Here is a 57,128-nt window from a genome sequence, read left to right as displayed (position 1 = left end):
CGAGCCACCCGTCGACGTCCCGTCCGACCATCCCCTGCGCGGAGCGGCCGTCGTGCGCGCGCTCGCCCCCTCCCCGCACGCCAGGGACACCGCAGCAGTCGCACGGGAAGAACTGGCCCTCCTGCGCGCGACCGAACTGGGACGCACCGTCGTCGGACTGCTCGCCACCGCGGGGACGGGCCTATCCGCCTCGGACCTGGCGGAGCTGACGGGCGTCGAGCGCTCCGAGGTCGAGCAACTGCTGACCGGGGACGCGGGCCGCTGTCTCGTCCCGGACGACCTGGACGTGGGGAGTCGTGCCCTCGGGGGCGCCGAGTGGGTGCGCGTGGCGCGCGAGGAGAGCGGTCAGGCGTTGCTCGCGCGGTGCGCCGGGCTGCTGCACCGCTGGGCGGACTCCTGGCGGGCACGGGCCTGGCCACCGTCCGCGCCCCGCTACCTGCTGTCGCACCATCCGCGGCTGCTGCGCGGCGACCCGGAACGCGTCGAACGGTACGTATTCGATCCGCACCGACACCTGCGGATGGTGGCGGAGGGACTGGCCGACGAGGCGCTCGCACAGCTGGACCTCGCGACGGACGGGAGTGACGACCTCGGGGTGTCCGCACGGGTCTCGTTCGCCCGGGCCGTGCTCACCCAGCGGGCCCGCCCCGTACCGAGGGAGTTCCCCCGGCTGTTCGCGCTCGCCGGGGACGTCGACCGCGCCCGCGCCCTGGCCCGGTCATCGGTACCGGAGGCGGCCAGGGCGGTGCGACTGGCCCACGTGGCCGCGGTACTGCCCGCCCGTGGGAAGGCGGCGGACGTGGCGCGCGAGGCGGCGGAGCTGGCGGAACGGGCCGTGGCGGACGTACCGCACATCGCGGAGTCGGACGCCGACCTGGAGGCGTTGGCAGAAGCGGGCCTCGTGCTCCGCGCCTGCGGTCAACGCCAGTTCGGCGACGCCGTGCTGCGGGCCGTGCTGTCCTGCGAAGCCGTGGGGTGGGGGCACCGGGTGCGGGCCGCGAAGGCCCTGGGCGACCCGCGGGACGTCAGTTGGCTGGTCGGAGTGGCGAAGTACGCGGAGTCGCTGAGCGTGATGGGGCCCCATGAACGCGCCGAGGCCATGGAGATCTGGGGGGAACTGGCCGCGGAGGTCCCGGACAGTGACAAGGTGATCCGGGCACTCGTCGCGGACTTCTGTGACCTGAAACCCGTACGGGACCAAGTGGGCCTGGGCGCTGCCGCGATCCGGCAGCGGATCGAGGTCTACTGTGCCGGCCTCACTCCCGCGTCGGACGTGACGCACGTCGACCTGCTCGCGCTCGGCGCGGCTGCGCTGGCGTCGACCCGGCGGGCGAGGGCCGAGGAGCTGGCTCTGTCTGCGGAGCGCGCGCTGCGCGCAGCCCTCGCCGACCCCGGCGCCCTCTCCCCCGCCGACCGCGCCCACCTGGACCTCGAACTGTCCACCACGCTGGCCCGCGTCGTACACGCCCTGTACAAGGTGAGGCAGACGACGAAGGCCGCCGGGCTTTTGGACGCGGTCCCGGAGGAGCTGCGCTTGGACGTGCTCGGTGAGGACGTCCGGGAGCAGGCCCGCACCGTGACGCGCGAACGGACCGACGCCGCGGCCACCGAAGGGGCCGGCACCCCGGAGGTGAACGAGTTCCAGGCCGTCGAGGACGCGTTGGCGGTCCATCCGCTGCGCGGCCGTCGGTTGCTGACGGCGGCCTTCGACCGCTGGGAGGGGCGAGCGGCCTCGGTCGACAGCCGGGAGTGGGGGCTTCCGCTGGCCCAGGCGCTCGCCGCGACCGGTCATGCCGAGGCGGCGGCACGGCTGGTGGGCCGCTCGGGGGAAGCTGCCGAGCGGGCGGGCTCCCTGGCCCTCGTGTCGATGGGCTGCGCGGCGGGGCAGTACCGCGCCGAGGCCGTGCAGTACGCGCAGGAAGCCGCCCGGGCAGCCGCCGACCTGTCCGATCCTGCCGTACGCGGCCTCGTCGCCCAGGCGTGCGCGCATGCCGGCCTCGTCGGGCCCGCGGTGCAGTGGGCCGGCGGGGACGGCACGACGGGTCGGGAGCGTCAGCAGGGCGAGCGGGCGCGGGCCGCCGTGGCCGTGGGCCTCGCCGTGCACGACCCCGAGGTCGCCGCGGGGATCGTTGAGGAACAGCTCGCGGGGATGGGCAGGGCGGCCCGCCTACCGGGTCGGGAACGGCATCTGCCCCGGGTGCTGGGGCTGCTGCTCGCCCTGCCCGATCCGCGGCGGCCCGGTGCCCGTCTGCTCGCGGCGCTCCGGGTCCTGTGTGCCCGCGCCGACGAGGACGTCCTCGGCTGGGACCTGCACGCCGTCCTGCTGCACGCACTGCTCGACGGCGGCCGGGTCGACCCCGGGCTGCCCGTGCTGGGGTCCCGGCTCGTCCGCTGGGAGGAGTACGCGACCCGCACTCCGCTGCCCGAAGGCGTACTGCCCTTCGCCGAATGGGCCGTTCTGCACGCCGTCCGGGGCGATGTCCCGAAGGCGCGGGCCACGGCCGGGCGGGCAGGGTCCGCGCGGGCCCGCGCGGCGGCCCTCGCCGCGGTGGCGAGCTACCTCGCGGGAGTCGCGGTGACCGTCCCCGCCGCGGACGGCCGGACTCCGCAGCACGCCTCCGTACTGCGCTTCCTCGCGCTCGCCGACGCACTCGGCACGGATCGCTCCCGCGACGTGGACGAGGCCCGCCGGCTGGTGCGCCAGGTGCTGGCGGGCGAGCACTGGCGGTACGCGCTGCCGCTGCTGCCGCGGCTCGCTCCGGAGTGCGTCCCCCTGCTCGGGGAGGCGGCCCTCGTCTACGCCGCCGGCGGCCGGTGAGGGCCCCTGGGCGTCCGCGGGGGCGGATCGGTGCGGAACGCCCGGCGGTAGGCGCCCGGGGTGGTGCCGAGGACGTTGAGGAAACGTCGGCGGAGGTTGGCGGGCGAGGAGAGGCCGGTGCGGCGGGCGACCGCGTCCAACGGCAGGTCGGAGCCCTCCAGCAGCTCACGGGCCGCGGTGATCCGTTGGGCCAGCAGCCAGCGCCCCGGGCTGGTGCCGAGTTGGTCGGCGAACCGCCGGGCGAGGGTGCGTGCCGAGACGCCCGCGTGCGCGGCCATGCCGTCGAGGGTCACCGGTTCGCCGAGCCTCTCGGTGACCCACTCCAGTAGCGGGGCGAGCGTGCCGTCGATCTGGGTGGGGTGCGGCGGGCCCGCGTACTGGAGTTGCCCGCCCTCGCGATGGGGCGGCATGACCATGTTCCGTGCGACCTGTGCGGCGTAGCGGGCACCCTGGTCGCCGCGGACGAGGTGCAGGCACAGGTCGATGCCGGCGCCGGCGCCCGCGCTGGTGGCCACGTCGCCGTGGTCCACGTACAACACGTCGGGGTCGAAGCGGACGGTCGGGAAGCGCACGGCGAACTCCGCGGCCAGCGCCCAGTGGGTGGTCGCCCGGCGCCGGTCCAGCAGCCCGGCGTAGGCCAGCGCGAGGGCGCCGGAGCAGATGCTGACCATCCGCACTCCGCGGGCGTGCGCCCGGCGCAGGGCGGCGACGACCGCCGGCGAGGGCGGTTCCCGAGCGGGCGGCCAACCGGGGACGACCACGGTGTCCGCCCGTTCCAGCGCGTCCAGCCCCTCCGTCACGAGCATGTCGTACCCGGCGCGGGTGGGGATCGCGCCGGGGTGTTCCGTGCACACGCCGAAGTCGTACCGCACGGGCAGTTCGCGTCTCTGGATGCCGAACACTTCGGCCGCGCAGGCGAGTTCGAAGGTCGACTGTGGTGGGTGGACGAGCGCCGCCACTCGATGCATGGCAGGAAAGTACCCCGGGGTGTCGATCCTGACACTCGTGGGGAAGGTGGTCGGCCGCCAGGCTGAGTCCCATGACGACAGAACCGAACCAGCCCGGTTACGTGTGGGCCGACGTCCAGGGCGCCCCGGTGCGGGAGCTCTTCCCCGGGATTCGTCAGCGCCCGTTGTGGCGCGGGGACGACGGAGCGAGCGCCCAGGTGTTGGAGATGGACCCGCACAGTTGTTGGGAGGGGATCGACGTCCACGACCCCGGGCCCGAGGAGGTCTTCGTGGTCTCCGGGGTCTTCAACGACGGTGCCCGTGACTACCCCGCCGGCTCCTTCATCCACGCCCCCGCGGGCTCGTGGCACGTTCCGCAGACGGAGACGGGCTGCACGCTGTTCGTCTTCTATCCGGCGGGCTGACCGCCCGCGCGCCGGCCGCTCAGGGGGCCGGTCCGAGGTGGACCTCCGTCACCGACTGGACGAGTTGCACCCGGATCAGCGGGTCGACGGACTGCGCCTCGCCCCGGCGCTCCCCACCGTCGTAGTGGTAGGTCGTGGAGAGGTACGGAGGGCCCGTCAACTCCTGCTCCTGCTGCGTATCGGTGGGGAGGAACAGACGGGTACGGATCTTCGGGCTGTCGCCCATGGACCTCCGGATCCAACTCGTCGGCGGGAGCGCCGTTTCCCAGCACCGGTGCGGTGGCTTCACCGTGCCTTTCGCGCACTCCACGGCCTTCGCGCGCCCCCTCGGGGTGGACAGGGAGAGGTCTGCGGTGAGGCGGGCCAGGTCCGCGCCGCCGCTCGGGGCGTCGAGGACGAACGAGCGGGTGCGGGTCTCCCCCGGTGCCAGGGACTCGCCGGCGGCGAGGAGTTCGTCGAGGCCGAGGAGGGCGACGAACCTCCCGACGTGCTCGTGGTCCGGCTCCTCCGGGGCGTCCAGGCGGTCACCGGCCTTCTCCGGGGTCAGGCCCTCCGCCGACTCCATGCGGTGCCTGCTCACCGTGTACACCGCGCCGAAGACCTCCGCGGGGGCCGTCCCGTTGTTCTTGAGGGTGACCGTGCCCCGCAGTCGGGTCATGCCCTTCGCACCGTCCACCTTGACGAGTTCGGTGGTGACGTCCACCTTCGGACGTTCGTGGGTGGGCTTGTAGAAGGTCAGATAGGCGAACTGGGCGAACCCCAGCAGGGGCAGCAGGGCACCCACCGCCACCCAACCGAGTTTGACGTGCCCGCGGACCAGGGCGGCGACGAGGACCAGGGCGGCGCCCAGGAGCAGCAAGGCCGAGACGGAGAACCAGAACCAGTCTTCCGCGTGGTGGTGGGGGCTCTGGAGTTCGATCCACACCGGGATGAAGAACATCGGGACCGCCGCGGCCTGGCTGAGGAGGACCAGCGGATCGCCCCAGGGGGAGCTCCCCCGGCTGGCCACGGAGTGCGACGGCCGGACCTTGAGGTGGCGCCTCTTGCGGACCGGTGCCGTCCCCGGTGGCCCCGCTCCGTCGCCTCCGGACCGGACCCACTGGAACACGACGAGGTGCGCCAGCGCCCCGATGTTCAGGGCCACGATCAGCAGGCGGAGCAGGGCAGAGGGCAACTGCTGCTTGGCGAACGCCGCGATGTCGTAGAAGGCGCTGAAGCCGAGGAGGCAGATCTGGGCCACGAGCAGGGCGACCAACAGCCAGAACAGGATCAAGTGACGGTGCGAGACCTTCGTCCTGGACGGCATGGCGGGATCCTAGGAAGCGCCGGAAGGCCGCCCGGCGCGCCACACGGTGGGCGGGCAGCCGACGACCCCGGTGGCGGAACCCGCGGTTCGCGCCCGTCGCAGCGGCGGGATCGGCCCGGTGCCCGAACCGGTTCCATGGGGCGTGCGTCCTTCTCATCGATCACCTCACTCACACGTGCAACACAGGGGGACGACGACATGGCGAGGACGGCGAGACGTGGCGTCCGGGGTGCGGCTCCGCTCATCCTGCTGAGCGTGCTGCTCGCGGGCTGCACCAGCACCACCGTGACGGGGAAGGCGTCGGAGCCCGGTGGGCGGAGCGCTTCCCAGGACGGGGGCGGGGACCGGAGCGGGGGCGGCACGGTCGGGGGCGAGGGGTCGGGCTGTGCGCTGCCGGTCTCGTTCGACGTGGCACGGGGATGGGAGCCGGGGGCCACCGGCGCGTCGCAGGACCCGAAGGTCTCGTTCTCCCTGGTCTGCGAGGTCAAGGGGACGACGGCCCCCGGACTCCTGCGCGTGTGGGCGGGCGGACGGTCCGGTGACGATCCGGAGCGGGCCCTGCGGGCGTTCGTGGACGACTTCGTCATCAGGCTCGCGCGGGCCGAGTACGCCGGGGTCGAGGCCGGTGAGTTCACGGGTACGGAGGTCGTGTACACCGAGAAGGACCGGGCGGGGACGGCGCTGCCGCAGAAGTCGCGGGCGTTCGCGGTGCGTTCGGGCGAGGGGGTCGTCATCGTCCACCTCTGGGGGACCGCCGGCGCCGAGGCGGGGATGCGCACCGCGTACGAGTTGGCGAAGAGGACCGTACGCCCGTCGACGTGAGCGCTGCTCAGGCGGTCGCCGCCGACCGCGCCTTCTGCCGCAGGTACAGGCTGCCCAGGGTGGGGACACTCAGCGCGGCGGCTGCGGTGACCATGAGGGTCATGACGTCGAGCCGGCCGAACGCGGAGAGGCCGGCCATGCCGAACAGGATGACCGGAGTGGCGAGGACGGCGGCCGTACCGATCGCCTTCTCGGAGTTCTGCCACTCGGGCGCGCGCCACAGCAGGACGAGTCCGACGAGGACGGCGACCCCGCCGAGGGCCAGGTTTCCCGCGGTGAGCACGCCGGTGAGGGCGAGCAGGATCAGGAGGCGCTTGGTCCGGGTCCTGGAGGCCGTGGCCGCCGCGCCGTCCGGTCGGGTCGCCGGGGCGGGCTCCTCCGCGAGGGCCGCCGTCGCGACGGTGCGGGGGTCGCCGAGGGCGTCGAGCACCTGCTTCACCTCGGCGTCGGTGGCCGGGTGGCCGACGGAGACGGTGATGTGCTCGCTGAGGTCCGCGATCAGTTCGGTGCGCCGCGCGGCGGACAGGGATGCGCACTCCCGGTCGAGGGCGTCGAGGTAGGCGCGGACGAGCGGGTGGTCGAGGGTCGTCGGTACGGCGTTCATGAGTGGGTCCCCCCGGAGGTGATGAAGTGGTCGACGGCTTCGCGGAAGGGCGGCCAGCTCGCGGTGAACTCCGCGAGGGCCGCGCGTCCGGTCGCGGTCAGGGTGTAGTAGCGGCGCGCGGGCCCGCTGGGTGACTCGCGCAGGAAGGTGTCCACCGACCGGTCGCGGCGGAGGCGGGTGAGCAGCGGGTAGATGGTGCCCTGGCTGGTCGTCATGACCTTGACCGAGGAGAGACCGTCGAGCAGCTCGACGCCGTAGCGGGGCCCCTCGCGCAGTTGGGCGAGGACGCAGTACTCCAGTACGCCCTTGCGCAGTTGACTCACCACCTTTCCGTCGACCGACTCCGTGCTTGCCTCGCCTTGTTCCATGCAATGCAAGGTACCTGGTGGAGGAAGTGTCAGGCAAGATCCCCGCGTTGGTCGGGTCCGCTTGTGACACGGCTGTGAAGTTCCGGTCACCCGGTCGGGCCGGGCCGGGTCGCGGGTCGCCGCCCCGCGCGTGAGCCTGACGGACACAGGCGTGTCCCCGAACAGCCAGGGGCCGGCCCGCACGGCGAGGAGGGCCCATGGCCAGTGGAGAGGGGTCCGGGGACGACACCCCGGGGCACGGTGACACCCCCGGGCACGGTGACACTCCCGGGGCCGGCGACGCCTCCGGGCACGGGGCCGCCTCCGGGGCCGGCGGCATCCCGGGGGCCGGTGACTCCCCCGGGCACGGCGGCGACGCCCCGCGCGGTGACGGGGGCACGCACACCGGCCGGGGCGGGCGCAGCGACGCGCACACCCGCCCGGCCGGCGGGGGCGCCCCCCGCGGCGACGGTGACCGCGCGCAACTCGACGCGCTGCGGGCGCGGGTGGCCGCACTGGAGGCGGACCGGGGCGAGGACCGGCACCACCGGGTGCGGAGCTTCTTCGCCGCGCTGCTGATCACCGTCGGCTGCGTACTCGCACCGCTGTCCGTCCTCTCCTCCTGGGCCGCCGACGAGGTCGGGAACACCGACCGTTACGTGGCCACCGTCGCCCCGCTCGCCTCCGACCCGGACGTCCAGGAGGCGGTGGCCGACCGGGTCACCACCGCACTGATGGACCACCTCGACCTGACCGCCCTGCTGTCGGAGGCCGCCCCCGCCGACCGGCCCCGGCTGGAGAAGGCCCTCGGTCGGCTCGGCGGCGCGCTGGAGGGAGCCGTGCAGAGCTTCGTCCACGACAAGGCGCTCGCCGTGGCCCGGTCGGACGGGTTCGCCCAGGTGTGGACCGAGGCGAACCGGCGCGCCCACGACTCCGTGGACAAGGCGCTCACCGGCAGCGGGGGCGGAGCCGTCCACCTCACCGACGACGCCGTGACGGTGGACCTCGGACCGGTCGTGGACCGCGTCAAGCAGCGGCTCGTCGCCGACGGGCTCACCGTTGCCGGGAAGATCCCCGAGGTGCACACCGAGCTGACGGTGGCCCGCTCCGAGGACATCGGGAAGGTCCGCGTCTGGTTCCGGGTGCTCCAGGTGCTGGGCGACTGGCTGCCCGTGATCGCGGCGGTGCTGGTCGCGGGCGGGGTGTTGCTGGCCCGGCGGCGCCGGCGGGCCCTGGTCGCCGGGGCGCTGGGCGTGGCGTTCGCGGTGGCGGTGCTGGGCGTCGGACTCACCGTCTTCCGCGCGGTCTACCTCGACGCGCTGCCCGCCCGGGTGTCGCAGGGCGCCGCCGGGTCGGTGTACGACGCGCTGGTGCGGTTCCTGCGGTCGTCGGTGCGGGTGGTGGCGGCGCTGGGCGTGGTCGTCGCCTTCGCCGCGTGGGTCACCGGGGGCGGACGGCGGGCCCGGTTCGTCCGGGAGGTGTGGGCGGACGGGATCGGCGCGGCCCGGGGGCTCGCCGACCGGGCCGGGTTCCGGTCGGGGCCGGTGGGCCCCTGGGTGCGGCGGTACCGCGTGGCGCTGGGCTGGGGGCTGGTGGGGGCGGCGGCGCTCGCCCTGGTCCTCTGGTCCTGGCCGACGACGGGCGTACTGGTCGGGCTGGGCCTCGGGCTGCTGTTCGCCCTCGCGGTGGTCGGGTTCCTCGCGGGGCCCTAAGCGGGTGCGGGGCCGTCCCGACCGGTGTCGGTGCCGGCCGCAGGGTCACCCGATCGGCGTCGCCCGTGTGGCGGTGCGCAGCGGCCCGGACCACGTTGGAACCCGAGGTTCCGCACGAGGAAAGGGTCTCCCATGAGCCACGACACGCCTCCGCCCGCGGGAGACGCGGGCCGACCGCAGGGCGCCGGGGGCACTCCCTGGGACCACGGGCGGGCCCCCGTGCCCGATCCGCACAGCGGATGGGTCGCCGGCGGAGTGCTGTTCGCCGGGGTGCTGCTGCTGTGCAACGGGGTGCTGGCGATCCTCCAGGGGATCTCCGCGATCGCCGAGGACGACGTGTACGAGCGGGTGGGCTCGTACGTGTACGACATCAACCTCACCGGCTGGGGCTGGGTGTTGCTCGTGCTCGGCGTCATCGCGGCGGTGACCGGTTGGGGTCTGCTCAGCAATGCGAATTGGGCTCGGTTGGTCGGGATCGTGCTGGCCTCGCTGAGTCTGGTCGCCCAGTTCCTGTTCCTGCCCTACTACCCGATCTGGGCGGTCGTCGTCATCGCCATCGACGTCTTCATCATCTGGGCGCTGCTGTCCGATCGGCCGGGCGTCACTCCCGTGGGTTAGCCCGCTCCGGCCCGTGCGGGTGCGTGGGGGTTGCCCGCGCAGTTCCCCGCGCCCCTATCGGGGCCCGACCCACCCCCGCTGGACAACGCACCCCGGCAGGAACGTACCTCAGGGGCGCGAGGAACTGCGCGGATGACCACGACGCACCGCGCAGGACCACACCGACCCAGTGGGACGTACCCAAAGGGGCGCGAGGAACTGCGCGGGCAACCACGACGCACCGCGCAGGACCGCACCGACCCAGTGGGACGTACCCAAGGGGGCGCGAGGAACTGCGCGAGCAACCACGACGCACCGCACAGCACCGCACCGGCCCACCGGGACGTACCCAAAGGGGCGCGAGGAACTGCGCGGATGACCACGGCGCACCGCGCAGGAGCGCACCGGCCCAGCGGGGCGTACCCAAGGGGGCGCGGGGAACTGCGCGGGTGACCACGACGCACCCGCACAAGGACAACGCACGCCCCCGGGACACGCACCGCTGCGCAAAGCATCAGCCGATCGGTCGACACCCGGGTCCACCGAGCAGTGGGCCTTCGGGGGCCGGGCCGCCGATCCGGGGGCCCGACCCGGAAGGCAGGGTGGGAAGTGGCACCCACGAGCCACGACCCACGACAGGAGCGAACGATGCGCGCCAGGTACACGACGGTGGCAGCGCTGGCGGTCGCCGCGCTGCTCGGCGGCTGCGCCCAGGCGGCGGACGGCGGGGCTGCCCCCTCCCACCCCACGGCCTCCGAGGCACCGGTCGCCGCGAACGGCCCCGCGCCGAGCGATTCCGCGCCCGGGGTCGTCACCCCGGGCGGAACCCTGCTCGTCGCGGACTTCGGAGCGGACACCGTCACCTTCCTGCACCCCGAGGACGGACCCTTCGCCTCCGTCCGGGTGGGCACCGCCCCGTACGGGATCGCGCTCGGGGCGGACGGCCGGGCCTGGGTCGCCACCGCCGAGGGCGTCGCGGTCGTCGACACCCGGACCCGCAAGAACCTCGGCCGCATCCCGTACCGCACCCCGACCGGACCGGTGACGGACGGCGAGTACCGCGGGGGCGGCATGGGCATCGCCCTGGCCCCGGACGGGCGGCGGCTGTACGTCGGGGTCAACGTGCCCGACGGACCGGGGGTCCTGGAGGTGATCGACACTGCGGAGCGCGAGGTCACCGACGTGGTGCCGGTGGGTCGTCGGCCCTTCGACGTGGACGTGGCCCGGGACGGCTCCGCGGTGTACGCGACCAACCACGACTCGTTCGACGTGACCGCCGTGCGCACCGACACCCTGACGACCCGCCGCTTCGAGGTCGCGCCCTACGGCACCGAGGGCGGCCTCGGCTCCTGGCTGAAGCCGCACTACGCGGCGGTCCGGGACGACGGGCGGCTGCTGCTGCCCTTCGAGGGCGAACGGCTCGCGGTGCTCGACCCCCGGACCGGGCGGGTCACCGTCGAGCGGATGACCGCCGACACCCACCAGCACGGCGCCGCCCTCACCGCCGACGGGACGCTGCTCGTGGTGGGCACCGGTCCGGTGGGCGAGGCGACGGGCGGGCCTTCGCTGACGATCCGCGCGCCGGACGGCACCGAACGGCTCGTCCCGCTCGACGGGCCCCACGAGGACGTGACGGTGTCACGGGACGGGCGCACCGCCTACGTCACCGCGGGGTTCACCCGCGCCGGGTACCGGGACGGGGTCACCGTCGTGGACCTGGCGCGGGGCGAGACCCGCTGGCTGCCCGGCGGACAGCGCCCGTTGGGTGCGGTGGTGCTGCCCTGACCCGGGGGGCGTGACCGGGGTCAGCCGCCCAGCGCGGTGTAGATGCCGACCGCCGTGCCGAACGGGGCGAGCGTTTCGCCCGCGTCGGCGAGGATGTCGCGGACGTTGCGGGCGAAGCGGCGCAGCCGGCTCTGCTGGGGCTCCTCCTGGCCTGCCTCCTCCGCCAACTCGGCCACCGCCGCGTCGAGTTCCGTTGCGTCCCGCTCGGGCAGCTGGGCCCGGACCTCGGCGATCTCGGTGCGCAGCTGCTCGATCAGGGCGAGCAGGGTCGGGGAGTCCGCGGCGGCGGGGGCGGTGCCGTCGTTGACGGTGCCCGTGCCGTCGCCGACGTTGCCGATGTTCACCTTCGCGCCGTCGCCGGACACGCTGCCGACGGGGCCCTGGAAGGTGTTCCGTACGTCTGCCATGGGTGGTGCCTCCTGGAGGGTGGGTGCTGCACGGGTGGGTCAGGGATCGGATGGGGTCTCGGGGTCGGCGGGCGGGCCGGGGTCGCCGACGGAGCCGACGTCGATCCGGGCGCCGTCGCCCGTCACGGCGCCCACCGGCCCGGTGTACCGGGCACGGCGCTGCTCGGCGCGGCTGGTGGCGCTGTTCTGGTTGATGACGGTGACCGTGCCCGCGGGCGCCGCCGGGTCCGGAGGTGCGGGCAGGGCGCCGCGCAGCTTCTCCGCGAGGGCCCCCGGAGTGGTGATCCAGGGGGTGCGGGGCTCCTGGAGCACCGCGAAGAGCACCATGCCGACCTCGCCGCGGACCAGCACCTTCGTCGCGAAGTCGGGGGCCGCGGGGTCGGTCGTCCAGGGCAGCCGCCGTTCCGGCTCCAGGAGTTGGTGGAGCAGCGCGGCCAGCGCCACGGTGTCGTGCTGGGGGGTGCGGGGGGCGCCCGGTTCGCACTGGGGACCGTAGTAGACGGAGTCCCAGGTGTGGGGGACCTCGCCCGGGCGGGCCGGGTCGGGGGCGCCGCTGTGGCCCCAGCCGGTGATCCGCACCTCGCCGTCGACGAGGGCCAGGTGGTCGGGGTGGACGTCGCCGTGCGGGATGCCCCAGCCGCGGTGCACCGCGTCCAGTGCCTCGCAGGCGTCGACGATCCAGCGGACTGCCTGCTCGGGGGCCACGGGCTCGTCGGGGTTGAGGAAGCGGTCGAAGGTCCGGCCGCCGACGTCCTCCTGGAGCAGCCACCGTCCGCAGGCCCGCCAGTGCCGGGGCAGCGCGGTGACCGTCCGCGCGGCATCGGCGAACCGGTCGACGGTGGCCCCCGGGTCGCCCTCGCGCAGGAACGTTCCCCGGTACTTCTGTCCGTGCGCGTCCCGGACCCGGGCGACGGGGTGGCCGCCGCGCTGGTCCGTGCCGAGGACCTGGAGGGCCTCCCGTTCCAGCATCGCCCGCTGTGGGTCCTGCTCCACGGACTCCTGGTGGCGGCCCCCGTCGAACCAGCGCTCCACGATGGGGTTGACCCAGGCGAGGCTGGCGTCCTTGCGGCGCAGCAGCCCCAGGTCGATGTAGTCGGTGAGCTCGTCGACCTTGGCGTTGCTCCAGCCCGCCTTGACGTCGCCCTCGTGGCGGCTGTCCTGGAGCCGGTCGGCGACCTCGAACAGCAGCGGCGGCACCTTCTCCTGCGCGTCGTACTGGTCGAGCAGCCCGGTCACGGCTCCCTCGCCGGTGACGACCCCGCGCACCGCCTCCTCGACCAGCCCCGGGTCGACCACCCGTCGTCCCCGGTCCCCCAGGAGTTCCGCCAGGGCCTCGCCGAGGAGGTGCAGGTGGTAGGGGTGGCCGAGGGTGGCCTCGTACGCGGTGATCGCCGACCGGTCCAGCACCTCGACGCCGAAGCCGTCCCGGTCGTCGTGGAAGCCCTGGTGGATGACCTGCATGGCCGCCATCGAGTCCAACAGCCCGATGGGCAGCGGGCGGGGCATGTCGGTGCCGATGGGGGTGCCCTTCAGCAGCTCCTGCATCTGCGCGTAGGTGCACGAGCCGCTGAACAGCAGGGCGATCTCCCCGCGCTGGCTGAGGTCCCGCAGCGCCCCGGTGGCCTGGCGCTTCGCCTCGTTGTCGTCCTTGTAGCCGCGCAACAGTTCCTGGCACTCGTCGATGATGACCAGGGGTTTGACCCGTTCTTCGGGCCACACCTCCCGGCGCACCTGTTCCCACCAGGCGGCGAACACCGTGACGAGGCCCGCTTGGGCGCCCGTCCACTGGGAGAGTTCCAGTGCCCGGGCGAGGCCCCGGTGCGGGTAGAGGCGGCTGAGCTGGTACTCGGCGTCCGCGGCGATCAACGGCAGGACGTTGCGCACCGGGTGGGCCGCGGACTGTCCGCTGACCAGCACCGGGAACAGTCGGGGCACCGGCCAGTCGGCGGGCTCAAGGAGCGCACCGGTGGTGGGGTTGTGCAGCCGGCGCAGGTCCTCGATGAGGGAGGTCTTGCCGGCCCGCCGGGAGCCGGTGATCAGCAGCGGGCCGACCGGGGCGTGCGCGGCGTTCGCGAACCTGCCGCGGATCTCCTCCTTCTCCCGCTGGCGGCCCACGAACATCTCCTTGCCGGTGCAGATCTTCGGGGTGAACCGCTGCCGGAGCGTGTCCCGCCGCTCCAGGAACTCCACCTCGACCTCGTAGCGGACCGGTTCCGACCAGCCCTGGTCGGGGAACTGCCAGCGCAGCACCAGGGCCACCCGTTCCACGGCGCCCGCGGCGGTCGGCGGCGGCGCCTCGACGACCAGGGACCCCTTCTTGGCGTCCTGGGCGATCAGTCCGTGGCTCTCCCAGTCCTGGGTCGCGCCGGCGCAGCTGACGGCGGCGGTCTGCGGCTGCTGCTGTCCGGTGCGCAGTTCGAACACGACCTCCACGGGCCCGTCCCCGATGCGGGTGGCCCGGGGCTTCGCCAGCACGGGGGCGCCCTGCTGCAACTGCTGTTTCGCGGTGCGCTGCCAGTGCGCGCGCAATCCCGTCTGGACGGTGACCACGCAGTCCAGGTAGGGGCTTTCGCGCAGCAGCAGGTCCTCGGCGAGGTGGTGGCTCTCGGCGAGGGCGGCGGCGGTGCGGGCGATCAGTCCGGTGACGGAGGCGGGGTCGGCGCCGGAGCCCGCGGCCGTCGGGGCGTCGTCGGGGGCGGGGGCCAGCCGGGCGGTCGCCAGGACGAGTCGGGTCAGTCGGTCCCAGCAGCCGGCGAGCCGCTGCACCACCACCCCGGTCAGCGGGTCGACCCCGGCGGCCAGCACCCGGGTGAAACGGGCGACGCGGTCGGGCAGTTCGACGTCGAGGGGGGTGTCCTTGACCTCGTGGGCGAGGTCCGCGGCGGCCCGGGGCGCGGGGCGCCGCTCGGTGGGGGCGTCCCGCTGGACGAGCAGGTGACGGGCCCGACCGGACGGGTCGGGTTCCCCGTGCCGGGCGCACAGCTGCTGGAGCGGCGCCGTGACCTGCGCCTTGCTCGCCCCGTGGTCCGCGGCCTCCCGCAGCCGGACGACGCCGGCGCCGATGCGGCCGGCCGCCACGTACACGTCGAACAGGTGGAGGCGGCGGGCGACCAGTTCGCGGCGTTGCTCCGGGCCCTTCTGCCGGCTGTGGTGGCTGGTGCGGCGCATGAAGGACAGCAGCCGGAACGGGTCGCCCTTCAGGTGGGCGGCGATCCGGTCGATCTGCGCGGCCGGCAGCACCGGGGCGCCCACCGAGTTGAGGACTTCCGGGAGGTCCGCGGCGAGCGCTTCGGTGACGAGTCGTTCCGGTGCGGTCTCCCCTTCGACGGCCCGCCGGTAGACGGCGAGCGCGGCATCGGTCAGCTCCGGGGCGCCGCCCCGGTCGGCGAGGACCACGGCGACCGCCGCGGCCCGTTTCCCCGGCGGGCCGGGGCACAGCCTGCCGTACTCCAGGAGCAGTTCCGCCGCCTCGACGGGCCGTCCGCACATCTCGGTGCCGGCCCGTAGTCCGGCCTGGGCCCAGATGTCGTCCTCGTTGTGCCACCAGCGGGGCGCCCCGGTCAGCAGGGCGTCGGCCTCGCCGTACCGGGCCCGGGCGTAGGCGAGTTGCACCAGGATCTCCAGCCGGACCTGGAGGGTGCCCGCCATCTCGGACAGTCCGCGGATCTCCCCGTCGACCTGCTCCTTCTCGGTGGCGGACAGCTCCGGCAGGTCGCGCAGCCGGATCAGGCACATCGCGGCGGCGTTGGCGATGCCCGCGTGCCAGGGCCGCTCGGCGACCAGTTCCCGGGCGTGGGCGGCGGCGCTCTCCCAGTCCTCGGCCTCCGCGGCGGCGATCATGTCGGCGGCGTCCGCGAGCAGTTCGTCCGGCGCGGCCCGCCGCCCCAGCCGGGCCCGCTTGTGCTCGCGCAGGGCGGTCAGCAGCGCGGTGCGGCCGGGGGTGGGCCGGTAGCGGGTGAGGGCGTACCGGTCGAGGAAGCCCACCGTGCTGCGGTAGGCGTCGGTGAGCAGGGCGACGGCCTCCGCGCGCGGGGTCGACGCGTCCAGCGTCACGGTTCCCGGGGCGGCCTGCACCGCCCGTTTCGCCCGCTTGCTCTGCGGGCCGAGGAGGTAGGCGGCCTCGGCGCAGCTCGGGTTGCGGGCCAGGGCCTGTTGCGCGTACCGGGCCCGCCCGGCGGTGTCCTTCAGCTCGTGGGCGGCCTTCGCCAGGGTCAGGTAGTGCTCGAAGCCGACCTCGGGGCGCAGGTGCCGCAGCAGGGTGTCCCGGACCTGGCGGACCATGCCGACCTTGCGGGCGATGCGCACCGCCGGGCCCAGCAGTTCGGGGTGGGCCGCGGTGTCGTCGATCCAGCGGGCGAGCAGGGCCCACGCCTCGGCGGTGAGTCCCGCGGTCTCCAGGACCATCACCAGGGCGGCGGCGGTGGCCGGCTCGGGCGGTTGCAGGGTGAACAGTTCGCGGAGGGTCGCCGCGTGCCGGTCCTGGTGCGCGCGGTCGAGGCGGATCGCCTTGCGGACCGCGTCGGCGGCGAGCCGGAAGTGGTGGGTGGTCGGCTCGTTGCGGCACTGGGCGACCAGCCGGGCGGCCGTCGACTCGGCCTCGGTGACGTGCAGGGCGGCCCGCGGCGGGCGGGGTACCGCGATCCCGGGGGCGGCCCGCCGCACCACGGGCGCGGACCGCAGCGCGGGCCGCGGCACGGACCGGCCGAGCGCGTCGAACAGGGCCCTGAGTTCCTGCTGTTGCCGGGCGGTGAACGGCCGGTTGGTGACCCGGGTCTGGTAGAGGTACGTGTCGGCGGCGGCGGTGAGCCGACCCGTCGCCGCGTAGGCGCAGCCCAGGTTCCAGGCGGCGCCCGCGGTGAGCCACAGGTCGTCGGCGTAGGTGCTGTGCAGCCGCAGCGCGTCCTCGGGGCGCCCGGCGATGATCAGTTGGCCGAGGGCGTTGCCGAGGCAGACCGGGTGGGCGTGCACGGCGTCGATCCACAGGTCGGCCTTGTCGTTGGGGGTGGCCGTGGTGGGCGGGTTCTGGGCCCGCCAGACGGCGACGAGCGAGGCTTCCGGTTCCACGATCAGCGACATGTGCGGCTGGATGTCGTGGCGGTCGGCGCGCACCGGGCTGCCCGCGTCCTCCCGCACCGGCGGGCAGGGCGGGTTGAGTTCCTCCAGGATGCCGCCGGCCCGCGCGGCCCGGTCCCGCAGGTGCAGTACGCGCGGCAGCCGCTCCGGGGAGATCCACAGCACACAGCTCTGGAGGACCTCCACGGCCTCGTCCCAGTACCGGTTGTCCATCAGCCAGGTCGCCAGGTCGCGGGCCGCGAAGTCGTCGCGGACCTCCATGACGGCCTTGATGACGAGGTTCAGGGTGCCCGGCGGCGGCACGCTCAGCTGCATGGTCCGCAGGTGCGCGAAGACCGTGCCGAGGTCGCGGCCGGGGCGCGGGGTGCCGGAGCGGGCCTCTTCGAGGAGTTCCGGGAGCCGTCCCTCCAGGAGTGCCTGCGCGACTCCCGGTTCCGTGGAGCGCGGCCCGTAGCGCGCCGGGCCGCCCGCGGTCGGGGTCGGTGCGGCGAACTCGGCGGGCCCCCGCTCGGAGGCCCGGGCGAGGCGCTCCTCCAACGGCTGGGTCCACAGCGGTCCGGCGCCGCCCGCCCGGGCCTGGGCGAGTTGTTCGCCGGCCACCTCCAGGTCGGTGCAGCGGCGGTCGAGGGCGACCCTGGCCAGCTCCACGTGGTGGCGCCAGCTCAGCTCGCCGCGGGCCTCGGCGATCCGGCGCACCACCGCACGGGCGGACGCCAGGTCACCGCGCTCCCGGTGGATGCGCATCAGCAGGTACGCGGCCGGGGCGGACGGATTCGCGGTGAGCAGTTCGTCGAGGAGCCGCACGGCCTCCTCGGTGCGACCGCCTTCGTGGAGTTCCTTGGCGCGGGCGGCGAGCGCGGGTTCGTCCCCCGGGTCGCCCTGCGGTCCGCCGGCGGCGGGCGGCGGGCCCGGCGCGGGCTCGGGGGCGGCCAGCGGCGAGGGGTGGCCGAGCCGGGCGCAGTAGTCCGCCAGGGCGGCCCGTTGTTCGGGGTCAGCCGCGCCGGGCAGGACCCGGGCGAACACGGTCAGGGACGCCAGCGCGGCGTCGTCGTCGCCGACGGCCGCGTAGGCGCAGGCGATGTTCCACACGGCGGCGGCCCGGAAGTACTGGGCGTGGGCGTACCGCCGGTACAGCTCCAGGCCGGCGCCGGGGTCCCCGGCCCGTACGTACCAGCCGACGGCCCAGCCCAGGGCGACCGGCGAGCCCTCGGCGACGGCCCGGGCGAAGTGGGCGGCGGTGTCGCCGGGCGAGGCGCCGACCGGGCCGTTGCCCGCCGGGTCGTCCAGCAGCGGGACGAGCGGCAGCGCCTCGTACGGCAGGGCCGGCGGGCGGTGCCCGGGCGGCGGGAGCGGGGGCCGCCCCAGGGCGAACACCGCATCGGCGCCCGGGGCGTCGCCGGCCGCCCGCAGGTCCAGGGCGAGTTCCTGCCAGAGGCGGGAGCGGTGGGTGTGGTCGAGCGTCTCGCGCAGGGCGGCGCCCTTCCCCGGCGAGCTGCGGTCGAGCAGGGCGGCGGCGCGCAGCACCGGGTCCTGGGGCTCGGGCGCGGGTTCCGGGGCGGGCGGCGGAGGAGGCGGGGACGCGGGGGCGGGCCCGGCGGCGGGCTGGGGGTCGGGCGCGGGCGGGGACGCCAGGCCGCGTTCGACGACGTCGAGGTACTGCTCGGCGGTGTCGAGTTCACCGGCCGAGGCGTACATCCCGGCGGTGCGCAGATGCAGCCGCAGCAGGTCACCGGGCTCGTCGTGCTCCGGCGGACCGCCGTCCGGCGCGGAGCCGAGGACCCGGCCGGCCTCCCGCAGCCGACGGGTCACCTCCGTCCGCCGGTGCTCCTCCGCGAGGCGCTCGACGGCTTCCTCGGCGCGGTCGACGTCCCCGCGGTCCAGGGCGTCCGCCACGGCGTCCCGCAGCGGGCCGAGCACCGCGGCGGCGGCCGGCTCCGCACCGTCGACCAACTCCGCGGCCCAGGTCCGCAGCTCCTCCAAGGAAGCCAGGTGCGGCGCGAGTTCGTCCTCGTCGAGGCCCCAGTCACGGACCGCGCCGGCGACCCGGTGCGCGTGCCGGGCCGCGGTGGCGTCCAGCGCGGCCCGGGCCAGCGCGACGAGGACGGGCACCCCGTCCTCGGTGTGCGGCGCGTCCGGGTCCGGCCCCGGCTGGAGGGCCGCCGCGGCGACCCGGGCGAGGACGCCTTCGAAGTCGTCCGTCCCGGTGAGCGGCTGCCCCGGCCCGTCGCCGTCCCACAACCGGAGCGCGCCCAGCAGGAGTTCGGCGAGGTCAGGCGCGTCCGCCCGGTGCGCCTCGTCCACCAGGCGCAGCAGCAGCCCGCCGTCGCCGGGCGGAAGGGCTGCGCCCTGCGCCCCGGCGCGCCGCAACACCCGCCGGCGCAGGGCGAGGACGGCGGGGACCGCGATCCGGCCCAGTTCGTCCGGCGCGAACCGCACCTCCTCCACGCCGTCGTGCAGGAGGAACGCGGCCAGGGCACGGCCCGTGTCCCGGATGTCTTCGCCAGACCAGCTGAGCAACCGAACCCCCGCACAGCGATCGCCGTTTGCGTACCGATCCTATCCAGCACGGCCGGATATCGACCCCGAGTCACGACAATCCCGATGACCGTGATGTGGGTGCCCGGGCGTCACGCAGGGGGACGCCCACCGGGGCGGCACGGTTGCACCGGGGCACCCCGCTCGTCGCCCTGCGCCGGGGTGCCGCCCGGCACTACGCTCGGTACGGGGTCGGTTCCCCCGGGTGGTCGGCGCGCGCCGACGCCCGGGACGGTCCCGTGCCCAGCACGCCCGATCGGGGGAGAGCACGTGAGCGGCAGTCGGCCCCTGCGGCCCGAGGACCGCGCGGCCATCGCACGCCTCTTTGACGACGCCGTCCGGATGCTGCACAGGTCCGGTGTCGTGCCGGACCACGTGGACGACGCGGATCTGCACGCCCTGGTGGTGGAGGCGGTGGACTCCGTCAACCCGGCGGCGGCCCGGGCGTACGACGCGTACGCATACCTCCGGGAGCACGCGGAACGGGGGCGGCTGCGCCGGGCGATGGCCGAGGCGGCACCCCGGTTGGACGAGGTGTACGGCGAGGGCTGGACCCGCTCGACGTTACGGGAGCACACCGGCCCGCACCCGCCCTCCGAACAGCGGCTCGCCGAACAGGTGGTCCCCGCGGCCCGCGCCCGCTGGGAACAGGACCTGCTGATCCTAGGGTTGCTGCCGCTCCTGATCCCGGTGTTCCGGCTTCCCGAGGCGCTCGCGGACATGGACTTCGCCAGCGACCGGGCCGCGCCCCCCGGCAGCCCCGGAGCCGCCCCGGGCGGACCACCACGCCCCCAACCGGCCTGGGACGCCGCGCCGTACCCCGAGCCGGACGCCAGACCCGACGTGACCTGGCACGGGGGAACGAGCAACACGGGCATCGTCCGCCCCACGGAGCCCACGGACCCCCCGACCCCGGTGACCCCGTACGGCAGTCCCCCCGCACAGGCCGTCTCCCCGCGCACCGTGCCGCAGCCGCAACCGCAGCCACCGCCCCCCGACCCGCGGCGCATGGTCGTGGAACTGGTCGACCAGGCCCCGCCCGGCACCCACGTCCCGCTGCACGTGCAGTTCGTCCGGGACGGGCCGGACCGCACGGACGGCGTGCCGCTGCGGGCCTTCGCCGTGCCGCCCGAGGGGGCCCGGCTCTTGGTCACCGTGTACGCCCCCGGGCTCACCGTGCTGGGCGACCTCCAGCAGGAGGTCACCGTCCGACCGGGCGCCGACTCCGACGTCCTGAGGTTCGGGCTGCGCACCACCGCACCCGGGCTGCGCACCGTGACCGTGCGGGCCTTCCACCGCGGCACGTTCCTCGGCGAGGTGCGCGCCCAGGTGTCGGTGGGCACCGGAGCGCCCGTACGGGACGGGCCGCCCCGCACCGCCGCCCTGGGCACCGTCGCCTTCGACCCGGGCGAGGTCACGCTCCAGGTGCTGCGCGGCGCGGACGGCTCGTACAGCTTCCAGCTCATCGGCGAGACCTGCTACGCGCCGGAGTCGTTCCGCACCCTCGGCGGGGACCCCCGGCTGATCTCCGAGCGCGTGTACCGGGAGCTGCGCCAGGCCGCGGCCGACGCCGGGCCGGGCGGCGCGGACGGGGCCGCGGGCACCCGACGGCTGCGCAACCTCGGCGTCGAACTGTGGGCGTCCGCGGTGCCGGAGGCGGTGCGCCGACAGTTCTGGGCGGAGGCGGACCGCGTCACCTCGGTGACCGTCCTCGGCGAGCACGACCTCGTCCCCTGGGAGCTGCTGTACCCGTTGGACGGACCGTCCGAGGGCCCGGGGTTCCTGGCCGAGTGGCTGCCGGTGGTCCGTCGCACCTTCGGCCAGCAGCGGGTGCGTCGACTCGCGCTGCCCCAGGTGACGTTCGTCGTTCCGCCGGGCTCGCCGCCGGAGGCCGCCCGGGAGGTCGAGACGGTACGACACCTGTTCGACGCGGCGGCGACCGGCGCGCGCGTCCTGGACGACCGCGCCTCGGTCGCGGCCCTGGTGGAGGACGGGTACCGCGGTCTGCTGCACTTCGCGTGCCACAACGCGTTCACCACGGAACGGGGTTCGGTGGTGACGATGGCCGACGGCCCGTTCGACCCGGTGGACCTGGCGTACGCGACCCACGCCGGCACCCTGCGGGAGTCCGGCCCGATGGTGTTCTTCAACGCCTGCCGCAGCGCCGGCCAGATCGACTGGTTCGCCAGCACCCTCGGCTGGGCCCCGCAGTTCCTGCGGGCCGGAGCGGGAGCGTTCGTCGGCACCCTGTGGCCCGTGCGCTCCGATGCCGCGCAGGACTTCGCCCGCGCCTTCTACACCCACTTCCTGGGCCACGGGCGCCCGTTGGGCGAGGCGTCCCTGCACGCCCGGCGCGCCCTGCGCCGCGGGGACGGCGACCCCACCTGGCTGGCGTACGCCGTGTACGGCAGTCCCGCGGCCCGCGCCGATCCCCCCGGGGACCGGGAGCGGGGGCCCGTCAGCCCCGAGGGGGTGCGGTGAGCCGCCGCCCGTCGCGGGGACAGGAGCCGATCGGGCCGCTCGCGACGCGGGTCCGCGCCGCGGTCCACCGCTGCGCAACAGGGGCGGTCGCTCACGGCCCGGCTGCTGCTCGTGCCACGGCGCGCCCCGCCGGGAGTCGCCGAGCGCCGGACGCTACCCCGCGCCGGCCGCCCGGACCGCCTCCTCGGGGGTGAGCCGGCCGCCCCCGCCGAACACCTGCGTGAAGCCGGCCTCGCCCAGTCCGTCGCGGGCCAGCGCGCTCGCCCGGTCCACGTCCCCGTGTTCGGCGCGGGACAGCGGCGCCCCGGTCGACTCCCGGGCCGCCGCCGCACAGCCCAACAGCAGGGCCGCACCGGCCGGGTTGCCGGGGGCGACGGCGCCGGCCAGGCCCTCCAGGGCCAGGGCGACCGCCCGCGGATCACCCGTGGTGAGCGCCACCCGGTACCCCTCGCAGTGCAGCCGCAGCGCCGCCGGGACGTCGCCCCGCAACTCCGCGACGAACCCCAACTCGGCGAGTACCAGGGCATTGGCCCCCTCCAGACCGACCTCGCAGTGCCAGTCGAGGACCTGCCGCAACTGCCACTCGGCCTCGTCGAGGCCGCCCTCGCGACGGGCGCCGAGCCCCAGCCCCAACCGGGCGTTGACCTCCCCGGCGCGGAAGTCCAGCGCGACGGCCTCCCGCAGCGCCTGCCCGTGCCGGTCCCGTGCGGTGTCGAAGTCCCCGTGGAGCAGGGCGATCCGGCCCAGGCCGGCGAGCAGGTCGACGGCGAGGGGGGACAGCCCGAACCGGCGGGCCGTCGCGAGCGCCTCCTCCTGCACCGCACGGGCCTCCTCGTAGTCGCCGTGGATCTCGGCGACCGAGGCCCGCGCGTACACCGACCACACCTGTCCGCAGGCGTCCCCCAGTGCGGCGAACAGCCCGGCGCCGCGCACCGCGTCGTCCGCAGCGCCCGCCAGGTCGCCCCGGAGCAGCCGTTGGGCCGACCGGTCGGACAGTGCCGCGGCCTCGCCCCACCGGTCCCCCAGGGCCCGGAATCCTTCCAGCGCGGGCCCGGTCAACGCCTCGGCCGCGGTCAGGTCGCCCGTGCCGGCGAGGCTGTGGCCGAGGAACCAGCGCGCCCGCACGGCGGTCGCCCCGGTCGGCCCGCCGTCCAGGGCGTCGGTCTCGGCCAGCGCCGCCGCGATCCGCACCGCGCGGTCGGCCCCGTCCCCCGACATGATCCGCACACCGGTCAGCCACACCGCGGCGCGGGCCCGGGCCGCGGGGTCGCCGCCGGGCAGTTCCCGGGCGGCGGTCAGCGCCCGGCGGGCCTCGCCGAGCCGGCCGCGCAGCACCCAGTACCAGGCGAGCGCGTCGCACAGTCGCAGGGCGTGCGCCGCGTCACCGCGGGCCAGGGCCGTGTCCAGGGCCCAGCGCAGATTGGCCCGCTCGGTGTCGAGCAGTTCCAGCGCCCCGGCCTGGCGCCCGTCGCGCAGTCCGGGGACCGTGGCCTCGGCGAGGGCCGCGTCCCGGGCGAGGTGCCGGTCGAGCACCGCGTCGAGTTCGCCGGCCTCCACCAGCCGCTCGCGACCGTAGGCGGCGACGGACTCCAGCAGCCGGTACCGGGAGCCGTCCGCGCTGACCTGGACGAGCGACCGGTCCACCAGCCGGGCCAGCAGTCCGCGCACGTCCGCGGGCTCGACGCCGTCGCCCGCGCAGACCGCCTCGGCGCCCTCCCACGCGTAACCGTCGGGGTGCGGGGCGAGCCGGCGCAGCACGGCCCGTTCGTCCTCGGCCAGCGGCTCCCAACTCCAGTCGATCACGGCGCGCAGGGTCCGCTGCCGGGCGGGCGCCCCCCGCTGCCCGCCGTCGAGCAGCCGGAACCGGTCGTCGAGACCGGTGAGCAGCCGCTCGACACCGAGCGCCCTGACCCGGGTCGCGGCGAGTTCCAGGGCGAGCGGGATGCCGTCGAGGCGACGCACGACGGCCTCGGCGGCGGCCCGGTTGGATTCGTCGAGCACGAACCCGGGCGCCGCCGAGGTCGCGCGCTCCGCGAACAGCTCCACGCCGCCCGCCGGGTCGAGCGGCGGCACCTGCCACAGCGTCTCGGGGGCCAGTGCCAGGGACTCCCGGCTGGTGGCCAGGACCACGACCTGTGGGGCCCGCCGCAACAGCGTCTCCACCAGGCCGGCGACCTCGTCCACCACGTGTTCGCAGTTGTCGAGCACCAGGAGCGTCCTGGTCCCGCGGAGCGCGGCGGCGAGCTTCTCCGCCGGGCTGCTGGGTTCCTGGACGCCCCACACGCCGTCGTCCCGCAGGCCGAGCGCCGCGGCGACCGCCTCGACCGGTTCGCCGTCGCGGGCCAGCTCCACCAGCCAGGTGCCGTCCGGGAAGCCGTCGCGGGCGCGGTCGGCGACGGCCAGCGCCAGGCGGGTCTTGCCCACCCCGCCGGGGCCGGTGAGGGTGACCAGCCGCCGCCCGGCCAGCAGCTGCGCCACCTCCGCGACGGCCTCCTCCCGCCCGATGAGTTCCCCAGGCGGTACGAACAGGTTGGTGCGCGGGGCGACCACGGCCCGGGCGGCGGCGGGGGGCGCGCTGAGTTCGGGGTCCTGACGCAGTACGGCGGCGTGCAGGGCGGCCAGTTCGGGGCTCGGGTCGACGCCGAGGCCGTCGGCGAGCCGGCGGCGCAGCCGCTCGTAGGCGGTGAGGGCGTCGCCCTGCCGCCCGGCCCGGTAGAGGGCCCGGACGTGGACGGCGGTGAGCCGTTCGCGCAGCGGGTGTTCCACGACGAGGGGGGCGAGTTCGGTGGCCAGCGCGAGGTGGTCCCCGGCGTCGAGCCGGGCCGCGGACCGCTCCTCGACCAGGGTGAGCCGGTCCTCCTCCAGCCGCGCGACGGCCGTCCTGGCGAAGGTCTCCTCGGCGAAGTCGGCGAAGGCGGGGCCCCGCCACAGGTCCAGCGCACCGGCGAGCAGCGCCGCGCGGGCGTCGGCGTCCGGCACCTGTCGGGCCCGCTGGGCCAGCTCACGGAACCGGTCGGCGTCCAACGCGCCCTCCGGTACCAGGAGTTGGTAGCCGGGGGCCCGGGAGGCCAGGTGGGCCCGTCCGCCCGGCCGCACCTCGTCGAACACGCGGCGCAGTTGGGACACCTTCGCCTGGAGGGCGCGCAGCGGGTTGCCCGGCTGCTCCTCGCCCCACAGGTCGTCGATGAGTCGGTGGGCGGCGACCGGACGGCCCGGGTCGACCAGATGGGCGGCGAGCAGCGAGGCGAGCAGGGCCCGTACCTTCAACTCCGGTACGCGGACGGGGTTCCCGTCGCCGTCCAGCACGGCGATCTCGCCGAGCACCGCGAACCGGATGCCGCCGCCCGTCGCCGTCACGTGCGGGGCCGGCGCCCCGTCCGTCACCGTGTTCCGGCCGTGCACCCCGTTCACGCCGTTCCCTCCCCGTTGCTTCGCGACCCCGTTGCCTCATGGCCGCATGGCCTCGTCATCCGCCCCTTGGGGGGCGCCAGACGGCACTTCCTTGCACCCTGCCACAACCCCGGCGCACGCCGGGCGGTGCTGCCGGGCCGCGGCGCCGGGTTGGCGTCATCCTGCCGATCTCCGCGCCGCCCCTTGCCGGGCCCGAACCGGACCCGAGCCGGACCCGAACCGGCGGGCTCCACTCTGTGACCACAGCGGACGGGACACCTCACGTCCCGCCCCCCGCAGTACCGGAGGAATCAACCATGGAGCACGTCAACGACACGGCGCACACCCCCACCGCGGCGGCCGGACAGGTCACCGGGCGGCGGCTCGTCGGCAAGACCGCGCTGGTCACCGGCGGCAGCCGGGGCATCGGCCGGGCCATCGCCCTACGGCTGGCCGCCGAGGGCGCCCGGGTCGCGGTCCACTACGGCGCGAACCGGGCCGCGGCGCAGGAGGCGGTGCGGGCCGTCGAGGCGGCGGGCGGCTCGGCGTTCGCGATCGGCGTCGCACTGGGGGTGCCCGGCGACGCGGACGCCCTGTGGGCCGCGTTCGACGAGCACGCCGACGGGGTGGACGTACTCGTCAACAACGCGGGGATCGCCGGCCCCGGCACGATCCACGACGTGACCGAGGAGAGCTACGACCAGGTCTTCGCGGTCAACGCCAAGGCCCCCTTCTTCATCGTCCAGAAGGGCCTGTCCCGACTGCGCGACGGCGGCCGGATCGTCAACATCTCCTCCGGCGTCACCAAGGTGGCGTTCCCCGGCATGACGGCGTACGCCGCCGCCAAGGGCGCCGTCGACGTGCTGACGCTGACCCTGGCGAAGACCCTCGGCGAGCGGGGCATCACGGTGAACGCGGTGTCGCCGGGCACCGTCGAGACCGACATCCACCCGTGGCTGGCGGACCCCGCGGCCAAGGCGGCAGCCGCCGCGTACTCGGTGTTCGACCGGGTGGGCCGGCCGGACGACGTGGCGGACGTCGTCGCCTTCCTCGCCTCGCCCGACGCCCGTTGGGTGACCGGGCAGAACATCGACGCGAGCGGCGGGTCCGGTCTTGGCTTCTGACCGCGCCCCCGGGGCGCCCCGCCACACCCTGCTGGTCCTCGCCCACCCCCGGCCGGACTCCCTGACCGCGCAGGCCGCGGTCCGACTGCGGGACACGCTCGCGTCCCGCGGCGGACACGTCGACGTGCTCGACCTGTACGCCGAGCGCTTCGACCCCCGGCTGACCCCGGTCGACGAACCCGACTGGGAGCACCGCGACAAGCGGTACGCCGACGAGGTCCACGCCCACATGGACCGGATCGCCGCCGCGGACGACCTCGTCGTCGTCTTCCCCGTCTGGTGGTTCTCCGTCCCCGCCGTGCTGAAGGGCTGGATCGACCGCGTATGGAACTACGGTTTCGCCTACGGACGCGGTACGCCCCGGTTGGCCGGCAAGCGGATGGTGTGGCTCGGCCTGGCGGGCAGCTCCCGGGAGCACTACGAGTCCTCCGGGCTCGGCGCGGCCATGGACCTGCAACTGCGGGTGGGCGTCTCGGAGTTCTGCGGCATCGAGGACGCGCGGGTCCAGGTGCTCCACGGGGCCGAACTGTCCGGGGTGGCGGAACACCGCCGCCCGGACCGCGTCCGGCACCTGCTCGACGGCGCGCAGGACGCGATCGCCCACCTCTGACGCACCGCTGTCCCCACCCGTTACCCCACGCAACGCCGTACGGCACTCGTCGCCGTACGGCGTTGCGTGCGTTCACGGGGCCGCGTCCGGCCGCACGGCTCCCGGAACGCACCCGGAACGCACCCGGCAGGGACCCGAACACGGCCCGAACACGATCCGATCCGTTCCCGAGACGGTGGGGCCGAAGCTCCAGCCATGACCTCCGAAGAGACATCCCGAGCCCAAGCGGCGCCCACCGGGACCGCCCGCCCCGTCCGCCACCCCTGGCTGGGCCTCGCGGTCCTGCTGCTGCCGGTCACCCTGATGACCGCCGACCTGGGCGTGCTCTGGCTCGCCACCCCGTACCTCGCCGCGGACCTCACGCCCAGCGGCAGCGAACTGCTCTGGATCACCGACGTCTACGGCTTCCTCACCGCCGGCACCCTCGTCGTCATGGGCACCCTCGGCGACCGCATCGGCCGCCGCCGGCTGCTGCTGTTCGGCTCCCTCGGGTTCGTCGCCGCGTCCGTGCTCGCCGCGTACGCCACCGACCCGGGGACGCTGATCGCGGCCCGCGCGGCGCTCGGCATCGCCGGGGCGGCCGTGCTGCCGTCCACGCTGGCGCTGATCAGCCACCTGTTCACCGACGCCCGGCAGCGTGCCAGGGCGATCGCCCTGTGGGTCACCGCGCTGTCCGTGGGCCTGGCCGTCGGGCCGATCGCCGGGGGCGTCCTCCTGGACCACTGGTGGTGGGGCTCGGTGTTCCTGATCGGCGTGCCCGTGATGCTGCCGGTGTTGCTGCTGGCGAAGGCGCTGCTGCCCGAGTACCGCGACCCGGACCCCGGTCGGCTCGACCTGTCGAGCGTGGCGCTGTTCCTGCTCGCCGTGCTCCCCCTGATCTACGCGGTCAAGGACGTGGCGGCGCACGGACCCGGCCTGTCCCCCGCCCTCGCGCTCACCGCCGGTACCGCACTGGCCGTCGCGTTCGTCCGACGCCAGAACCGCCTCGCCGACCCGCTCCTCGACCTGCGGCTCTTCCGCGACCGGACGTTCACCGGCGCCCTGTTGACCCTGCTGCTCGGCATGACGGCGCTCAACGGCGTCGAGTACCTCGTCCCGCAGTACCTCCAGTCCGTCGCGGGCCTGTCCCCGCTGGCGGCCGGGACGTGGCTGCTGCCGGGCGCCGCCGGACTGGTCGCCGGTTCCCAACTGACCCCCGCCCTCGCCCAACGCACCCGCCCGGCCCACGTCATCCTCGCCGGACTGGCCGTGGCGCTGGTCGGCTACGCCGTCACCAGCGTCGTGGAGGGAGTCGTACCGGTCTCCCTGGCACTGGCCGTGATCATGTTCGGGGTGGCCCCGATCAGTGTCCTCGGCACCACGCTGGCGGTCGGCGCGGCCCCGCCCGAGAAGGCGGGCGCGGCGGCGGCGACCGGCCAGACCGCGTACGACCTGGGACTGGCCCTGGGCATCGCGGTGACCGGCAGCGTCGCGACCGCCGTGTACCGCGCCGAGATGCCGTCCGACGCTCCCGCCGGGGCCCGCGACACGCTGGGCGCGGCGCTGGACCTCTCGGCTCGACTCCCCGAGGGCGCGGGGGACTTGGCGCAGCTCGCGAAGTCCGCGTTCACCTCGGGCCTCCAGACGGCGTCGGCGCTCAGCGCGGGGTTCGCGGCGGTGACGGCGGTACTGGTGTGGACGCTGCTGCGGGGCGTTCCGGCGACGGGTACGGTGCCCGCCGCCGAGGAGGGCGCCGCCGGGGCTCCCGGTTCCGAGCGGGTGCGCGACGGGGCGGCCCGCTGACCGGCACGGCGCCCGCACGCCGGGGTGCGCGGGGCGCGGGGGTCACCGCGGGTGCACGGACTCGACCCGGAATGGCCGCGGCTGCACGTCCGTCGCCGACGGTGAACACGTTGCCGGTACGCAGGCCCGAGCGGCCGGTCCCGGCCCGGCGGGCTCGTCTCAACTCGTCCAGGACGCAGGGCGGTCCGAAAGAGTGGACATCCGACCGGCTCCCGCCGGCCGGACGCACCAGAACGGGAGACCAGTCATGCCCCGACGCCCGTTGAGCCGTCGAGAGCGCCTCACGCTCATGGGGATCATCATCGGCAGCCTCGTGTCCGCCGTCGCGGGGTCGGCCACCACCGAAGCAGTGAGGGCCCTGCTGTCGTGAACCGGCCCCACGGCACCCCCGTGCCGCCCCCGCCCCGCCCCGTGCCCACCGCCGGCCCCTCGCACCCCGTCGAATCCCACGGTTCCCGAGTGGGGCCGGGCCGCATGCGCGAGGATGTCTGAGATGACCGGTCACCGGAGCGGCGCGCGGCACGGGAGTCAGCGGCGCATCCCGCAGCCCATGGGCGTGACACCGGCCGCGCTGCGGAACCTGAAGGACTACCTGTACCAGCTCTACGCGGAGGCCGGGACGCCCCCGGTGCAGCACATCGCGAGCGAGATCGAGAAGGACGACTCGTTCCGCGGCAGCCCGTCGAAGGCCACGGTCCACCGGATCATCGGCAACCCGGAACTCGCCGCGGGACAGGAGGACGTGGTCGCCGTCGCCGGGCTGCTCGCCCGGGAGGCGGGCCGGGACGAGTCCCCGGTGGTGCAGGAGGTGCGACGGCTGTGGGTCGTCGCACAGCTCGCGCAGCCGCTGGGCCGGACCGTACCGGACCTGGACCCGTTCGCCCTGGAGGTGCACCGGGCGATCAACGTCCCCGGTCAGGAGAGCCTGCCCGAACTCCCGGTCTACGTGAGCCGGGGACACGACGAGGAGCTCGGCGGGTACGTGGACCGGGTGATCGGCGGCGAGAGCCTCCTCGTCACCCTGATCGGGGAGTCCTCGACGGGCAAGACCCGGGCCTGTTGGGAGGCGCTGCGGAGGCTGCCCGCGGGGTGGCGCGTGTGGCACCCCTACGATCCGACCCGCCCCGAAGCCGCCCTCGAACAGCTCGCCGAGGCCGGTCCGCGCACCGTCATCTGGCTCAACGAGGCCCAGCACTACCTGCTCGCCCCGGACACCCGCACCGCCGAACGGATCACCGCCGCGCTGCGCACCGCCCTCACCGACGCCCGCCGCGGCCCCCTACTGGTCCTCGCCACCATCTGGCCGCGGTTCTGGCACCCCCTGACGGTGCCCTCCGCGAGCGGGGCGGACGACCCGTACGAACAACAGCGCAAGCTCCTCACCGGAGCCGGTCGGTACGTGCTGGTGCCCAAGGCGTTCACCGGGCCCGACCTGCGCGAGGCCCACCGGAAGGCCGCCGACGACCCCCGACTGGCGTGTGCCCTCGACGGTGCCACCGGCGGGGAGATCACCCAGTTCCTCGCGGGCGTCCCGGAGTTGATGACCCGGTACCGCTGCGCACCCCGCGGCGCCAAGGCGCTGATCCATGCGGCCATGGACTACCGCCGGCTCGGCCACGGCCCCGCCCTGCCACTGTCCCTGCTCGCGGGGGCCGCCGAGGGCTGCCTCCCCGACCGTGAACTCGACCTGCTCGGAGACTCCTGGCTCGACGAAGCACTGGAGTACTGCGCGACGCCCTGCAACGGGGTCCCCGGCCCCCTCACCCGTGTCCCCTCCCGGAACGCGGACCGGGGCGAGGCGACGTACCGGCTCGCCGACTACCTCGAACAGCAGGGCCGCCTGGACCGTCGGCTGTCCTGCCCGCCGGCCTCCTTCTGGGAGGCCGCCGCACTGCACTGCCACGGCCCCGAGGACGCGGCCACCCTGGCACGGGCGGCCCAGTCCCGCGGACGCCTGCGGTACGCAGCCGCCCTGTACCGGAAGGCCCTGGAGGCCGGGAACACCTTGGTGCGCCCCGACCTGGCGGCGCTCCTGGAGGCCGCGGACAACGCCCCGGAGGCACAGCACCTCTACGAGCAGGCCCTCAAGGACGACAAGCGGGCCCGCTGGGAGCTGGTCCGGCTGCGGGAGATCACCGGACAACGCGGCGGCGCCGAGGAACTGGCCCACGTGGCGGCCAACCAGGGGAACGTCACCCCGCTGACCCGGCTGACCCGGATGCGTCAGGAATCGGGGGACACCGAAGGCGTGGAACGCCTGATGCGCAATGCCGCTTCCCGGGGGTCGATCAGGACCTTCGCCTCGCTGGCCTTGGCCAGGGAGTCCGCGGGGGAGCGGGCCGGAGCGCAGACGCTCGCCCTGGCCGCGCTGGAACAGACCGGCAGCACCTACGCCCTCTCCGAACTGGTGCGCATGCGGGAACGGGCCGGTGACCCCGAGGGTGCCGAACGCCTGGCGAAGTCGGCCCTGTGGAAGGGCAAGGTCCGCCCCCTGATCAGACTGGCCTGGATGCGACGGGGAGCGGGTGACCGCGAGGGCGCCGAACGCCTGCTCGCCCTCGCCTCGGACACCAGCACCTTCGCCCTGACCGAACTGGCACGGCTGAAGAAGCGGGCGGGCGACACCCACGGGGCGGAGCGGCTGCTCAGCGAGGCCACGTACCGGCGCAGCCCGTTCGCCCTGACGGAACTCGCCCGGCTCCGGGAGAAGGCGGGGGACGTGGAGCGGGCCCTCACGCTCTACCGCTCCGCCGCACGCTTGGGCAGCACGGACGCACGGGCGCACCTGGCCCTGCTGAGCGAACAGGCGGGGTCCAGCGAAGAGGCCGAACGCATGGCCTGCTCCGCCGCCGACGCCGGAAGCACCTTCGCCCTCATGGAGTTGGTGTGGCTGCGCGAGAAGAGCAGGGACCCGCGCAGCGCCGAACGGCTGGCGGACACCGCGCACCGGGCGGCCAACTCCGGGGCGCTCGTGCTGCTGGCGCGGCTGCGCGAAGAGGCCGGCGACAAGGACGCCGCCGAACGACTCGTCCTGCGTGCCGCCCGGGCCGGACACAGCTGCGCCCTGCACGAGTTCGTGTTCCGACGCGAGAACGGCGGCGACGGCGAGGGGGCCGAACGCCTGGCGACGGAAGGCGGCGGCTTCGTCCTCGCCGAACTGGCGCAGCGGCGGGAGTCCGCGGGGCACCCTGAGGACGCCGAGCGCCTGTACCGGCACGCCGCGGCCCTGGGCGAGGTGCAGGCACTGGTCGAACTGGCCCGCCTGAAGGAGGACACCGGAGCGCAGGAGGAGGCCGAGGCGTTGACGCGCGACGCCGCGCACGCGGGCCGGGTGGAGGCGTTCTCCCTCCTCGCGCACCTCCGCGCCCGCCGGGGCCGCGTCCAGGACGCCGACCGCCTGCTGCGGGCCGCCGCCGACGCGGGCGACGGCGAGGCACTGGCCCACCTGGTGGAGTTGCGTCGCGCCCAGGACCCGGACGCCGGTCGGCTGCTGCGCTACGGCCTCACCGCGGACGGCGAAACGTCTCCGCCCTGGTGAACCGGCGCGCCGACCGGCCCCGTGGCTCACCCGCCGGTGAGCCTGGTGGGCACGGCACGGGTACGGCAGGCGCAGGGGCACTCGGCGGGCCCCTCCCAGACGCGGAGCCGGAGCGCCCGCCCCGGCGATCCGGTGCGTGTGTCGAACCGGTACCAGCTCGTGCCGTGACAGCCGTGCGCGGCACTGCCGAAGATCTTGGCCTTGAGACAGGGCGCGCAGGGCACGGGCTCGGGTGCGCACCGGCGGTGCAGGTGGAGCGTGCTGCCGGGGCCGGAGGGGGAGAAGCGCAGCCGTCGCGTGCAACGCTGCCACCAGCGGATGGGGCGTTCACAGCGGTCGCAGTACGGCAGGGCACGGCGTGACATGGGGTTCCTTCGTGGCGTCAGGGGCGCGTCAGGGCGTAGGCGAGGGTGCCGAGGAGCCCGGTGACGCTGAGCACGCACAGCACCTGCTCGACGCGGGTGCTCACGTACGCATCCCGACGGCGACCGTCTGCGAGCCGGCCAACGCCGCCAACGCCCGCAACACGATCACCAACCGGCGTTCGCCCAGGTCACCCACCCGCGACAAGGGCACCGGCGACCGCCTCGCCAACGCCAGCACGAACACCAGGAACACCGCGTCCGACTCCGTCAGCTCGCTGATCAAGCAGTACCGCCGCGACAGCCGCTCCCAGTCGCAGCCCAGCAGGCCGTTCTCCTTCGCCACCAACGCGAGCCGCACCTGGTCCCGCACCACCAACTCGCCGTCCGCCACCAACGCCCCCACCGCCGCACGGTCCCCGGGACCCCGGCCCCGCGCCCATTCCGCCAGCAGCTCAGGCAACGTCGGTGGACGCTCCTCCGGCTCCTCTCCCGCGGTGACGCCCAGGCTTGTACCGTGCTCCACGTCGGCTCCCTTAACTGTCGGTCGACCACGCCCCGGGACCGCGCGCACGGTCGCCGGGGCGCCTCAACACGGAGAGTCAGCCACTCCCCGTTGCGGTGAGTAAATCGGCCACTACTCTGGGGTTGCTAGCGCCGGCGAGGGCCAGCGTGTTTAGCGTGTTTATTCGCCCCGGTCAGGATGGGTGGACAGGACCATGAATCACTCTCTTCCGCAGAACGAGGCGCTGCGCCAAGCACTGAGAGATGCCGATCTGACCTATGAACAGTTCGCCTCGGCAGTGCGCGCCGTAGCGGCGGAATCAGGCGACAGCCTCCGAACCAACCGGTCCGCAGTGGCCCATTGGGCCAAGGGAGCGCAACCCAACTCCCTTACAGTCGCATATTTGTGCGAAGCTCTCTCACGGAGACTGGGTAGGCAGGTGACTCCTGGCGAACTCGGATTCGACGCACCAGCTTCGGAGCGTTCCGAGCTGGGACTCTGCATCGCAGCTGACCCTGTCGACTCACTGCGACGCATCGGGGAGGCGGACATCCACCGGCGCACTTTCCTGACGAACACGGCCTACAGCGTCACGGCGGCGGCCCTGCCGTTGGGCGCGGGGATGGGCGGGGAACGACCCCACGGCACACCCCACCGCCCGGTCGGCAACCGGGCCGGGCGCGCGGAGGTCGCAGCCGTGCGGGACATGACCACCCTGTTCACGGAGATCGACGAACGCCACGGAGGACAGCACGGGCGGACCGCCGTCGTGCAGTACCTCCGCAGCGACGTGGCGGACCTGTGCCGAGCGTCGTTCGCCGCGCAGGACACCCGGGACGACGCGCTGTCCACCGCCGCCTGCGTCGCCTATCTGTGCGGATGGAAGGCGTACGACGCGAAGGAACACGGTCTCGCCCAGCGCTACTACCTCCAGGCCCTCGCCCTCACCAGGGAAGCCGGTGACGACCTCCACGGCGCGTGGACCCTGCGCATCCTCGCCCACAACGGAATGGACGTACGGCAGCCGCGGCACACCCTGGCGTTGGCCGATGCCGCGCTGACCCGGGTCCACGGCCGGGTGTCCCCCGTCACGGAAGCACTGTTCGTGGTGACCCGCGCCCGTGCACTCGCCGTCGCCGGACGCGCCAAGGAAGCAGTCGCCCAGATCCGCAGTGCCCATGAACTCGCCCTCCGCGACGAGCCGGACGACCTGCCGTTCTGGGCCCGACTGTGGGGCTCGCCGCACGCGACGGTGGCCTCCCACACCGCGAAGACGTTCCGAGCGCTCGGCGACCACGCCAACGCCGAGAAGCACTACGCCGCTTCGGCCCGCACCCGCGGCGGCATGCCCCATCAGCAGCGGATCACCGCCCTCACCCTGGCCGCGCAGGGACGTGCGCAGGCCGCGCAGGGCCACCTCGAAGAGGCGTGCACCACGTGGCACCGTTCGCTGGACCTGTGCGGCGACGTGCGCTCCGCCCGCGTCACCGACGAGGTCCGCGCCATCCGCAGCCGCCTGACGACGTTCCGGAGCCGAGGCGTACGCGCGGCCGAACACCTCGACGAACGCGCCCGCGCCTGGCAGAAGGCGAGGCGATGACCCATGGCCGAAGAGGGCCCGACGACCGAGTACCGCAGGGTCGAGCACCTGCCCGAGATCCGCGGCACCCTCCTCGACGTCTACGCCGAGGTGTACGCGGACGACATCGCCACCAACCCCTTCTTCTCCCTGGAGCGCTTCGAAGAACGGCTCGCCGGGCACACCGCCGCACCGGAGTGGGGGTGCGTACTGGCCCGGGTCGCGGGCGAAGCCGTGGGGTTCACCTACGGGTTCCGGGCCCGTGAGAGCGACACGTTCACCCTCTGCGAGAACATGCTCCGGGCACCCCACCGTGGGCAGGGCATCGCCCGTTCGATGCACGACGAGCTGATCCGGCACCGGCAGGAGTCCCGCGCCCAACTCCTCGTCCGCCGGGAACGCCCCCGCCTGCGCGCCCTCTACGAACGCTGGGGCTACCGGCACGCCGGCGAGAAGCTCCCCTTCCCGGACTCACCGCTGTACGACGTCATGGTCCTCACCCTGCGGCAGCCGAACGGCGAAGTAGCGGAGTAGCGGAGTACCGGCCGGCCGGGGTCCCGATGGTGCCCCGATAGGATCGCCCGGTCGAACGGCGTACGGACGGAGTTCACTCATGGGTCACCCGCGCATGGGCATCGCAATCCTCACCATGGGGAATCGCCCGATCGAGCTGCGGGCCCTCCTGGACTCGGTCGCCCGACAGGACCTCGCGGCCACACGCATCGTCGTGGTCGGCAACGGTTCCCCGCTGCCGGAGCTGCCGGACGGCGTGCACGGCGTGGAACTGCCGGAGAACCTGGGCGTGTCCGGCGGGCGCAACGTCGCCATCGAGGAACTGCGGCGCCTGGGCGACGTGGACGTGGTGGTCGACCTGGACGACGACGGCCTGCTGGTCGACACGGGCGTCCTCAGCCGCCTCGCCCGGATGTACGGCGAGGACCCGCGCCTCGGCATCGTCGCGTTCCGCATCGCCGACGAACACGGGGAGACCCAGCGCCGGCACGTGCCCCGGCTCCGCGCCTCGGACCCGCTGCGCGGCGGCGAGGTCACGACCTTCCTCGGCGGCGGTCACGCGCTGTCCATGCGGATGCTGGACGAAGTGGGCGTCTGGCCGGACGAGTTCTTCTTCACGCACGAGGAGACCGACCTGGCCTGGCGGGCGTTGGACGGGGACTGGCGCATCGTCTACGAGCCCGCGCTGCTGCTGCAACACCCCAAGACCTCCCCCGCCCGACACGCCGTCTACTACCGCATGACCGCCCGCAACCGCGTCTGGCTGGCCAAGCGCAACCTGCCCGCCCCGCTCGTCCCCGCCTACCTCGGCACCTGGACGCTCCTCACCCTGGCCCGGACCCGCTCCGGAGACGGCCTGCGCGCCTGGGCCGGCGGCTTCTGGGAGGGCGTCCGCACCAACGGCGGCCCCCGTCGCCCCATGCGCTGGCGCACGGTCGCCCGCATGACCCGCCTGGGCCGCCCCCCGGTGATCTGAGGGGTCCCGTGCGGCCGGACGGTCGCTAGGCGCCGCGCGAACCGACCCCGTCGCGATTCCGGTCACCGTTCCGGTCGGGCAGCAGCTGACTCGCGGCCATCAGCGCGAGCCCCGCGAACAGCAGGACGTTCCCGCCGATGAAGCGGACCTCCCAGGACGCGTCCGGCAGCACGTCGAAGTCGATGAGGCCGTGCACCACCAGGGACATGCCCATGAGCAGGGCGCCCGAGCCGTGGAGCCGGGGTCGGGAACCCGGTCGGCGCACCCAGGGCAGGCCCCGGCCGGTCACGATCATCACCAGGCCCGCCGTCATCGCCAGCCCGCCCACGAACACGGCCGCGCCCACTACCCACTCCATGCGGCTCTCCTCTTCGCTATCGGACGGGACCGGGGACGCAACACCCGCCCTGCCAGGGGCACATGGTCACCCGTTTGTTCGTGTGCCGACAATGCCACCATCCGGCAACCTTCGACGCACTCCGGCTGCCTCCGACTGCCGTGCCCGGTGCGGTCCACCTCCCCGAGGGGCCGGAGGTGTACAACAGCAGGGGCGGCCGGCCCGCGCCGCCCCGACCGACCGAGCGACGCACAGCCGAGGAGCCGTCCGATGCCCAGCACCCCCCTCACCCCCGCCGAACTGGAAGCGGCCCTGTCCGATCTGCCCGGCTGGTCGGTGCGCAACGGCGAGCTGACCGCCTCCTTCACCGCCGACCGCGGCGACCTGCCCGCCCTGTACGCCGCGGTGGCCGCCGTCGAGGACCAGGCGAACCACCACGCCGCCGTCCGCATCCTGTACGCCACCGTCGAGTTCGGACTGAACACCCATGACGCGGGCGGCGCCATCACCGCGAAGGACACCGCGCTGGCCGCCCGGATCAGTGATCTCGCCGACCGCCACGGTGCCCGCCCGAGCGGGACGTGAGCTGCGAGCGGATACGGGTCGACACCGCGGTGGCCGCCGCGGTGAGGAACACGAACGTGTAGACGATCTGGAGGATCACCACCACCCGGGCCGACTGGCCGTGCGCGGTGATGTCGCCGAAGCCGACCGTCGCCAGCGTCACCACCGTGAAGTACAGCGCGTCCACCCGGGTGTAGAGCCCCTCGAACTCCCCCGGGTCCCGCGCCAGCGCCAGGTACGCCACGGCGAAGACCAGCACCGTCACGCACATCAGCACCAGGATCGCGAACGCCGGGTGGGTGCCCTCGCGTTCCAGCAGCACGTCCCGGATGTGCTTGAGGATCAGCCAGGCGATCGCGAAGAGGGACACCGCGAAGGCCGTCCAGCTCACCAACGGGTGCTCGGGGCCGAAGGCGCGCGCCGGGATCAGGAAGTACACGGTGACCAGCACGAGCACGGTGCCGCCGATCGCCGCCCAGCGACGGAGCGGGTCCGGCACGCGGTGCGGGGCACGCCCGGCCCCGCCCGCACCACCCGCACCACCCGCCCCGCCCCCACCACCCGCACCGTCACGCGAGCGACCCCCCGTCACGACCGCTCACCGGCCCGCCCGGCACCGTCCCCGCGCCCCACCGTCCCGGCCAGGTACGCGATCCCGACCCCGGCGAGCGTCGCGACCGTCCGTTCCCAGAACCGTCCGCCGGCCGCCCCCCGGTCCCCCTGGAACAGGAGCAGCAGCACCAGGAAGGTGGTGAAGCCGCCGAGCACGTACCACCGGCTGCCCTGCACCCCGCCCGCACAGCCGAGGGTCAGCAGGCACAGCACCCCGTACGCCCCGTCCGGTGGCGACCCGCGCAGCACCGCCAGCGCCAGCACCCCGCCGACCAGGACCGACACCGTGCGACCCACGGCCCGGCGGCGGACCATCTCCGGGCGGGGCCGCATCACCATCAGGGCCGCGACCACCGGCCAGCCGGGGTGCGTGGGCGCGAGCGCGAGTCCGACGACGGTGGCCGCCGCCCCCGCCGCACCGAGCCGCAGTCCGTAACCCAGGGCCTCGTCCCGATCGAGCGGCAGGCTCGGGTGCCGGCCGGGCAGCGGGCGCTGCGGCCAGGCCAGGGAGACCAGCCAGGCGTAGGCCGAGCCCACGGCGATCAACGCGCCGACGGCCAACGCCCCGGACACCTCCGGGTAGCTGAAGCCGACGCCGAGCAGCGGCACGCACAGCGCCATCGCCAGGACCCCGCCCGCCCGCCGGGCCGCGAGCAGCGCGGCGCCCACCGCGAGCACGAACACCCCGGTGACGGCCAACCAGTCCCGGTGCACCAGCAGCGATCCGCAGACGACGGACACCCCGGCGGCGCAGCCGACCAGCACGATCAGCGCCCGGTGGCGCCGGGTGGCCGGCAGCACCAGGGCGACCGCGGGGAGCCCGCCGAGGGTGAGGGCGAGCCCCCGTTCCGGGTCGTCGAACGCGGCGACGAGGCCGCCCGGCAGCGCGTACAGGACCCCGCGCACCGCCGCGTCCCCGTGCCACGCCAGCGCGGGGAGTACGGGCGTGGTGTGCGGGGGTCCGCTCACGTCCGGCGCCGGGCCGCTGTCGCGTAGTGGCGCAGGAAGCGGGCCTCCACCTCCGCCATGTGCTGGATCTCGGAGGGGTCCACGCTCTCGTTGGGGGCGTGGATGAGGCACTGCGGCTCCTCGACGCCCATGAGGACGATCTCCGCGCGGGGATACGTCCGGGCGAGGACGTTGCACAGCGGGATGGAGCCGCCCTGGCCCAGGAACTCCATGGGACGGCCGTAGACCTCGGTCATCGCCCGGTCGAGCGCCGCGTACGCCGGTCCGTCGGTGGCGGCCTGGAAGGGGGCGCCGCCGCTCTCCGCCTGGACGGTCACCCGGGCGCCCCACGGGACGGCCCGCTCCAGGTGCGCGGTGAGGGCGTCGCGGGCGGTGTCGGGATGGATGCCGGGCGGCACCCGCAGGCTGACCCGGGCCCGGGCGGTCGCGGGCACCGCGGCGGAGGAGCCGACGACGGGCGGGCAGTCGATGCCGAGGACGGTGACGGCGGGCCGGGCCCACAGCCGGTCGGCGACGGTGCCGGACCCGGTGAGGCGGACCCCGTCGAGGACCCCGGCGTCCCGGCGGAACTGCTCCTCGTCGTACCCGGCGCCCGTCCAGGTGCCGTCCGCGGGGAGCCCGTCGATCCGGGTGCCGCCGTCGTGCGGGTCGCGCAGCGAGGCGAGGGCCTGGACGAGGGCGCCGAGCGCATCGGTGGCGGGGCCGCCGAACATGCCGGAGTGCACCTCGCCGTCCAGGGTGCGGACGGTGACCACCAGGTCGGCGAGGCCGCGCAGCGAGGTGGTGGCGGTGGGGACGCCCACGGCGGCGTTCCCGGTGTCGCAGACGAGGAGCGCGTCGGCGAGGAACTCCTCGGGGTGGGCGGCTACGTACGCTTCCAGGCCGCCGGTGCCCTGCTCCTCGGACCCCTCGGCGACGAACTTGAGGCCCACCGGGATGGCGTCCGCCCCGAGCGCGCGCAGGGCGGTGAGGTGCATGACGACGTTGCCCTTGCAGTCGGCGGCGCCGCGCCCGTACCAGCGGCCGTCGCGTTCGGTGAGGGTGAACGGCGGGGAGTGCCACGCGTCCTCGCCCAGCGGCGGTTGCACGTCGTAGTGGCAGTAGAGCAGCACGGTCGGGGCGCCGGGCGGGGCGGGCCGGTGGCCGAGTACGGCGTGGCTGCCGTCCGACGTCAGGGCGAGGTGGACGTCGTGCAGCCCGGCGTCGGTGAAGGCGTCGGCGACCCAGCGGGCGGCCCGTTCGCACTCCTCGGGCGGGTACTGGCGGGGGTCGGCGACGGAGCGGATGGCGACGAGTTCGGCGAGGTCGGCGCGGGCGCGGGGCATCAGGTCGGCGATCGCCGCGCCGAGCCCGTCGGGGTCCGTGGCTGCGTGGGTCATCGGGTCACCGCCGTACCGTGTCGGAGGTCTTCAGGTCGTCGATGCGGTCCTGGATCTCCTTCAGTCGGTCGGGGCAGTAGACGCCGAGCACGATCGCCTCGGCCTCGACGACCTGGCGGTCGGAGATCACCGGACGCTGCCCGGGGCCGGTGGTGCCGTTGGAGAGGTTGACCTTCCACTGCGCGGACTTGAGGGCGGAGTCGGGGTCCTCGCAGACGGGGCCGCCGTCGGTGCCGAGGGTGCGGGCGACGGCCGCGGGGTCGGGACGGCGGAAGCCGTCGGCCTCCAGCAGGTCGGCGAGTTGGTTCGCCTTCTTGGTGGCCTCGCTGCTGCTGCGCACCGCCTCGTACTGGATGATCCCGACGACCGCCAGGGCGACGAGCAGCACGATCGCGCCGAGGTAGACCCACTTGTGCTGGGCGGCGAAACGGGTGGGGCTCACGAGGCGCTCCTCCCTTCACCGGAGCCGGCATCGGAACCGGCATCGGGCACGGTGCTGCGCCAACCGGGCCGGCGGAAGACCAGGAAGGCCACCGGGATCACCAGTCCGAGGACGAGGAGCCCGCCGCCGACGATCCCCACGTACACCCACACGCTGCCGCCGCCGAACTGCGAGGGAGGCACGAACCCGATGGCGAGCGCGGCGAGCGAGGCGAGCAGTCCGACCCCGCACAGCAGCGGCAGCGCGGGGGCGCGGAACCCGCGCGGATGGTCGGGCTGGGTCCGGCGCAGTCGCACCGCGGCGACGAACATCAGCAGGTAGACGATCAGGTACACCTGCGTGGTGATCACCGAGAAGATCCAGTAGACGCTGGAGACGTTCGGGATGAAGGCGTACATCAGGGCGATGGCGGTGGTGACGACCCCCTGGGTGACCAGGATGTTCTGCTGGATGCCGTGCTTGTTGAGCCGCTGGAGGAAGGGCGGCAGGTAGCCCTCCTCGCGGGAGATGAGCAGCAGGCCCTTGGACGGCCCGGCGAGCCAGGCGAGCATCCCGCCGAGGGACGCCGCGATGAGCGCGACGGCCGCCACGGGGGTGAGCCAGCCGATGTGGAAGTAGGAGAAGAAGGCGTCGAACGCCTGCATGACCCCGGCGGTGAGGCTGAGTTGGTCGGCGGGGACGACCCAGCTGATGGCCAGCGCGGGCAGGATGAAGATCAGCAGCACCAACCCCATCGCCAGGAACATCGTCTTGGGGAACTCCCGCGGCGGGTCCTTCAGCGAGGAGACGTGGACGGCGTTCATCTCCATGCCGGAGTAGCTGAGGAAGTTGTTGACGATCAGGACCAGGCTGGCGAGCCCGGCCCACTGGGGCAGCAGGTTGGCGGCGTCCATCGGCGCGGCGGACGGGTTGCCCTGGCCGAGGAAGACGAGTCCGAGGACGACCAGCAGGGTGCCCGGCACCAGGGTGCCGATGATCAGCCCCCAGGAGGACAGCCCGGCGAGCGTGCCGGTGCCCCGCGCGGAGACCCAGACGCCCGTCCAGTACAGGACCATGATCACGATGGCGGTGTAGAGGCCGTTGGCGGCCAGCGCCGGATCGATGATGTACGCGATCGTGCTCGCGACGAAGGCCAGCAGGCTGGGGTAGTAGAAGATCGTCATCGCGAACTGGCACCAGACGGCGAGGAAGCCGAGCGGCTTCGACAGGCCCTCGCTGACCCAGCGGTAGACGCCGCCGCTCCAGCCGGAGGCGAGTTCGGCGGACACCAGCGAGGTCGGCAACAGGAAGACGATCGCCGGCACGATGTACAGGAACACGCAGGCGAGACCGTAGACGGCCATGGTCGGCGCGGCCCGCAGACTGGCGACCGATGCGGTGGTCATCAAGGCGAGGGTCACCCAGGTGAGGGTGGGGTTCGCGGTGCCGCGGGCCGCCCGCGCCGCCCGCTCTTGCTCCTGCTGCTCGTCCCGCTGCTCGTGCGTGAGGCCGTGCGGCCGGTCTTCCGGTACGTCCATCGCGCTCACGCGTCCACCTCGCACCGTCCGGGGAAGGAACCACCCCCACACTCCGTCGCGGTGGCCCGGGGCGCAGCCCGCGAAGGCCGTCCGGGTGACGCCGGCCGGGTCAGGGCAGGACCGGCTCCGGCCCCGTCTCCGGTCCCGTTTCCACCAGGGCGGCGAACCCGTCCAGCACGCACCGCAGTCCGAACGCGTAGGCGTGTTCGGCCGAGTACACGCCCCGGTAGGCGTGGGCCGCGGCGCTGCCCACCCGGGAGGCGAGCGGGAAGCGTTCGGCGTCCAGCACCTCCTCCAACAGGGGCGCGTGGGCGGCCCACCACTCGTCGTCGCTCTGGCCGGTGTCCCGGGGGATGCTCCGGGCCTGGAGGGAGCCGCGGGCGACGGACTCCACGAAGCCCAGGAGGTGGCTCAGTGCGCAGTCCGTCTCCACGTCGCCGAGTCCGATGCCCTCGAAGGCGCGCAGTTCGTGTTCGTACTTGCCCAGCACCCCGGGCCCGAGCACGGGGCGCACGGTGGCCTGCCCGGCGATCCACGGATGGTGCAGGAACAGGGCGCGGTTGTCGTCCGCGACGGCGGTGACCCGTTCGCGCCAGGGCGCCCCGGGGCCCGGGTCGGTGCGGGGCATCCGCAGGTACGCCCAGTCCAGCATGAGCGTCAGCAGTTCCGCCTTGCCGGGCACGTAGGTGTAGAGGGACATGGGAGTGACCCCGAGGCGTTCGGCGACCCGGCGCATGGTGACGGCTTCGATGCCGTCCGCGTCGGCGAGCGCGACCGCCGAGCTGACCACCTCGTCCACGCTCAGCCCCTGTTTGGGGCCCCGCCCGGTGCGTTCCGCGCCGGGCTCGCGCCACAGCAGCCGCATCGTGCGGGTGGTGTCCGCCGCCCGTCCACCGCTCCGCCCGGTCATCGACATCCGGCCCCTCCCACCCGCACACCATCTGCGTACATCGTATTCAATACTGTGTATCCTGTACGGAGTAGAGTACCCGGGCACTCCGTGCCCGCACGCACCAGGCGCCCGAGGAGAGTCATGCCCGCCGAGGCCGACGACCAGCCGACCGCACCGCACCGCAGCACCCCGCCCCTCCCCGAGCCGCCCGGCCCGGTCGCCGCCGCGGACGCCCACCACCTGATCGAGGTGCGCGGCGCCCGCGAGAACAACCTGCGCGACGTCTCCGTGGACATCCCCAAGCGCCGGCTGAGCGTCTTCACCGGCGTCTCCGGCTCCGGCAAGTCCTCGCTCGTCTTCGGCACGATCGCCGCCGAGTCGCAGCGGCTGTTCAACGAGACGTACACCAGCTTCGTCCAGTCCTTCATGCCCTCCGTCGGCCGCCCCGACGTGGACGGACTTCGCAACCTGAGCGCCGCGATCGTCGTCGACCAGGAACGCATGGGCGCCAACTCCCGCTCCACGGTGGGCACCGCGACCGATGCGTACACCATGCTGCGGATCGTCTTCAGCCGGCTCGGCCAGCCCTACGCGGGCACGGCGCAGTTCTTCAGCTTCAACGGCTCCGAGGGCATGTGCCCCCGCTGCGAGGGCCTGGGCCGGACCTCCGAGATCGACGTCGACCAGGTGGTGGACCGCTCGCTCTCCCTCAACGAGGGCGCCATCCTCGTCCCCGGTTACGCCGTCGACTCCTGGCCGTGGAAGGTCATGACCAGCTCCGGCTTCTACGACCCGGCGAAGAAGGTCGCGGACTTCACCGACACCGAGCTGCACGACCTGCTGCACAAGCCGACCACCAAGGTGAAGGTCGACACCAGCAACCTCACCTACGAGGGCCTGGTCCCCCGCATCCAGCGCTCGTTCCTGTCCAAGGACCGCGAAGCGATGCAGTCCCACATCCGGGCCTACGTGGACCGGGCCGTCGTCTTCGCCGAGTGCCCCGAGTGCGGGGGCGCCCGCCTCAACCGGGCGGCGCTGGCCTCCCGGATCGACGGACGCAACATCGCCGAGTGCTCGGCCATGCAGATCAGCGACCTCGCCCGGTTCGTCCGCGGCCTCGACGCGCCCTCCGTCGCCCCGCTGCTGGTGAACCTCGGCGGGCTCCTCGACTCGCTCGTGGAGATCGGCCTCGGCTACCTCAGCCTCGACCGCACCTCCGCCACCCTCTCCGGCGGCGAGGCCCAGCGGGTGAAGATGGTCCGCCACCTCGGCTCCCCGCTCAGCGACGTCACCTACGTGTTCGACGAGCCCACCACCGGACTCCACCCGCACGACGTCCAGCGCATGAACAACCTGCTGCTGCGCCTGCGCGACAAGGGCAACACCGTCCTGGTGGTGGAGCACAAGCCCGAGGTCATAGCCATCGCCGACCACGTGGTCGACCTCGGCCCCGGCGCCGGAACGAACGGCGGCCTGATCCAGTACACCGGTGACGTGGCGGGGCTGCGCGCCTCGGACACCCTCACCGGACGCCATCTGGGCCACCGCGCCCGACTGCGCGAAACGGTCCGCAAGCCCGTGGCGCAGCTGTCCATCGAGAACGCCAACCTGCACAACCTGAAGGACGTCTCGGTGGACGTTCCGCTGGGCGTGCTGACCGTGGTCACCGGGGTCGCCGGCTCCGGCAAGAGTTCCTTGATCCACGGCCACCTCTCCCACCGGGAGGGCGTCGTGGTCGCCGACCAGTCGCCCATCCGCGGCTCGCGGCGCTCCAACCCGGCCACGTACACGGGTCTGCTGAACCCGATCCGCACCGCCTTCGCCAAGGCCAACGGCGTCAAGGCGGCCCTGTTCAGCGCCAACTCGGAGGGCGCCTGCCCCGGCTGCAACGGCATCGGGCTGGTCTACACGGACCTGGCGATGATGGCCGGGGTCGCCTCGGTCTGCGAGCAGTGCGAGGGCAAGCGGTACACCCCCGAGGTGCTGGAGTACCGGCTGCGCGGCAAGAACATCAGCGAGGTCCTCGGGATGTCGATCGCCGAGGCGCACACCTTCTTCCCCACCGGCCAGGCGCACACCGTGCTGGGCCGGCTGAACGACGTCGGCCTCGGCTACCTCCGCCTCGGGCAGCCGCTGAACACCCTCTCCGGCGGCGAGCGCCAGCGGCTGAAGCTGGCCATCCACATGGCCGAGAAGTCCTCCACGTACGTCCTGGACGAACCCACCACGGGCCTGCACCTGGCGGACGTCGACAAACTGCTCGCCCTGCTGGACCGGCTGGTCGACCAGGGCAACTCGGTGATCGTCATCGAGCACCACCTCGCGGTGATGGCGCACGCCGACTGGATCATCGACATCGGCCCCGGCGGCGGCCACGACGGGGGACGGGTCGTCTTCACCGGCACGCCGACCGAACTCGTCGAAACCGCCGGCGGAACCTCCCTGACGGCACGGCACCTGAAGGAGTACGTGCACGGCGCCTGACGACCCGCCGAAGATCCGGCCTCGCCAGATAGCGGAGGTTAGGCTAACCTAACTTCCAACGCCCCCGGGGTTACGAGTCACCCCGGGGGCACCACGACGGCGAGGAGCGCGCGATGGGTCACGGATGGGAGGGGGCGGTCCTCAAGCTGCTGCGCGGCAAGGACTTCGTCTTCACCGTGACCGGCACCGAGGTGGTCAACGACCGCCTGCGTCGCCTGCACCTCACCGACGGCGGCATGCTCGCCGTGACCGGCACCCACCCCACCATGTGGGTGCGGATCTGGTTCGAGAACGCGGGCAAGCCGCACCAGCGGGGCTACACCCTGGTCGACCCGGACCCGGAGAAGGGCACCTTCAGCCTGGAGTTCATCCTCCACGAAGGCGCCGCCAGCGACTGGGCCCGTGCCGCCCGCCCGGGCGACACCATCGAGGCGACCGTCCACGGTTCGGAGTTCACCCCGCCCGAGCCCGCACCCGCGCACCTCTACGTCGTGGGGGACGCCGCGTCCCTCCCGGCGATCAACTCCCTCCTCGACGAAATGAGCGGGGCGTCCGCCACCATCTGGTACGAGACGGCGCACCCGCTCGACGAGCAACTGCCGATGCGCCTTGACCCCGCACGGCACGATCTGCGTACCGTCCCGCGCCGGGAAACCGGCTCGGGACTCCTGGAAGAGGTCCGGTCCACCCTCCCGGACCTCCTCCGCACCCATCGGGGCACCGACGAGTTCTACGTCTGGGTCGCCTGTGACACCGTCACCACACGGTCCCTCACCGCGTACCTGCGCAAGGAACTCTCGGTTCCCAAGCCGCGCGTCAAGTCCCTCGGGTACTGGCGCCCGACGTAGCGGGGGTGGTCGCACGGCTCTTCCCAGTGAGCCGTGCGCCAGACGGCGGACCCGGGCTGTGGCGGCTCTCAGCCCGGTTCCGCCCCGTCTCCCTCCCGGCTCCTCCACTCCCGGGCCCGCTCACCCCCGGGCCCGCTTGGCCGCCGCCTTCAACTCCTGCTTGTGGGCGCGCACCCGCGCCAGCGACTCCGGTCCGGTGATGTCGGCCGCCGACCGGTGGCTGCCCTGCTCCCCGTACTCCCCCGCCGCCTCCCGCCAACCGCTCGGGCGCACCCCCAACTGCTTGCCCAGCAGGGCCAGGAAGATCTGCGCCTTCTGCTTGCCGAAACCGGGCAGCTCGTTCAACCGCCGCAACAGCTCCCGCCCCGAGTCGACGCCCTCCCACACCGCCTCGGGCCGCCCGTCGTAGTGCTCCACGAGGTACTGGCACAGCTGTTGCACCCGCTTCGCCATCGACCCCGGGTACCGGTGCACCGCCGGCTTCTCGGACAGCAGCGCGGCGAACGCCTCCGGGTCGTACACGGCGATCTCATGGGCGTCCAGATCATCGGCGCCGAGGCGCTGCGCGATCGTGTACGGCCCGGCGAAGGCCCACTCCATGGGCACCTGTTGGTCCAGCAGCATCCCCACGAGCGCGGCCAGCGGGCTGCGCCCCAGCAAGGCGTCGGCCTCCGGCTGCTGGGCGAGGTGAAGGTTCACGTCCATACCCCGATCATGCGGCCCCCGACCCCGCCCCGCACACGGTCACCGCCGACGGGCCGCGCACTCGTCACCGCCGGCGGGCCGCGCACTCGTCACCGCCGGCGGGCCGTCCCGAACAGCGATCGGCTGATCTCCCGCCCCAGCTGCGAGCCGAGCGAACGGGCCAGCGACTTGAACGCCCCGCTCCCCACCACCTGCTCCACCAACGTCGGGTCCTCCCGCGGCGCCTCGGGCGCCTTCGAGGTCTCCGGGGTCTCCGGGGCCCGGCCAGGTTCCGGTGCCGGGGCCGGGGCCGGCTCCACCCGCGCGGTCAACTTCTCGTACGCCGACTCCCGGTCCACGGCCTGCGCGTACCGCCCGTACAACGCCGACCCCCGCACCGCCGCGTCGAGCGCCTCCCCGGACACCGGCCCCATCAGCGACTCCGGGGCCCGCAGCCGCGTCGCCGCCACCGGAGTGGGCGCCCCGCTCTCACTGAGCACCGTCACCACGGCCTCCCCGGTGCCCAGCGTGGTCAACAGCTCCTCCAGGTCGTACGCCGAGTCGGGGAACGTCCGCACCGTCGCCCGCAGCGCCTTCTGGTCGTCAGGGGTGAACGCCCGCAACGCGTGCTGCACCCGGTTGCCGAGCTGTCCGAGCACGTCGGCGGGCACGTCCTTCGGCGTCTGGGTCACGAAGAAGACCCCTACCCCTTTGGAGCGAATCAGCCGGACGGTCTGCGTGATCGCCTCCAGGAACGCCTTGGACGCCCCCTTGAACAACAGGTGCGCCTCGTCGAAGAAGAACACCAGCTTGGGCCGATCGACGTCCCCCACCTCCGGCAGGTCGTGGTACAGATCCGCCAGCAGCCACATCAGGAAGGTCGAGAACAACTGCGGCTTGTCCTGCACCGCGGGCAGTTCGAGGAGGGACACCACCCCCAGCCCGTCCCCGACCGTGCGCAGGAACTCCGCCGTGTCGAACTCCGGCTCCCCGAAGAACGTCCCCATGCCCTGCTGCTCGAACGCCGTCAACGACCGCAGGATCACCCCGGCCGTGGCCGCCGACAGACCGCCGATCGTCTTCAGCTCGCCCCGGCCCTCCTCGGAGGTCAGGAACGCGACCACGGCCCGCAGGTCCTTGAGGTCGACCAGCTCCAGGCCCTTCTGGTCGGCGTAGTGGAACACCAGCCCGAGCGACTGCTCCTGGGTCTGGTTCAACTGGAGCACCTTCGACAGCAGCACCGGCCCGAAGCTCGTCACGGTGGCCCGCAACGGAATGCCGTGCCCGAGCCCGCCCAGGGCGTAGAACTCGCAGGGGCAACCGCCCGCCTCCCACTCCTGCCCCACCTCGCCCGCCCGCGCCAGCACCCGTTCGCCCCGCTCGCCCGGCGCCGAGATCCCGGACACGTCCCCCTTCACATCGGCGAGGAACACGGGCACCCCCTGCGCGGAGAGCTGCTCCGCGATCAGCTGGAGCGTCTTCGTCTTGCCGGTGCCGGTGGCCCCGGCGACCAACCCGTGCCGGTTGAGCATCGCCAACGGAACACGGATCTGGGCCCCCGGCAGACAGGTGCCGTCCCACAGCAACGCCCCGAGGTCGAGCGCGGGACCGGTGAAGGCGTACCCGTCGGCGATCTCCTGCGCGGCCGGCGGCACGGACGCGTTCGACTCGTTCTCGGTCATCGTTCGGGCCCCTGTTCCCGGTACCGCGCTGCGACTGGTACCGGTTCGTACCGTGATACGCGTTATGATCCACCTTCGCACTGGCCCGCCATGGCTGCGCCCGGAGAGGCTTGACCGGTAGGCTTTCCGTGTGATCTTCAAGCGCATCGGAAACGGCCGGCCGTACCCCGACCACGGCCGGGAAAGCACCCGGCAGTGGGCGGACGTCGCGCCGCGCCCGGTCCGCCTCGATCAGCTCGTGACGACCAAGGGCCAGCTCGACCTGGAGACGCTCCTCGCCGAGGACTCGACCTTCTACGGCGACCTCTTCGCGCACGTCGTGAAGTGGCGGGGCGATCTGTACCTGGAGGACGGGCTGCACCGGGCGGTCCGGGCCGCACTCCAACAGCGGCAGGTCCTCCACGCCCGGGTGCTCGAACTCGACTGATCCGCGTCCCGCACACGGGACGCAGCGGGTGCCGTTGACCCTTTCGGGTAGCGCGGTTCACCCGCTAATGATCGTTTAGTAGGCATTGCCGCCGCACGGCACTACGCTGCGCACATGAGCATGCTCACACCCCCCGGCATGGGCGGTCAGTACCGCATCACAGGGGGCAAGTACCCACGGATGCGTCGGGGTCGCCGACGGGGCAGGGTCGTGCTGGCCTGTGCCGCGTCCCTGACCGCCGTGGGCGTGATCGGCTGGGGCACCCTCCAGCTCGTCGACGTCTTCACCGGCGGCGGGAACGAGGCGAAGGCCGCGGGCTCCGGATGCGCGCCCGCCTCCGCGAAGCCGTCCCCCGGCGCCTCGGCCGGCCCGGTCAACCGCGCCGCCGCCGGCCTCCCGAAGCCCTCGACCGTCAAGGTCAACGTCCTCAACGCGACCCCGCGCAGCGGCCTCGCCAAGAAGACCGCCGACGAGCTGCGCAAACGCGGCTTCACCATCGGCGAGGTGGGCAACGCCACCAAGCAGTACGACAAGAAGGTGCCCGGCGCCGGCCTGGTCGTCGGCGCGAAGGGTGCGGCCCGGGGCGCGCTGCCGGTGCTCGCCGCGCACCTCGCGGGCGCGGGTCAGCGCACCGACGCCCGCGCCTCCGCCGACGTCGACCTGATCATCGGGACGGCCTTCACCCGGCTCGCCCCCCAGGACGCGGCCACCCGCAGCCTCACGGCGCTGGCGAACCCGTCCCCGAAGCCGGACCCCTCCGCCGCGGCCTGCCGCAACCGCTGACCCGTCCGCCGCTGACCCCCGTCCCCGTTTCCGGTCGGCGGGGGCGGCGGGGCGACGGGTTCGGCGCGGGGCTGCCCTACTCCGCGGTGCCGTACATCCGGTCACCCGCGTCACCGAGGCCCGGGACGATGTAGCCGTTCTCGTTCAGACGCTCGTCCACCGAGGCGGTCACCACCCGCACCGGGGCGCCCGCCAACTCCCGCTCCATGACCGCGACGCCCTCCGGCGCGGCCAGCAGCACCACGGCCGTGACGTCGTCGGCGCCCCGCCGGATCAGCTCCTGGATCGCCGCGACCAGCGTGCCGCCCGTGGCCAGCATGGGGTCGAGGACGTACACCTGACGGCCGGACAGGTCCTCCGGCATCCGGGTGGCGTACGTCGACGCCTCCAGCGTCTCCTCGTTGCGGATCATCCCGAGGAAGCCGACCTCGGCGGTCGGCAGCAGCCGCACCATGCCGTCCAGCATCCCCAGACCGGCCCGCAGGATCGGCACGACCAGCGGTCGCGGGTGGGACAGCTTCACCCCGGCGGTGCGGCACACGGGCGTCTCGATGTCGACCTGCTCGGTCCGCACATCGCGGGTCGCCTCGTACGCGAGGAGGGTGACCAACTCGTCGGCGAGCCGCCGGAAGGTCGGGGAGTCCGTACGCCGGTCGCGCAGGGTGGTGAGCTTGTGGGCGACCAGCGGGTGGTCGACGACGTGGAGACGCATTCCCCCACAGTAACCGCGGTCACAAGCCGCCCGCGCTGGCATCAAAACCACCGATCGGGGGAAAGTGGGAGGGACCGACCGGGGCCCACCAGGGGCCCCCTTGGAGTGTGACCCCCATGCCGGAGCGATCCCGGGACAGCCGGGAGGACCCCGAGAACCTCCCCGAGGCCCCCCTCAGCGACGCCGAACGCCGAAGGCGCCGCGCCCAGTTCCTCCGCGATCTGGCCGAAGCGCGCGAATTGCGCCGCCGGGTGCAACCGCGTCGCGTCCGGGCGGCACGCATGCGACAAGCGATGCGTATGCGGACGTTCCGGGGGTGATCCCACGACCGCCGAGGCCCGTCCCGCCGCCGGGGCGAAAGTGACACCCGACACGTTCTGAGGCGGGCGCGACGCCGCCCGGAGCGCCGCGCACGCCGCTCCCCCACAGTGGATCAAGGCGCTCCCGCCCCGGCGGGAAGCGGCTCGCGACCGGCGCGCGCAGGGGGCACGACAGCGGTCGCCCGAGGTGGCGCACACCCCGGGCGGAGCACGCGACGCGCACACAGCAGGCGGAAGACCCCTCCTCAGGCCGTGGTTTCTGCCACGATTCCGATGGGCGGGGCACTCGCACCGTACGGCCCGCCCACAACCTCCGCCGGGGGGAACCCCAAGCGGCACGCCTCAGACCAGTGGGAGAGTCACGGTGTACTTCGCCGCACTGCTCGCGCGCACCGAAGACGGGTGGGAAGCGAGCGACACGGAGCTAGACGATGTGGAGTCCCTGTCGGACCTGGCCGAACTGGCCCGCGACGCCTCAACCGACGACGACACCGTCCTCGTCCTCCTCGAACAGGAGGACGCATGGTTCGGAGTGGTCCGCGTGGACGGTGAGGAAGACCCCCGCCTGTACGTGTCGGACGCCGTCGCGGCGTCCCGCAGCTCGTACGGGGAGATCCTGATGAACGAGCTGATCGGACGGGAGTACGGGGACGACGACGTCGACCTCGACTCCCTCGATCTCGACGGTACGGAGGACGGTGAGCCGGAGGGCTCGACCTCCGAAGAAGACGGGTCCACCGGAGCCGACGGCCCGGACGCCGTCGCCTCCGGGCCGCTCGGGGACGCGGAGCTGCTCGGTGACCTCGGGGTCCCCGGCCGGGAACTGCGGACCCTGGAACCGGGCGACGCGCTGGGCGGCATCGCCGAGGCCCTGGGTGCTTCGGAAATGCTCGAAGCAGTGCGTTAGCGCACCGCCGGGTGCGCGGCGGTGCCCCGTCCGGCACCCCGCGCCCCGCGGCGCCCGCCCGGGCCGCGTCGGTAGGTTGGACCCGTGGACGATGCGGTACGAGGCCCCTGGGAAGGGGTCATGAGGGTGGCCCTGGACCAGGCGCGCGAAGCGCTCGCCGGGGGTGACGTGCCGGTCGGCGCGGTGGTGGTCGGCCCCCGGGGCGACCTCATCGCCACCGGCCACAACGACCGGGAGGCCACCGGCGACCCCACGGGGCACGCAGAGATCGTGGCGATCCGGCGGGCCGCCACCGCCCTCGGCGAGTGGCGGCTGGCCCGCTGCACCCTGGTCGTCACGCTGGAGCCCTGCACCATGTGCGCGGGCGCCCTCGTCCAGTCCCGCCTCGACCGGGTGGTCTACGGCGCCCGCGACGAGAAGGCGGGCGCCGCGGGCTCGCTGTGGGACGTCGTACGGGACCGGCGGCTGAACCACCGTCCGGAGGTCGTCGCCGGGGTGCTCGCCGAGGACTGCGGGCGGCTGCTCACCGACTTCTTCCGCGCCGGCCGCTGAGGCGTCCAGGTGCGCGGCCGGAGCCCGGATATCGATTTCGGCGCACGGCACACCTTGGGGTAGGGTCTCTCCCGGTAGCGTGTCCGAGCGGCCGAAGGAGCTCGCCTCGAAAGCGAGTGTGGGGAAACTCACCGAGGGTTCAAATCCCTCCGCTACCGCTTCTAGCACCCCCCTGATCTGCGGAAACGCGATCAGGGGGGTGCTGTGCGTTGCGCCGCCGATTCCGTACGGAGCCCGCCTCCGGTCGAAGCTTCCCCACGCGACCCCTCGCAGGACACGCTCCCCACGGCGACCACTCCAGCCCGGAGAGTAACTACACTGCCAGGCGTCAGTGCCACCCCGCCCTTGCGGGGGTGATCCCTTGCCCTTCCCAAGGACGCGGGCGTCTCGGTAGCGCTCCCCGCACCTGCGGGGTGGGTCCCGCGAGGACACGCCCCAGGTGCAGTCAGGCACCTTGCCCCCATCGCCGCTCACCACCTCGACGCCACCCCCATGTAGTAACATGTAATACATGGAGGCCACTGCACGGGAGTTCAACCAGAAGTCATCGCAGATCCTCGCCGCGGCGGCACGCGGAGAAACCGTCACCGTCACCAAGAACGGCGTAGCGGTCGCTCGCGTGGTACCCATCAGCGACGAGGTCCCGCCCTACCCGACCGATCCCATGGGCACCATAGACCTTCCTGACCTGGGGCTACCCGATCTCACCGATGAGGAGATCGATGACGTACTCAAGGGCATGGGGACCTGATCTTGATCGCGATTGGCGACACCAACGCCCTCTACCGCCTTCTCGATGCACGCCTCGCGGAACACGAAGCGCACAAGAAGGCCCTGGCCACGATTAGCCACCTCGTCATCTCACCCATGGTGCTCGCCGAGCTGGACTACCTGATCTCGGCCCGCGGGGGTGCGCGCAAAGCCCTGACCGCGGCTCGGTTCATCGAGCAGAACACCGCTACCCGCAGGTTCGAAGTGCCGTCCGTCGCCACGCACCTGAGCGCGGCGATCGCCGTCGCCGAAGGCTATGCGGACGCGGACGGAGGGCAGGGCATCGGACTGACGGACGCCATGAACGTCGCCCTCGCTGCGGCTTACCGCACCGACGTCCTGTTCACCACGGACCGCCACTTCCGCATGGTCCGTCCGCTGACGGGCCACCAGGCGTTCCGGCTGCTTCCCGACGACCTGTAGAGGAACCCGACACACCGAAAGGGCGCGTGTCCTCCGCCCCACCGGAGGACACGCGCCCTGGCCTGGCGGGAGGAGCGGCAACGGGGGGGTGCCGCCCCTCCCCTGAGGACGTTCCCCAAGTCCGGCCCGCATCAGGGGACAAGCGGTGCGAACCGGACCCCGCAGTGGGGTTCGTCCCTGAACCCCACGGGGATTCCTGCCAGATCCCGCCGGGCTCGCACCCAGCCTCCCGCGCCGCACCCGCCCCCGGCGACGGACAAAGGGCCCGGATGGGCGGGCCGTTGGTCCCGGGATACACTGCACCGCCGATGGCGGGGGACGTACGAGGCTGGTCGACAGGGGAGGGCGCCCGATGGTGCGCACGAAAATGATCGCGCTGTACGTCGTCATCGTCTTCCTGCTCTACGTGATCATCACCGACCCCGCCAAGGCCGCGGACTACGTCCAGATAGGCTTCGAAGGCATCTCCAACGCCGCTCATGCCATCGGCGACTTCATGACCTGGGTCGCCAACGCCGGCGGGTAGCCGCACCGCCACCCCGCTCACCCGGCACGCGGCCCCGTCACGCCAAGGAGCCCCCGTGATCCGTCACCTCGTCCTGTTCAAGCTCAACGACGGCGTGCACCGCGACGACCCGCGCGTGGTCGCGGGCGTGGAGGCGTTCCGCGCGCTGGGCGGCCAGGTCCCGGAGCTGGCGTTCTGGGAGTGCGCGTGGAACATCAGCGACCGGCCCATCGCCTACGACTTCGCGATCAACTCGGCCGTCGCGGACGCCGACGCCCTGAAGCGGTACCTGGAGCACCCCGCCCACCAGGCCGGCGTGGCCCAGTGGCGCGAGTTCGCGACCTGGGTCGTCGCCGACTACCCGTTCTGACGGGGCGCCCCCACCCGGCCGCACCCGGCCGCACCCCTCCGGGCGACGGACCGACGGCACCCCACCGCCCCGGCACCCCGGACGCACGCCACCCGGAACACCCCGACGCTCGACGCCCCGACGCCCTCCATGGTCACCATGGAGGGCTTTCTTATCGGATATATGTCCCTCAACACGGCGTTTTAGGGTGCTTGCACACAGTGCACATGTCTTGTGATGCTATGACCGCTTTTGCAGGATGAGTTGACCTGTGTGAACCCGCGCGTCGAAGGGGTGGCGTTGACCGTGCCGGCCAGTACTGCGCCTCAGGCTCCGCCCCAGGAAGCCGCGGCACCCGAGTCCAACGACCCCGACTGCGCCCCGAGGGAAGCGGCGGCCCCCACGGGCACCGCGCCCGGCGGAATCCCCGGAGCCTCCCCGCCCGAGGCACCCCCCGCGCCCCACGAATGCTCCCCCGTGCTCCCCGAACACCGGTCCGCGCCCCCAGTCCGCCCCGGTGCTCCCCTTGAACCCCGGCACGCCCCCCATGACACCGACCCTCGCCCGACCGCTCCCCGAGCCCCCCTCAGCCGGGCCACCGCGACCGTCGCCGGGCCCGTCGTGCCCCACGCGCCCGCCCCTCCGCCCCCCGCCCGGACCACCGCTCCGCGCAGCCGCGGCGCCGACACCCGGGCCCTCACCCAGGTGCTGTTCGGGCAGCTCAGGCACCTGGAACCCGGCACCCCCGAGCACACCCGGGTCCGGGGCGCGCTGATCGAGGCCAACCTGCCGCTGGTGCGGTACGCGGCGGCCCGGTTCCGCAGTCGCAACGAGCCGATGGAGGACGTCGTCCAGGTCGGCACCATCGGCCTGATCAACGCCATCGACCGCTTCGACCCGGACCGCGGCGTGCAGTTCCCGACCTTCGCCATGCCGACCGTCGTCGGCGAGATCAAACGCTACTTCCGCGACAACGTCCGCACCGTGCACGTCCCGCGCCGGCTCCACGAGCTGTGGGTCCAGGTCAACGGGGCGACGGAGGACCTGACCACCAGCTTCGGGCGCTCGCCCACCACCGCCGAGATCGCCGACCGGCTACGGATCACCGAGGACGAGGTGCTCGCCTGCATCGAGGCCGGGCGCTCGTACCACGCGACCTCGCTCGAAGCCGCCCAGGAGGGTGACGGACTGCCCGGCCTGCTGGACCGACTGGGCTACGAGGACCCCGCCCTCGACGGCGTCGAGCACCGCGACCTCGTGCGCCACCTCCTGGTCCAGTTGCCCGAGCGCGAGCAACGCATCCTGCTGCTGCGCTACTACAGCAACCTGACGCAGTCACAGATCAGCGCGGAGCTCGGCGTCTCCCAGATGCACGTGTCAAGATTGCTCGCGCGAAGTTTCGCCCGACTGCGATCCGCAAACAGGATCGAGGCGTAGCTCGAACGGCTTGACCCCCTTGTGCGCCGGTTACCGACAAACAGGGCACACAAAGGACCAAAACCCCCCTTATCCTGCGCCCGGGCGACCACTCGATGTCGACAAGTCACTACAGCGTGTTGCCGACATGTGACATTCTGCGGAAAGCGCGTTTGCCGGGGCCCAGGCTCCGGTATTCAGGTGGAGGCTACGTTCCACGGAGGAACGGCCGGCCGCCGACCGTCAGCGACCTCAAGGGGGTGGCATGTCCGCAGAACAGGGCAGCTCGAAGGTGCTCACGCTCATGAAGAGCGAATCCGCGCCCGACGAGCTTCACGGCTCCGAGACCTCACAAGCCCTCGCCGTCCCCGGACCCGTCACGGTCGCCGAGGCCCCCGAGGTCCTCCCCGCCCCGGGTGCCATCGACACCCGGACCCTCTCCCGTTCCCTGTTCCTGCGGCTCGCCACGCTCGACGAGAACAGCCCCGAACGCGTCTACGTGCGCGACACCCTGATCGAGCTGAACCTGCCGCTGGTGCGGTACGCGGCGGCCCGGTTCCGCAGTCGCAACGAACCGATGGAGGACATCGTCCAGGTCGGCACCATCGGCCTGATCAAGGCGATCGACCGCTTCGACTGCGAACGCGGCGTCGAGTTCCCGACGTTCGCGATGCCGACCGTCGTCGGCGAGATCAAGCGGTTCTTCCGGGACACCTCCTGGTCGGTGCGGGTGCCGCGGCGCCTCCAGGAACTGCGGCTCGCCCTCACCAAGGCGAGCGACGAACTGTCCCAGAAGCTCGACCGTTCGCCCACCGTGCCCGAACTCGCCGCGGTGCTCGGCGTGTCCGAGGAGGACGTGGTCGACGGGCTCGCCGTGGGCAACGCCTACACGGCCTCGTCCCTCGACTCCCCGGCCCCCGAGGACGACGGCGGCGAGGGCTCCCTCGCGGACCGCCTCGGTTACGAGGACACCGCCCTGGAGGGCGTCGAGTACCGGGAGTCCCTGAAGCCGCTGCTCGCCAAACTCCCGCCCAGGGAACGGCGGATCATCATGCTGCGGTTCTTCGCGAACATGACGCAGTCCCAGATCGGCGAGGAGGTCGGGATCTCCCAGATGCACGTGTCCCGGCTACTGACCCGCACGCTCGCCCAGCTCCGCGACGGGCTGCTCATCGCTGACTGATCGTCGAACGACCGCCGAACGACCGCTCACCGATCGTTCGCTGACCGCTCGCTGATCACCGACTGACCGGCGGCCCCGGAGGCCGGCCGGAGCCACACGAGCGCGCGCCCGCTCGACGGGCCCCCTGAGGGC

At 73.7% G+C, this 57,128-nt stretch carries 48 protein-coding genes and 1 tRNA gene (1 of these 49 running past the window's edge); 30 read left to right on the top strand and 19 right to left on the bottom strand.

The features are described from left to right. Positions 1-2,818, top strand: the 3' portion of a protein-coding gene (locus tag ACFWIA_RS26855; RefSeq protein WP_387009368.1) for a hypothetical protein. The gene continues 899 nt to the left of window position 1, outside the view; 2,818 of the gene's 3,717 nt are visible here — the last part of the coding sequence; its start codon lies off the left edge, out of view; its stop codon occupies positions 2,816-2,818. Here ACFWIA_RS26855 and ACFWIA_RS26850 read toward each other — a convergent pair. Further along, entirely contained in the window at positions 2,797-3,786 is a 990-nt protein-coding gene (locus ACFWIA_RS26850) for a helix-turn-helix domain-containing protein (RefSeq protein WP_387009366.1), read from the bottom strand. The two genes, ACFWIA_RS26855 and ACFWIA_RS26850, sit on opposite strands and share 22 nt — an antisense overlap. A 71-nt stretch (positions 3,787-3,857) precedes the next feature. Here ACFWIA_RS26850 and ACFWIA_RS26845 point away from each other — a divergent pair, with 71 nt between their 5' ends. Beyond that, entirely contained in the window at positions 3,858-4,190 is a 333-nt protein-coding gene (locus ACFWIA_RS26845; protein ID WP_387009364.1) for a cupin domain-containing protein, read from the top strand. Positions 4,191-4,209: 19 nt separating this feature from the next. Here the strand turns inward: ACFWIA_RS26845 and ACFWIA_RS26840 are convergent, their stop codons facing one another. Then, the gene (locus ACFWIA_RS26840; RefSeq protein ID WP_387009362.1) at positions 4,210-5,496 is read right to left on the bottom strand and encodes a hypothetical protein; all 1,287 of its coding nucleotides are present in this window, start codon (positions 5,494-5,496) and stop codon (positions 4,210-4,212) included. Between the two features lie 198 nt (positions 5,497-5,694). On the opposite strand from ACFWIA_RS26840, the gene ACFWIA_RS26835 reads away from it, so the two are divergent. Continuing rightward, positions 5,695-6,318, top strand: coding sequence for a lipoprotein (locus ACFWIA_RS26835; protein ID WP_387009360.1), 624 nt, complete (start codon positions 5,695-5,697; stop codon positions 6,316-6,318). Positions 6,319-6,325: 7 nt separating this feature from the next. Here the strand turns inward: ACFWIA_RS26835 and ACFWIA_RS26830 are convergent, their stop codons facing one another. Further along, positions 6,326-6,922 (bottom strand): HAAS signaling domain-containing protein, encoded by a 597-nt coding sequence (locus tag ACFWIA_RS26830; RefSeq protein WP_387009359.1) that lies wholly within the window; start codon positions 6,920-6,922, stop codon positions 6,326-6,328. Further along, entirely contained in the window at positions 6,919-7,290 is a 372-nt protein-coding gene (locus ACFWIA_RS26825; protein WP_387009358.1) for a PadR family transcriptional regulator, read from the bottom strand. Before ACFWIA_RS26825 ends, ACFWIA_RS26830 begins: the two co-directional genes overlap by 4 nt. A gap of 197 nt (positions 7,291-7,487) precedes the next feature. On the opposite strand from ACFWIA_RS26825, the gene ACFWIA_RS26820 reads away from it, so the two are divergent. The 3 genes from ACFWIA_RS26820 (at position 7,488) to ACFWIA_RS26810 (ending at position 11,363) form a co-directional block, all read left to right on the top strand. Beyond that, on the top strand, positions 7,488-8,981 hold the full coding sequence (locus ACFWIA_RS26820) for a hypothetical protein (protein ID WP_387009355.1): 1,494 nt from the start codon (positions 7,488-7,490) through the stop codon (positions 8,979-8,981). Positions 8,982-9,113: 132 nt separating this feature from the next. Beyond that, a complete protein-coding gene (locus ACFWIA_RS26815; protein WP_387009353.1) occupies positions 9,114-9,599 on the top strand; it encodes a hypothetical protein in 486 nt (161 codons plus the stop codon). A gap of 627 nt (positions 9,600-10,226) precedes the next feature. After that, complete coding sequence (locus ACFWIA_RS26810) at positions 10,227-11,363, top strand: YncE family protein (protein WP_387009351.1); 1,137 nt, start codon at positions 10,227-10,229, stop codon at positions 11,361-11,363. Between the two features lie 20 nt (positions 11,364-11,383). On the opposite strand, the gene ACFWIA_RS26805 is transcribed toward ACFWIA_RS26810, so the two are convergent. Both ACFWIA_RS26805 and ACFWIA_RS26800 read right to left on the bottom strand, forming a co-directional pair. Beyond that, positions 11,384-11,770: a hypothetical protein gene (locus ACFWIA_RS26805; protein ID WP_387009350.1), complete on the bottom strand. Its 387-nt coding sequence runs from the start codon at positions 11,768-11,770 to the stop codon at positions 11,384-11,386. Positions 11,771-11,809: 39 nt separating this feature from the next. Beyond that, positions 11,810-19,360, bottom strand: coding sequence for a tetratricopeptide repeat protein (locus ACFWIA_RS26800; protein ID WP_387009348.1), 7,551 nt, complete (start codon positions 19,358-19,360; stop codon positions 11,810-11,812). 288 nt (positions 19,361-19,648) lie between these two features. Between ACFWIA_RS26800 and ACFWIA_RS26795 the strand changes: the two genes are divergently transcribed. Next, positions 19,649-21,859: a CHAT domain-containing protein gene (locus ACFWIA_RS26795; RefSeq protein WP_387009346.1), complete on the top strand. Its 2,211-nt coding sequence runs from the start codon at positions 19,649-19,651 to the stop codon at positions 21,857-21,859. A gap of 153 nt (positions 21,860-22,012) precedes the next feature. Here ACFWIA_RS26795 and ACFWIA_RS26790 read toward each other — a convergent pair whose 3' ends face one another. Beyond that, the gene (locus ACFWIA_RS26790; RefSeq protein WP_387009344.1) at positions 22,013-25,270 is read right to left on the bottom strand and encodes a BTAD domain-containing putative transcriptional regulator; all 3,258 of its coding nucleotides are present in this window, start codon (positions 25,268-25,270) and stop codon (positions 22,013-22,015) included. Positions 25,271-25,566: 296 nt separating this feature from the next. On the opposite strand from ACFWIA_RS26790, the gene ACFWIA_RS26785 reads away from it, so the two are divergent. The 5 genes from ACFWIA_RS26785 (at position 25,567) to ACFWIA_RS26765 (ending at position 32,303) form a co-directional block, all read left to right on the top strand. Further along, positions 25,567-26,373, top strand: coding sequence for an SDR family oxidoreductase (locus ACFWIA_RS26785; protein WP_387009342.1), 807 nt, complete (start codon positions 25,567-25,569; stop codon positions 26,371-26,373). Next, complete coding sequence (locus tag ACFWIA_RS26780) at positions 26,363-26,983, top strand: NAD(P)H oxidoreductase (RefSeq protein ID WP_387009340.1); 621 nt, start codon at positions 26,363-26,365, stop codon at positions 26,981-26,983. The genes ACFWIA_RS26785 and ACFWIA_RS26780 overlap by 11 nt, the downstream gene beginning before the upstream one ends. Positions 26,984-27,178: 195 nt before the next feature. Beyond that, positions 27,179-28,765, top strand: a complete 1,587-nt coding sequence (locus ACFWIA_RS26775; RefSeq protein WP_387009338.1) for an MFS transporter — start codon at positions 27,179-27,181, stop codon at positions 28,763-28,765. 247 nt (positions 28,766-29,012) lie between these two features. Continuing rightward, positions 29,013-29,135 carry a hypothetical protein gene (locus ACFWIA_RS26770; protein ID WP_387009336.1) on the top strand — a complete coding sequence of 41 codons (123 nt, stop codon included), beginning with the start codon at positions 29,013-29,015 and terminating at the stop codon, positions 29,133-29,135. A gap of 123 nt (positions 29,136-29,258) precedes the next feature. Then, positions 29,259-32,303 carry a hypothetical protein gene (locus ACFWIA_RS26765; RefSeq protein ID WP_387009334.1) on the top strand — a complete coding sequence of 1,015 codons (3,045 nt, stop codon included), beginning with the start codon at positions 29,259-29,261 and terminating at the stop codon, positions 32,301-32,303. Positions 32,304-32,329: 26 nt separating this feature from the next. On the opposite strand, the gene ACFWIA_RS26760 is transcribed toward ACFWIA_RS26765, so the two are convergent. Next, positions 32,330-32,668 carry a hypothetical protein gene (locus tag ACFWIA_RS26760; RefSeq protein WP_387009333.1) on the bottom strand — a complete coding sequence of 113 codons (339 nt, stop codon included), beginning with the start codon at positions 32,666-32,668 and terminating at the stop codon, positions 32,330-32,332. A gap of 100 nt (positions 32,669-32,768) precedes the next feature. Next, positions 32,769-33,191 (bottom strand): hypothetical protein, encoded by a 423-nt coding sequence (locus tag ACFWIA_RS26755; protein ID WP_387009331.1) that lies wholly within the window; start codon positions 33,189-33,191, stop codon positions 32,769-32,771. 685 nt (positions 33,192-33,876) lie between these two features. Here ACFWIA_RS26755 and ACFWIA_RS26750 point away from each other — a divergent pair. From ACFWIA_RS26750 to ACFWIA_RS26740, 3 genes are all read left to right on the top strand, one after another. Continuing rightward, complete coding sequence (locus ACFWIA_RS26750; RefSeq protein ID WP_387009329.1) at positions 33,877-34,770, top strand: hypothetical protein; 894 nt, start codon at positions 33,877-33,879, stop codon at positions 34,768-34,770. A 3-nt stretch (positions 34,771-34,773) separates the two neighbouring features. Next, entirely contained in the window at positions 34,774-35,283 is a 510-nt protein-coding gene (locus tag ACFWIA_RS26745) for a GNAT family N-acetyltransferase (RefSeq protein ID WP_387009327.1), read from the top strand. 79 nt (positions 35,284-35,362) lie between these two features. Continuing rightward, positions 35,363-36,238, top strand: a complete 876-nt coding sequence (locus ACFWIA_RS26740; protein WP_387009325.1) for a glycosyltransferase family 2 protein — start codon at positions 35,363-35,365, stop codon at positions 36,236-36,238. 25 nt (positions 36,239-36,263) lie between these two features. Here the strand turns inward: ACFWIA_RS26740 and ACFWIA_RS26735 are convergent, their stop codons facing one another. After that, positions 36,264-36,596, bottom strand: coding sequence for a hypothetical protein (locus ACFWIA_RS26735; protein WP_387009323.1), 333 nt, complete (start codon positions 36,594-36,596; stop codon positions 36,264-36,266). 249 nt (positions 36,597-36,845) lie between these two features. Here ACFWIA_RS26735 and ACFWIA_RS26730 point away from each other — a divergent pair, with 249 nt between their 5' ends. Then, positions 36,846-37,160, top strand: coding sequence for a 4a-hydroxytetrahydrobiopterin dehydratase (locus ACFWIA_RS26730; RefSeq protein WP_385484957.1), 315 nt, complete (start codon positions 36,846-36,848; stop codon positions 37,158-37,160). On the opposite strand, the gene ACFWIA_RS26725 is transcribed toward ACFWIA_RS26730, so the two are convergent. The 6 genes from ACFWIA_RS26725 to ACFWIA_RS26700 form a co-directional block, all read right to left on the bottom strand. Beyond that, entirely contained in the window at positions 37,114-37,638 is a 525-nt protein-coding gene (locus tag ACFWIA_RS26725) for a potassium channel family protein (protein ID WP_387009321.1), read from the bottom strand. The two genes, ACFWIA_RS26730 and ACFWIA_RS26725, sit on opposite strands and share 47 nt — an antisense overlap. An 89-nt stretch (positions 37,639-37,727) precedes the next feature. Then, complete coding sequence (locus ACFWIA_RS26720) at positions 37,728-38,720, bottom strand: FUSC family protein (protein ID WP_387009320.1); 993 nt, start codon at positions 38,718-38,720, stop codon at positions 37,728-37,730. After that, a complete protein-coding gene (locus tag ACFWIA_RS26715; protein ID WP_387009318.1) occupies positions 38,717-40,099 on the bottom strand; it encodes a dipeptidase in 1,383 nt (460 codons plus the stop codon). The genes ACFWIA_RS26720 and ACFWIA_RS26715 overlap by 4 nt, the downstream gene beginning before the upstream one ends. 4 nt (positions 40,100-40,103) lie before the next feature. After that, on the bottom strand, positions 40,104-40,541 hold the full coding sequence (locus ACFWIA_RS26710) for a hypothetical protein (RefSeq protein WP_387009316.1): 438 nt from the start codon (positions 40,539-40,541) through the stop codon (positions 40,104-40,106). Further along, positions 40,538-42,067, bottom strand: a complete 1,530-nt coding sequence (locus tag ACFWIA_RS26705) for an APC family permease (protein WP_387009314.1) — start codon at positions 42,065-42,067, stop codon at positions 40,538-40,540. Before ACFWIA_RS26705 ends, ACFWIA_RS26710 begins: the two co-directional genes overlap by 4 nt. Positions 42,068-42,167: 100 nt before the next feature. Further along, positions 42,168-42,974 carry a TetR/AcrR family transcriptional regulator gene (locus ACFWIA_RS26700; protein ID WP_387009312.1) on the bottom strand — a complete coding sequence of 269 codons (807 nt, stop codon included), beginning with the start codon at positions 42,972-42,974 and terminating at the stop codon, positions 42,168-42,170. Positions 42,975-43,091: 117 nt separating this feature from the next. On the opposite strand from ACFWIA_RS26700, the gene ACFWIA_RS26695 reads away from it, so the two are divergent. Together ACFWIA_RS26695 and ACFWIA_RS26690 are read left to right on the top strand one after the other, a co-directional pair. After that, a complete protein-coding gene (locus tag ACFWIA_RS26695; RefSeq protein WP_387009310.1) occupies positions 43,092-45,434 on the top strand; it encodes an ATP-binding cassette domain-containing protein in 2,343 nt (780 codons plus the stop codon). Positions 45,435-45,547: 113 nt separating this feature from the next. After that, positions 45,548-46,282, top strand: coding sequence for a siderophore-interacting protein (locus ACFWIA_RS26690; RefSeq protein WP_387009308.1), 735 nt, complete (start codon positions 45,548-45,550; stop codon positions 46,280-46,282). Positions 46,283-46,402: 120 nt separating this feature from the next. Here ACFWIA_RS26690 and ACFWIA_RS26685 read toward each other — a convergent pair whose 3' ends face one another. Then, positions 46,403-46,987: an HhH-GPD-type base excision DNA repair protein gene (locus ACFWIA_RS26685; RefSeq protein WP_387009306.1), complete on the bottom strand. Its 585-nt coding sequence runs from the start codon at positions 46,985-46,987 to the stop codon at positions 46,403-46,405. An 89-nt stretch (positions 46,988-47,076) separates the two neighbouring features. After that, a complete protein-coding gene (locus ACFWIA_RS26680) occupies positions 47,077-48,648 on the bottom strand; it encodes a helicase HerA-like domain-containing protein (protein ID WP_387009304.1) in 1,572 nt (523 codons plus the stop codon). A gap of 130 nt (positions 48,649-48,778) precedes the next feature. On the opposite strand from ACFWIA_RS26680, the gene ACFWIA_RS26675 reads away from it, so the two are divergent. Both ACFWIA_RS26675 and ACFWIA_RS26670 read left to right on the top strand, forming a co-directional pair. Beyond that, positions 48,779-49,075, top strand: a complete 297-nt coding sequence (locus ACFWIA_RS26675; protein ID WP_003949502.1) for a type II toxin-antitoxin system VapB family antitoxin — start codon at positions 48,779-48,781, stop codon at positions 49,073-49,075. A 114-nt stretch (positions 49,076-49,189) separates the two neighbouring features. Then, on the top strand, positions 49,190-49,858 hold the full coding sequence (locus ACFWIA_RS26670) for a LytR C-terminal domain-containing protein (protein ID WP_387009301.1): 669 nt from the start codon (positions 49,190-49,192) through the stop codon (positions 49,856-49,858). A 76-nt stretch (positions 49,859-49,934) separates the two neighbouring features. Here ACFWIA_RS26670 and upp read toward each other — a convergent pair whose 3' ends face one another. Then, entirely contained in the window at positions 49,935-50,570 is a 636-nt protein-coding gene (upp, locus tag ACFWIA_RS26665) for a uracil phosphoribosyltransferase (RefSeq protein ID WP_387009299.1), read from the bottom strand. Between the two features lie 116 nt (positions 50,571-50,686). On the opposite strand from upp, the gene ACFWIA_RS26660 reads away from it, so the two are divergent. The 10 genes from ACFWIA_RS26660 (at position 50,687) to ACFWIA_RS26615 (ending at position 56,996) form a co-directional block, all read left to right on the top strand. Beyond that, positions 50,687-50,890, top strand: a complete 204-nt coding sequence (locus ACFWIA_RS26660) for a hypothetical protein (RefSeq protein WP_385484982.1) — start codon at positions 50,687-50,689, stop codon at positions 50,888-50,890. 364 nt (positions 50,891-51,254) lie between these two features. Then, on the top strand, positions 51,255-51,797 hold the full coding sequence (locus tag ACFWIA_RS26655; protein WP_387009297.1) for a hypothetical protein: 543 nt from the start codon (positions 51,255-51,257) through the stop codon (positions 51,795-51,797). Positions 51,798-51,917: 120 nt separating this feature from the next. Next, entirely contained in the window at positions 51,918-52,349 is a 432-nt protein-coding gene (gene tadA / locus ACFWIA_RS26650; protein WP_387009295.1) for a tRNA adenosine(34) deaminase TadA, read from the top strand. Positions 52,350-52,422: 73 nt separating this feature from the next. Then, positions 52,423-52,507: transfer RNA gene (locus tag ACFWIA_RS26645), tRNA-Ser, on the top strand. A gap of 353 nt (positions 52,508-52,860) precedes the next feature. Next, positions 52,861-53,100, top strand: coding sequence for a type II toxin-antitoxin system Phd/YefM family antitoxin (locus ACFWIA_RS26640; protein WP_387009293.1), 240 nt, complete (start codon positions 52,861-52,863; stop codon positions 53,098-53,100). Continuing rightward, the gene (locus ACFWIA_RS26635; RefSeq protein WP_387009392.1) at positions 53,097-53,543 is read left to right on the top strand and encodes a PIN domain-containing protein; all 447 of its coding nucleotides are present in this window, start codon (positions 53,097-53,099) and stop codon (positions 53,541-53,543) included. Before ACFWIA_RS26640 ends, ACFWIA_RS26635 begins: the two co-directional genes overlap by 4 nt. 352 nt (positions 53,544-53,895) lie before the next feature. Continuing rightward, positions 53,896-54,069, top strand: coding sequence for a hypothetical protein (locus ACFWIA_RS26630; RefSeq protein WP_385484989.1), 174 nt, complete (start codon positions 53,896-53,898; stop codon positions 54,067-54,069). A gap of 55 nt (positions 54,070-54,124) precedes the next feature. Then, positions 54,125-54,418 carry a Dabb family protein gene (locus ACFWIA_RS26625; protein ID WP_387009291.1) on the top strand — a complete coding sequence of 98 codons (294 nt, stop codon included), beginning with the start codon at positions 54,125-54,127 and terminating at the stop codon, positions 54,416-54,418. 600 nt (positions 54,419-55,018) lie between these two features. Next, positions 55,019-55,834 (top strand): RNA polymerase sigma factor SigF, encoded by an 816-nt coding sequence (locus tag ACFWIA_RS26620; protein WP_387009289.1) that lies wholly within the window; start codon positions 55,019-55,021, stop codon positions 55,832-55,834. Positions 55,835-56,078: 244 nt separating this feature from the next. Further along, positions 56,079-56,996 carry an RNA polymerase sigma factor SigF gene (locus ACFWIA_RS26615; protein ID WP_387009287.1) on the top strand — a complete coding sequence of 306 codons (918 nt, stop codon included), beginning with the start codon at positions 56,079-56,081 and terminating at the stop codon, positions 56,994-56,996. The last annotated feature ends 132 nt before the right edge of the window (positions 56,997-57,128 follow it).

Source organism: Streptomyces sp. NPDC127068 (genome assembly GCF_042724695.1).
GTDB lineage: Bacteria > Actinomycetota > Actinomycetes > Streptomycetales > Streptomycetaceae > Streptomyces.
The sequence above is the reverse complement of the archived record's forward strand: the minus strand, read 5'-3'. Positions and strand labels throughout refer to the sequence as shown.

Excerpts from the sequence above, each read along its gene's own strand:
- ACFWIA_RS26850 (WP_387009366.1), bottom strand. The coding sequence starts at position 3,786 with ATGCATCGAGTGGCGGCGCTCGTCCACCCACCACAGTCGACCTTCGAA.
- ACFWIA_RS26845 (WP_387009364.1), top strand. The coding sequence starts at position 3,858 with ATGACGACAGAACCGAACCAGCCCGGTTACGTGTGGGCCGACGTCCAG.
- ACFWIA_RS26840 (WP_387009362.1), bottom strand. The coding sequence starts at position 5,496 with ATGCCGTCCAGGACGAAGGTCTCGCACCGTCACTTGATCCTGTTCTGG.
- ACFWIA_RS26835 (WP_387009360.1), top strand. The coding sequence starts at position 5,695 with ATGGCGAGGACGGCGAGACGTGGCGTCCGGGGTGCGGCTCCGCTCATC.
- ACFWIA_RS26830 (WP_387009359.1), bottom strand. The coding sequence starts at position 6,922 with ATGAACGCCGTACCGACGACCCTCGACCACCCGCTCGTCCGCGCCTAC.
- ACFWIA_RS26825 (WP_387009358.1), bottom strand. The coding sequence starts at position 7,290 with ATGGAACAAGGCGAGGCAAGCACGGAGTCGGTCGACGGAAAGGTGGTG.
- ACFWIA_RS26820 (WP_387009355.1), top strand. The coding sequence starts at position 7,488 with ATGGCCAGTGGAGAGGGGTCCGGGGACGACACCCCGGGGCACGGTGAC.
- ACFWIA_RS26815 (WP_387009353.1), top strand. The coding sequence starts at position 9,114 with ATGAGCCACGACACGCCTCCGCCCGCGGGAGACGCGGGCCGACCGCAG.
- ACFWIA_RS26810 (WP_387009351.1), top strand. The coding sequence starts at position 10,227 with ATGCGCGCCAGGTACACGACGGTGGCAGCGCTGGCGGTCGCCGCGCTG.
- ACFWIA_RS26805 (WP_387009350.1), bottom strand. The coding sequence starts at position 11,770 with ATGGCAGACGTACGGAACACCTTCCAGGGCCCCGTCGGCAGCGTGTCC.
- ACFWIA_RS26785 (WP_387009342.1), top strand. The coding sequence starts at position 25,567 with ATGGAGCACGTCAACGACACGGCGCACACCCCCACCGCGGCGGCCGGA.
- ACFWIA_RS26775 (WP_387009338.1), top strand. The coding sequence starts at position 27,179 with ATGACCTCCGAAGAGACATCCCGAGCCCAAGCGGCGCCCACCGGGACC.
- ACFWIA_RS26770 (WP_387009336.1), top strand. The coding sequence starts at position 29,013 with ATGCCCCGACGCCCGTTGAGCCGTCGAGAGCGCCTCACGCTCATGGGG.
- ACFWIA_RS26765 (WP_387009334.1), top strand. The coding sequence starts at position 29,259 with ATGACCGGTCACCGGAGCGGCGCGCGGCACGGGAGTCAGCGGCGCATC.
- ACFWIA_RS26760 (WP_387009333.1), bottom strand. The coding sequence starts at position 32,668 with ATGTCACGCCGTGCCCTGCCGTACTGCGACCGCTGTGAACGCCCCATC.
- ACFWIA_RS26750 (WP_387009329.1), top strand. The coding sequence starts at position 33,877 with ATGACCACCCTGTTCACGGAGATCGACGAACGCCACGGAGGACAGCAC.
- ACFWIA_RS26745 (WP_387009327.1), top strand. The coding sequence starts at position 34,774 with ATGGCCGAAGAGGGCCCGACGACCGAGTACCGCAGGGTCGAGCACCTG.
- ACFWIA_RS26740 (WP_387009325.1), top strand. The coding sequence starts at position 35,363 with ATGGGTCACCCGCGCATGGGCATCGCAATCCTCACCATGGGGAATCGC.
- ACFWIA_RS26735 (WP_387009323.1), bottom strand. The coding sequence starts at position 36,596 with ATGGAGTGGGTAGTGGGCGCGGCCGTGTTCGTGGGCGGGCTGGCGATG.
- ACFWIA_RS26730 (WP_385484957.1), top strand. The coding sequence starts at position 36,846 with ATGCCCAGCACCCCCCTCACCCCCGCCGAACTGGAAGCGGCCCTGTCC.
- ACFWIA_RS26715 (WP_387009318.1), bottom strand. The coding sequence starts at position 40,099 with ATGACCCACGCAGCCACGGACCCCGACGGGCTCGGCGCGGCGATCGCC.
- ACFWIA_RS26700 (WP_387009312.1), bottom strand. The coding sequence starts at position 42,974 with ATGTCGATGACCGGGCGGAGCGGTGGACGGGCGGCGGACACCACCCGC.
- ACFWIA_RS26695 (WP_387009310.1), top strand. The coding sequence starts at position 43,092 with ATGCCCGCCGAGGCCGACGACCAGCCGACCGCACCGCACCGCAGCACC.
- ACFWIA_RS26690 (WP_387009308.1), top strand. The coding sequence starts at position 45,548 with ATGGGTCACGGATGGGAGGGGGCGGTCCTCAAGCTGCTGCGCGGCAAG.
- ACFWIA_RS26685 (WP_387009306.1), bottom strand. The coding sequence starts at position 46,987 with ATGGACGTGAACCTTCACCTCGCCCAGCAGCCGGAGGCCGACGCCTTG.
- ACFWIA_RS26680 (WP_387009304.1), bottom strand. The coding sequence starts at position 48,648 with ATGACCGAGAACGAGTCGAACGCGTCCGTGCCGCCGGCCGCGCAGGAG.
- ACFWIA_RS26670 (WP_387009301.1), top strand. The coding sequence starts at position 49,190 with ATGAGCATGCTCACACCCCCCGGCATGGGCGGTCAGTACCGCATCACA.
- upp (WP_387009299.1), bottom strand. The coding sequence starts at position 50,570 with ATGCGTCTCCACGTCGTCGACCACCCGCTGGTCGCCCACAAGCTCACC.
- ACFWIA_RS26660 (WP_385484982.1), top strand. The coding sequence starts at position 50,687 with ATGCCGGAGCGATCCCGGGACAGCCGGGAGGACCCCGAGAACCTCCCC.
- tadA (WP_387009295.1), top strand. The coding sequence starts at position 51,918 with ATGAGGGTGGCCCTGGACCAGGCGCGCGAAGCGCTCGCCGGGGGTGAC.
- ACFWIA_RS26640 (WP_387009293.1), top strand. The coding sequence starts at position 52,861 with ATGGAGGCCACTGCACGGGAGTTCAACCAGAAGTCATCGCAGATCCTC.
- ACFWIA_RS26630 (WP_385484989.1), top strand. The coding sequence starts at position 53,896 with ATGGTGCGCACGAAAATGATCGCGCTGTACGTCGTCATCGTCTTCCTG.
- ACFWIA_RS26615 (WP_387009287.1), top strand. The coding sequence starts at position 56,079 with ATGTCCGCAGAACAGGGCAGCTCGAAGGTGCTCACGCTCATGAAGAGC.